This is a genomic window from Nonomuraea sp. NPDC059023, from assembly GCF_042740095.1.
Classification (GTDB): Bacteria; Actinomycetota; Actinomycetes; order Streptosporangiales; family Streptosporangiaceae; genus Nonomuraea.
The window spans coordinates 674,737-728,036 of record NZ_JBHYIO010000001.1 but is presented as its reverse complement, the minus strand read 5'-3'; the positions used below and the strand labels follow the sequence as shown (position 1 = coordinate 728,036).

Below are 53,300 nucleotides of genomic sequence, written 5' to 3'. Positions count from 1 at the left end.
ACGCGATAACCCGTGACCGTCCCACTGGACGCACCCCACGACAGGGCCAGCGAACTGTTCGTCGCCGTCACCGACGCCGCACCCGGCTGACCGGGAATGCCCACGCAGCCGGTGGTGGTGCCGGAGACGTCACGCCCCGTCGACTCGCCCACACTGTTGTAGGCCTTGATCGTGTACGTGTGCGACTCACACGTACCCAAACCCGAAATCGTGGCACTCGTACCGGTCACCGTCGACTTCAACGTCGCACCCTCATAGACGCGATAACCCGTGACCGTCCCACTGGACGCACCCCACGACAGGGCCAGCGAACTGTTCGTCGCCGTCACCGACGCCGCACCCGGCTGACCGGGGACGGTCGGCTGCGGGTCGCCCTGGACGCTCTTCCAGAGGGCGGGGACGTTGGGCGGTTCCCAGCCCGGCTGGGAGGTGTGCGACTGGCGGGACTCGAAGTCGGCCGAGTTGTAGGTGACGCGGGTGCCGGTGGGATAGGAGGTCCAAGCCTGCCACTGGGGGTAGGCGACGGCCTGGGCGGGTGGTCCGACCAGGCCGAAGATCAATCCGACGACCAGGACGAGTAAGGCGCGGTATTTCATGAATTCTCCGGTTTCGAGTCGTACGGCCCGCGCCCCTGGGGGGCGAGGGCGCGAGCCGTACGGGCCCGTGGGGTGGGGGGTGTGTTCAGCGCAGGCCGTTGTTGAGGGCCGTGGTGAGGGATCCGTCGTCGCCCGACATCTCCCAGACCATCGCGCCCAGCAGGTTCTTGGCCTTGATGTACTCGGTCTTCTTGCCTATGGACCAGGGATCGTCGAACGTCCACCACTGGCCGCCGGGGCCGGTGTAGCAGTAGGAGGAGATCGACTGTTCGTCGTGCCTGACCGTGCAGCCGGGCACCCGTGAGGCGATGTTCTTGTAGCCGCGCGTGCCCGCCTCCTCGGGGAAGTCGCCGGGCGCGGCGCCGTTGGCCGACTGCCATTCGCCGAACTTGCCGCCGTCGGCCACCTGCTGCCAGCCGCGGCCGTAGTAGGCCAGGCCGAAGGTCAGCTTGCGCGGGTTCACCCCCGCGTCCAGGTACTTCTGGATGGCCTTGTCGACGCTGAAGTCCGGGTTGTACGGCGAGTCGGTGTCGAGATGGAGATTGCCCTGGTGGCCCGTGCGGTTGGGCTCCCAGGAGTTGTCGCTGCCCGCGCCGTGGAAGTCGTAGCCCTGGACGTTGGCGAAGTCCAGGTACTGGAAGATCCTCGACAGGTCCCATCCGGCGTCGATCTTGACCGGGTCGGCGGGGGTGAAGGCGGTCAGGAGGTAGCGCTTGCCGGTGGTGACCGTCAGCGCGTCGAGCTGGGTGCGGAACTCCTGCAGCAGGAGGGTCAGGTTGTTCTTGTCGTTCGGGCTGACGTGGTTGCCCGCGTGACCGGGGGCGCCCGGCCACTCCCAGTCGACGTCGATGCCGTCGAAGACGCCCGCCGCCACGCCGGGGCCGCCGCGGCCCTGGTAAACGGGCAGGTCGCCCTTGATGTACATGTCGATGCAGGACTTCACGAACGCCTTGCGCTTGGCGTCGGTGGAGGCGGCGTCGGAGAAGTACTTGGAGTAGGTCCAGCCGCCGAGCGAGATCAGCGACTTGAGGTGGGGGTGCTTGGCCTTGAGCTTCTTGAGCTGGTTGTAGCTGCCGGCCAGCTTCTGGTCCCAGGTGTCGCCCACGCCGTCCACCGACTCGCCCGCGCCGAAGCCCTTGACGTAGTCGGCCCACGCGTCGCCCGCGCCGTCGCCCTGGTTGGGGTCCTGCGGGTTGGGGGTGGTGGCCCGGTCCACGCCGTTCATGCAGGTGTGCTGCGTCGGGTGGACGTTGGAGAAGGCGTAGTTGATGTGGGTGAGCTTGGCGGCCTGCGCGTCGAGGCTCTTCATCGTGTACGCGCGGCCGTAGATGCCCCACTGCACGAAGTAGGCGACCTTGTTGTAGCTGCCGCCCGGTGTCTCCGGCTGGGTCTTCGCGGTGAACGGGGCGCTCTTGTCGGACTCGTTGCCCGACGGGTCGACGGCGCTGACGGTGAACGTCTGGTTCGTGTCCGGCGGCAGGCCGCCGACCGTGGCGCTCGTCGTCGTGGACGTGGTCTTCAGGGTGGCGCCCTGGTAGACGCGGTACTCCTTGATCGTCCCCGAGTTGTCCGTCGAGGCGTTCCAGGCCAGGCTGATCGAGGTGCTGGTCTGGCTGGGCGAGCGCAGGCCGCCGGGCACGCTCGGCTTGACCGTGTCCGGCGTCCCGGTGGTCGAGACCGTGACGGGGGCGCTCTTGTCCGACTCGTTGCCCGACGGGTCCACGGCGCTCACCGTGTAGGTGTGCGCGGAGCCGGGTGACAGGCCGGTGAGCTGCGCGCTCGTCCCCGTGGCGGTCTTCACGACCGCGGCGCCCTCGTAGACCCGATACTCCTTGATCGTCCCCGAGTTGTCCGTCGAGGCGTTCCAGGCCAGGTCGATCGTGGTGTCGGCGCGCGCGGTCGACCGCAGGTCGCCCGGCACGCTCGGCTTGACCGTGTCGGTGGGCACGCCGTCACACGGGTTGCCGTTGAGCTTGCAGTTCTGCGGTACGGCCTGCGCGCCGCCCGGATTGCCGAGGAAACCGAAGGTGACGGCGGCGCCCGGGGCGAGGGTGCCGTTCCATCCGACGTTGCTGAAGGTGAAGTGCTGCCCGCTACGTGCCAGGGTGGCATCCCAGAACGAGCCGACCGTGATGCCCGCGGGCAGGTCGAACTCGACCTTCCAGCCGTTGATCGTGCTCGTGGTGCCGTTGGTGACGGTGTAGCGGCCTTCGAAGCCGCTGCCCCAGTCGGAGGTCTTCGTGAACGCCGCGGTGGCCGAGGCGGCCTGAGCGGGCCCTGGAACGAGGAGGGCTAACAGCAGACTTGCCAGCGCGGTCAGGGAAAGTAAAGGAAGGGTACGCCGCATGATCGCTCCCTCGGCGGGAGAACTGTGGGGGGTGTCCTGCCCTGTGAGGGGTCAGGCAGGTGGTACGGGCGGCAACGGATGGTGATCGTGGCAGGCTGTGGGGGGTGGGGGGCGCGCCATGATTGCCTCGGTTCAGATCTTCTCTTAGGAAAGTTTCCTAAGAGTTATGGCGATCGTAGGCTTGACACCCATGCCTTACAAGACCTAATTCCATCTTCAATCGCCGCAGCTGGTCACCAACTCCGCGCCACGGGTTAAAAGCGCACCGTAACGGCGGCTTCGCCGTACCCGCAAGACAAGCAGGCGCGCAGACAAGAGCGCGCCCCCACACGCGGGTGGGGGCGCGCCGTCGGGAGGGGACTACGGCTGCTGCGTGATCTTGACGTCGTCGACGCCCGCCTCCAGCAGGGAGGCGGTCGAGGCGTCGGCGGCCTCGATGAGGACGCGGACGGTCTGGCCCGCGAACGGGGTCAGGTTGGCGTTGGCCACGCCCCACGAGCCGTTGCGGTTGCTCGCCGCGCCGAGCTGCTCGAACACCTGGGAGGTGGTGTTGCCGACGACCTTCACGCGGAAGTAGTCCGCGTTGGAGGAGTTGGAGCCGTGGGCCAGGTACCACGACAGCGACAGGGACAGCGTCCCCGTGGCCGGCAGCGTGATCTGCGGCGACTGGATCGAGGTCAGCCCGCCGTCGATGTCGTGATCGCCGGCCGCGGCCCCGGCCAGGCGGCCGGTCACCAGGTCGTTGGCCCCGCTGACCGTCGTGCCGAGCTGCTTGGCGCCGCTGGAGGTGGTGGCCTCGGGGTCACCGCGCTCCCACAGACCCGTCGTGGCGCTGCCCGGGACCACCGTCCAGCCCTTGTCGGTCTCGAAGGTGTCCTCCCAGACGGTGGTGCCCGGCGTGGTACCGCAGTACTGGGCCTCCTTGCCGATGATGCGGTAGACGCAGTCGGAGTACTCCAGGAAACGCAGGGAGGCCTCGCGGTTGCGCGTGGTCTGCGGCACGATCTGCTCGTCCGGCGGGTAGAAGCCGGGACTCGCGGTGCGCGGGTACATCTCGAACGTGTAGCTGAAGATCTTGTGGACGCCCCACATCCAGTCGCCGATGCTCCCGTCGGTGATGTACAGGTCGCTGGACTGCTCCGGCGTGTAGTTGTTGGTGGAGGCCATGTTCTGGCCGAGCGTCGCGTGGGCGTCACGGTCGTCCTGGGTCAGTCCCGGCGCCGTGTCGTTGAAGGTGTAGCCGTAGGGCCACAGGACCAGCTCGCTGTAGGTGTGCCAGTCGATGTGCGACCTGATCTGCTGCTTGCCGCCGACCACCCGGGTACGCACCCAGTCGGCCACGGCCTTCACCTCGACCGCCGACTCGGGGGCCGAGCCCCGGTAGGTGTCGCTGGAGGTCGAGCCGGAGGAGCCGCCGCAGCAGCCCCAGTTGTAGTTCCAGTTGCGGTTCATGTCGGTGCCGACCGCCGTCGAGCCGGAGTTCGGCTGGCGGTTCTTGCGCCAGGAGCGGTAGCTGCCCGTCGCGATGTCGTACTCGCCGCCGTCCGGGTTGAGGTCCGGCAGGATCCAGATCTCGCGGGTGTTCACCAGGTTGGTGATGCGCGCGTCGGTGCCGTAGTTGTCGGCCAGCAGGTGCATGAGGTACAGCGCCATCTCGACCGTGAGGTGCTCGCGCGCGTGCTGGTGCGCGGTGAACAGCACCTCGGTCTCGTTCTCGTCGGCGCCGACGTTGTCGCTGATCTTCACGCCGACGAGCTGCCTGCCCTGGTACGACGTGCCGTAGACGAACTTGCTGGCGATGGTCGGTTTGGCGGCGACGAGCGCGTTGATGTTGGCGTTCATCTCCGCGTAGTTGTGGTAGCCCGAGTCCGACGGCGGGAAGTCAAACGCTGCCGCGCCGGACGGGGATAACGGGCGTGGCACCTCCGTGACCCGGTAGCCGAGCTTCTTGATCGCCGCGACCTCGGCGGACGTCGCGGTGACCAGAACCGAGTCAGCCGCCACCTCCTCGATGGCCGCGCCGGTGCCCGAGACCGCGCTGCGCTGGCGCGCGTCGGCCGGGCCCTGAACCCGATACTGCTTGTTCGCGGGCGGTTCGGCACCCGCGCCCACCTCGGTAATGCCGGTCAGGCAGAACAGGCCGAGTGCGGCAAGCAGGATCGTTAATCGGCGTCTCACCTCGTTCCTCCTCAGGCGCGCGATTAGGGGGGTGTGTTGACGCGCGCCTGCACCGAGAGTGAAGACTTCCGCTCAGCCGGAAAAGGCCCAATTCAGCGGTAGTGCACCATGGCTTGCTCTAGTGGCTTCCTGGTTAGGTCGGGTACCTCGGCGCCGGCGGCGGCGTAACCCACGGGAAACAGGATGTAGGGGCGCTCGTTGGCGGGGCGCTCGCAGATCTCGGTGAGGAAGGCCATCGGGTTGGGCGTGTGGGTGAGCGTGGACAGGCCCATCGCGTGCAACGCGGCGATGAACAGGCCGCAGGCGATGCCGACGCTCTCGTTGACGTAGTAGTGCTTGGTCTTGCCGCCGTCGGGACGCAGGCCGTACTTCTCGGCGAAGCAGACCACCAGCCACGGCGCGACCTCCAGGTAGCGCTTGTCGGAGGTGGTCTCCAGCGGGGCCAGCGCCTCGCGCCACTCGGCGGGCAGCCGGCCGCCCTCGTAGTTCTGCCGCTCCTCGACCTCGGCGGCGTCCCTGATGCGGCGTTTGGTCTCCTGGTCACCGACCACGACGAACTTCCACGGCTGCTGGTGGGCGCCGGAAGGAGCGGTGTTGGCCGCCAGCACCGCCAGCTCGACGCAGCGGAGCGGGACCGGCTCGTCGCTGAAGAAGCGGACGCTGCGGCGCCGGTCGAGGAAGTCGTAGAACTCGCGGCCGCGGGCGAGCATCTCGTCCGGCTCGTACCGCTCCGGCGTGTAAGGACGGAACGGGAACTTGTGCTCCATGAGGACGCAGTCTGCGGATACGTGCCGGATATGACAACCGGCTGCCCGCTATCCTGACGATCTGACAGTTAAAGCCGAATATAGGGAGACAAAATGGCAGCCAAGCGCGCCGGGCTGGACGCGCTCGACCTCCGGATCCTCCGGCTGGTCGCCGAGCATCCCCGCAGCGGCCTGCTGGAGTTCGCCCGGCTGCTGGGCGTGGCCCGCGGCACCGTCCAGGCCCGCCTGGACCGCATGGCCGCCGACGGCGTGATCACCGACTTCGGCCCCGGCCTCTCCCCCGCCGCGCTGGGCTACCCCGTGCAGGCGTTCACCACGCTGGAGGTGCAGCAGGCCTCCCGCGAGCACATCTCCCGCACGCTGGCGGCCATCCCCGAGCTGATCGAGGCCTACATCGTGACCGGCCCCGGTGACGTGTGGTGCCGCATCGCCGGCCGCGACCACGAGCACATCCAGGAGATCATCGATCACATGCTGACCATCGACGGCGTACGGCGCAGCACGACGGTCATCACGCTGTCCACCGTCGTACCGCACCGCGTCCTCCCCCTGGCCGCGCGGGCTGCCAGCTAGCCGCCAGGCGCCTGCCAGCCCGTTGCCAGCCCCGCCCGCCAACCTCGGGGGCATGGACTACGCGATCGAAGCCGAAGGGCTGGTCAAGAGGTACGGCGACAAGGCGGCCCTGGACGGGGTCGATCTCGGCGCGCGGGCCGGAACGGTACTGGGCGTGCTCGGCCCGAACGGCGCGGGAAAGACGACGGCGGTGCGCATCCTGGCCACGTTGCAGCGCCCCGACGGGGGGTGGGCCCGCGTCCACGGGCACGACGTGGCGGAGCGCCCCGCCGAGGTACGCGAGCTGATCGGCCTGACCGGCCAGTACGCGTCGGTGGACGAGAAGCTCACCGGTGCGCAGAACCTCATGATGATGGGCCGCCTGCTCGGCATGAGCCGTTCCTCGGCCAGGGCGCGGGCGACGGAGTTGCTGGAGCGGTTCGGGCTGACCGAGGCCGGCGGGCGGGCCGCGTCCGGGTACTCCGGGGGCATGCGCCGCCGCCTCGATCTGGCCGTCAGCCTCGTCAGCCGGCCGAGCGTGCTGTTCCTCGACGAGCCGACGACCGGGCTTGACCCGCACGCGCGCAGCGAGCTGTGGGAGGTGGTCAGGGAACTGGTCGCCGGCGAGGTGACCGTGCTGCTGACCACGCAGTACCTGGAGGAGGCCGACCAGCTGGCCGACGACATCCTGCTGATCGACTCGGGCCGGGTGGCCGCCAGCGGCACGCCCGACCAGCTCAAGGCCATGGCCGGCGGGCACCGGCTGGACATCAGGCCGCTGCGGGCCGAGGACGAGGAGAAGGCCATGGCCATCCTCGGCTCCGGCGAGCTCAGCATCCCGATCCACGACCTGGCCATGGCGCCGGCCGTACTCAGGAAGCTGGACGAGGCCGGGATCGTGCTGGCCGAGCACGCGCTGCGGCTGCCCTCACTCGACGACGTCTTCCTCACTCTCACCGGAGCACGCGCATGATCTCGCAGAGCCTCACCCTGACCTGGCGCAGCCTGGTGCCGCTGAAGAACAGTCCCGGCCAGTTGCTGGCCATGCTCATCCAGCCGGTCTTCATGATCGTCATCTTCGTCTACCTGTTCGGCGGCGCGGCGGGCGGCGACCGGGGCCAGGCGGTGCAGTACATGCTGCCCGGCGTGCTGGTGCAGGTGGCGCTGATGGCCACGATCGGCACCGGCATGAACCTGGCCACCGACATCGGCAACGGCGTCTTCGACCGGTTCAGGACGATGCCGATCGCCCGGATGGCGCCGCTGGCCGGGCGTATTCTCGCCGACCTGTGCACGATGACGGTCACGCTGGCGATGTCGGTGCTGGTCGGCTACGTCGTCGGCTTCCGCGTCACCACCTCGCCGCCTGCGGCGCTGGCGGGGCTGGGCCTGGTGCTGCTGTTCACGATGGCGCTGAGCTGGGCCTCGGCCTGGATCGGCGTGATCGCCAAGTCGGTCACCGCGATGCAGGGCGTCTCCACGGCCGTGCTGCTCCCGCTCACGTTCGGCAGCAGCGCCTTCATCCCCGCCACGGACCTGCCGGGCTGGCTGACCGCCTGGATGTCGGTGAACCCGGTCTCGCACCTGGCCGCGTCGCTGCGCGGCTTCATGGTCGGCGGGCTGGACGCCGCCGACGTCTGGATCACCCTCGGCTGGACCGCCGCGCTCCTCGCCGTCTTCGTGCCGCTCGCCCTGCGCGCCTACAACAGGAGAGTCCGATGAGGACCCGCGACGGCGTCGAACTCGCCACCACGGTACGGCTGCCGCCCACCGGCACCCGCCACCCCGTCCTGCTGGTCCGCACCCCCTACGGCCGCGACACGGTTCCGGGCCCCGGCCTCCACCTGGACGTGGATCGCCTGGTCGCGGCCGGATACGCGGTGGCCGTGCAGGACGTACGCGGCACCGGCGAGTCGGAGGGCGAGTTCCGCCTCTTCACCGGCGAGGCCGAGGACGGCCACGACGCGGTCCGCTGGGCGGCGACCCAGCCCTGGTCCGACGGGAACGTCGGCATGTTCGGCGACTCCTACCTCGGCCTCACCCAGTTGCTGGCCGCGCAGGAGCGCCCGGAGGGCCTGCGCGCGATCGCGCCCAGCCTCACCCCGGGCTCCTACCGCGACATCGTGTACGAGGGCGAGGTGGTGACGCTCGGCAAGATCCTCACCGTCTGCGCCCTGACGTTCGGCCTCGACGAGCTGCGCCGCCGCATCCGATCCGGTACGGCGGAGCCGTCCGCGGAGGCGGAGTACCTGGCCGGGCTGGGCTTCCCCGACCGGTTCCCGCAGCGGATGCGGGAGCTGGCCGAGCGGCTGCCGCTGTCGGACCAGCCGCTCATCAACGACCTGGTGCCCGGCTACGCCACCTGGATGGAGCACCCGGACCCCGGCGCGGAGGTGTGGCGGGGCGGCACGTTCGACTACGCGGCGATCGAGGTGCCCGCCCTGGTGAGCACCGGATGGCACGACTTCTGCCGCGACGCCTCCATCCGCCACTTCCAGCGGCTCGGCGGGAGTTCGCGGCTGGTCGTGGGGCCGTGGACGCACGTCTCGCACGGGCGGGAGATCTTCTGGCGCGACTACGGGCCCACCGCCGCCCAGGAGGCGATCGACTGGACGGGGCTGCATCTGGCGTGGTTCGGCCGCTGGCTGCGGGGGACGCCGCTGGAGGGGCCGGCGGTGCGGTACTTCGTCATGGGGGCCGACGAGTGGCGCGGCTCGCCGCGGTGGCCGGTGCCGGCGCGGCGGGTGCCGTACCACCTGGGGCAGGGCGGGGTGCTGTCCGAGACGCCCTCGCACGGCACGTGGGAGTTCGCGGCCGATCCGGGCGACCCGGTGCCGACCGTGGGCGGGGCGGTCCTGGACTTCACCGGGTTCGGGCCGCTGGACCAGCGGCCGCTGGACGGGCGGACGGACGTGCTGCGTTTCGCGAGCGCGCCGCTGGTGGGCGACGTGGAGGTGACCGGGCGGGCCGAGCTGGTGGTGCGCATGTCCACGACCGCGCCGACGGCCGACGTCACCGGCAAGCTGGTCGACGTGCATCCGGACGGGCGGGCCGAGCTGCTCACCGACGCCGTCACCCGGGCGGTGGGCGGCGAGGTCGTGGTGGACCTGGGGTGGATCTCCACGGTGTTCCGGGCGGGGCATCGGATCAGGGTGGACGTGGCCGGATCCAATTTCCCGAAATATGCCAGGAATCCGAACAAAGGGCTGACCACGATCCACTCGCCGTCCTACGTGATGTTGCCGATCAGGTCGTAGAGCTCGTCCTGGGTCAGGGCCGCGCCCCGGGCGTGCAGCCCGGCGAAGCGGTCGTCGCCCAGCGCGGCCCGCGCCGCCGCCATCCCGGCGTCGGTGTCGGCCGCGACATCGGCACGGCCGGCGCCGAACAGCAGGGCCGCGCGCTCCGCCTCGCCGCCGGCCAGCGCCGCCAGCGCGAAACCGCCGAAGACGGTCGCCAGCACCGGCAGGTCGGGCGCCGAGCCCAGGGGCGTGCCCCTCATGGCCTCCAGGGCCTCGCGGTGCTGGGCGAGTCCGCCGGGCAGGTCGCCGGAGGCCACCAGGGCTCTGCCGTAGCGGGTGCGTACCGTGGCGACGAGCTGCGGGATCGGCGCCGCGTCCGCCAGCATGTCCACGGCGGCCGACAGCGCGGTCAGCGCCTGGCCGTACTCGCCGCGCTGGTAGCCGATCATCCCCTCGCCCAGCCTGAGCTGCACGAGCACGTCCGGGTTGATCTCGTCGGTGACGCCCAGCCTGGCCTTGGCCAGGTCGGCCGCCGCGCCGTCCAGGTCGCCGCCCTGCGCCCGCAGCACCGCCATCCTGGTCAGCGTCGAGACCGACTCGTTGGCGCTGATCCACGCACTGGTCAGCGAGGTCACCTCGGTGTACAGGTCGGTCACCGGCCGCCCCTCACCGGCCCGCAGGGCGGCCAGCTGCAGCAGCGCCTCGCTCAGCCCCCACCGGTCGCCGATCTTCCTGAACCCGGCCACCGCCCGCTCCAACGCCTCCTCGCTCGCATGCGGGCCCCTGAGCATGAGGGCCGAGCTGGCCAGCCACAGGTCCTCGTCCTCGGCGTAGGAGAGCAGCAGTCCGTAGGCGTGCTCGTCGCGCCCGGCGATCATCGCCATGACCGCCTTGCCGATCCGCAACATCGGATGGACCCGGCCCTCGGTCTCGGCCCGCGCGATCAGCGCGTCCATCTCGTCCGACATGCGGCTCAGCAGCGGCCGGTCCACCACGATCCGGCCGAACATCGTCACCCCGACCGCGAACCTGCACGCCGCGTACGCCTCCGCCAGCCCCGGCGGCGGCTCCTCGCCCGCCAGCGCGAGCGCCTGCTCGGCCCACTGCGCGGACTCCTGCCGGTAGCCGCACATCCACCAGTACCAGTTCAGCGCGCCGCACAGCCGCAGCGCCGTCTCGACGTCGCGCTCGTCCAGCGCCCAGCGCAGCGCCGCCGCGCAGTTGTCGCGCTCGGCCGCCAGCCGCTCGATCCACTCGATCTGCTCATCCGTCCGCAGGTACGGCACCGCCGTCTCGGCCACCTCCCGCATGTGGATCGCCAGCCGCCTCCTGAACTCCCCGCTCTCCCCCGCCTCGGCCAGCCGCTCCAGCGCGTAGGCGCGGATCGTCTCCAGCATCCGGTAACGCCCGTCGTCGCCCGCCTGCACCAGCGACTTGTCGGCCAGCGCGCCCAGAACGTCCGGGTCGCCGCCGCACACCGCCTCCACCGACTCCAGCGCCGCGCTGCCCGCGAACACCCCCATCCGCCGCAGCAGCGCCCGCTCGCCGGCGGTGAGCAGGTCCCAGCTCCACTCGACGAGCGCCCTCAGCGTCTGCTGCCGGGGCAACGCGGTACGGCTGCCGCCGGTCAGCAGCCGGAACCGGTCGTCGATGCGCTCGGCGAGCTGCCGCGCGGTCATCGTGCGCAGCCGGGCGGCGGCCAGTTCGATGGCCAGCGGCATGCCGTCGAGGCGGCGGCAGATGGCCGCGACGTCACCGACGTTGCCCTCGTCCAGACGGAACGACGGCCGCGCCGCGACCGCCCGGTCCAGCAGCAGCCGCACCGCCGGGTAGGCGGCGGCCCGCTCGGCGTCCACGCCCTCGGGCGGCAGTTCCAGCGGCGGAATGGGCACCAGCCGCTCGCCCGCGACGTTCAGCGGTTCCCTGCTGGTGGCCAGCACCCGCAGGCCGGGGCAGAGGGCCAGCAGCCGCTCGGCCACGACGGCGGCGGCCTCGATCACGTGCTCGCAGTTGTCCAGCACGATCAGCGCCCGCTCGCGTCCGAGGCGCTCGGCCACGCGGGTCACCGGGTCCTCGCCCGGCTGGTTGAGGTCGTCGCGCAGGCCGAGCGCGCCCGACAGCGCGCCGGGGACGTCGGCCGGGTCGGCGATCGGGGCCAGCTCGACCATCCAGGCGTCGGCCTCGCGCAGGGCGGCCTCGGTGGCCAGGCGGGTCTTGCCCGCGCCGCCCGGCCCGACGATCGTGGCGAGCCTCGCGTGCCCGAGCAGGCTCACGAGCTGGGCCAGTTCGTCGGCCCTTCCCACGAAGCCGGTCAGCGGGGCGCGTACGTTCCCCTTGGCCGGGCGCGGCTCGGGACGCCGGGCCGGGACCTCGCCCTTGAGCACGGCGAGGTCACGCCGGGCCGGGACCTCGCCCCTGAGCACGGCGAGGTGGGCGGCGCGCAGGTCGGGGCCGGGATCCACACCCAGGTCGGTGGCCAGGGCGCCCCTGACCCGCTCGAACAGCGCGAGCGCGTCGGCCTGGCGGCCCGCGGCGGCCAGGGCGCGCATGGCGAGACCGGCCAGGCGTTCGCGGTGCGGCCGCGCGGCCAGTTCCTCGCTCAGCCCTGCCGCCAGGGCGGCGACCTCACCGTCGCCCGGCGCCCGCGCCAGCACGGCCGTCGCATGAGCCTCCAGGGCGAGCAGGCGCTCCTCCTGCAGCCCCGCCGCGACGTTGGCCAGATGCGGCACCGCCAGCAGATCGGCCAGCGCGGGACCCCGCCACAACGCCAGCGCCACCGCCAGGGCACCCTCGCGATCCATTCCCGTGCCCGCCGCCGTTGTGCCCGCCGCTTCTGCGCCCGCCGTTTTAGTGCCAGCCGCTTTTGTGCCCGCTGCCCAGGCGTCCTGACCAGCAGGTATGGCTCGGACGGTCTGGGTGAAGGCGTGGGCGTCCACGCGCTCGCGCGGGATCGGCAGGACGTAGCCGCCCGCGCGGCCGTCCACCGTCAGGTACGGGCGCAACGCGGCACGCAGCCGCTTGACCAGGGTCTGCAGGGCGTTGGCCGCGTTGGCCGGCGGCTCCTCCGGCCACAGCGCGTCGATCAGGCGCTCGGCGCCGACGACCTGACCCGCCTCCAGCGCGAGCATCGCCAGCAGCGCGCGTACCCGGGCGCCGCCCACGTCCACGGGGACGCCGTCGTTCGTGACCTCCAGCGGGCCGAGGATGGATATGCGCACGCACTCCATCCTGCCGGGTGCTCACGACTTCAGATGCACGGCCACCTCCATGCCCACCGGCTGCCCCTCCTCCAGCAGGCCGATCTGGCGCACCTGGGCGAGCGAGACCTCGGCGCCGCTCTCCTGCGCCGCGGCCAGCAGCGCGAGCACGGCCGGGTGGGTGGCGCCCTCCACCATGGGCACGTCCTGGTCCCAGCGCCAGCGCACCACCATCTCCTGCCCTGTCTCGATCGTGCCGCGCTCGACGTCCGTCCAGGACTCCGGCGGCAGGGCGGCGACCGGCCAGCAGCACAGCATCTGGACCTCGGTCTCGCTGCCGGGGGCGGCCCTGATCGTGGTCCAGAACGCGCCGGTCGGGCGGTTGCCCTCCGCGTCCAGGCGCCGCCACAGCCCGGCGAACAGCTCGTTGGCCTCCTCGTCACTGGCGATGTCCGGGGGCAGGACGACGCCGGCCCAGGGCTGGGCTTCGGCCTGCCGTATCTCTGTCTGCCAGCTGACGGGGCCGGCGAGCAGGCGTTCCAGGGCGTCGAGTGCGGCGTCCTGGCGCTCGCGGTCGGCGGCCAGCCTGGCGCGGTGCTCGGCCAGCGTGGCCGTCGCGGACTCGGCGTCCTGGAGCAGCTTGGGCGCCTCGGCGAGGGGCAGGTCGGCGGCGCGGGCGGCCTTGAGCCTGAGCGCGTGCTCGAACTGGGTGGCGCTGTAGCGGCGGTGCCGCGACCACGGGTCCACCGAGGCGGGCGGCAGAAGGCCCTGCTCGTCGTACAGGCGCAGGGCCTTCAGGCTCAGACCGGTCAGCTCGGCGAATTCCCCGATGTTCATCATGGGAACCAGTGTGGGACCTGCCCCTGGGGGAGGTTCCAGTCGTTGGTACGGGCGCCGTGCGCGGATCCCCACGCGCACGGCGCCCGAGTCGGCGGTTTAGAAGTCGTCAGGCAGGCGGACCTGGTCGCGGATCCACCGTCCCGCCTCCTTCAGCCGGCTGGTGCCGGTGAACGGGCCGCCGGGGCAGGTGCCCTCGGTGAAGACGGCGCCGGACAGGGGGTCGTCGGAGAAGTTCCAGTTGACCCAGCTGATCTTCTTCTGTGCCATCAGGTCGATGTACTGCTGCGACCTGGTGAAGTTGTTGCCGCCGCCGCCCGAGGACGTCTGCGTGCCGAACTCGGTGACGAACATCGGCAGGCGGTCGGCCGCGCGGGACAGGGTGCTGAGGTAGTTGCTGCCGTGCGAGGCGGCGTAGAAGTGGAACGTGTACATGATGTTGGTCGCGTTGACCGGGTTGCTGATGATCTCGCTCTCGTCGGAGCCCTCGGAGACGCCGAGCGAAGACCACGCGCGGGTGCCGACCAGGATCGTGCTCTCGGGGTCGTTGGCCCTGATCACGGGGATGATCTGGTGCGCGTAGTCGCGGATGCGCGACCAGGCGACGCCGCTGGGCTCGTTCATGACCTCGTAGAGCAGGTTCTTCTTGTTGTTGTGGCGCTGGGCGATCTCGGTGAAGAACGTCTTGGCCTTGTTGAGGTTGTTCTGGGCGAACGGGTCACCGGGGTTGAGCATGTGCCAGTCGACGATGGCGTACATGCCGCGGGAGGTGGCCTGCTCGATCAGGTTGTGCACCCGGTCGGTGAACGCCCGGGGGTTGGTGTCGTAGCCGCCCTCCTGGATGTACATGGAGATGCGCAGGACGTCCGACTTCCAGTCGTCGGCGAGGGCGTTGAGCGAGGCGGTGTTGAGGCAGTCGTAGTGCCACTGGATGCCGTGGCTGCTCATGCCGCGCAGCTGGATCTGCTTGCCGTTCTCGTTGCAGAGCTTGAGCCCGCAGACCCTGAGCTGGCCGTTGGCCTCGACCGGGGTGCCGCCGCCGGTGGGCGGCTGGGTGGTGGCGGTGACGGCGGCGCTGCGGTCGGACTCGTTGTTCGACGGGTCGCGCGCGGTCACGGTGTAGGTGTGCGTGGAGGATCCGGCCAGGCCGGTCACGGTGGCCGTGGTGCCGGTGACGGTGGCGACGACGGTGTCACCCTCGCGTACCCGGTAGTCCTTGATCGAGCCGCTGTTGTCCGTGGCGGCGTTCCAGGCCAGCGAGATCGAGCTGGATGTGGTCCCGGTCGAGCGCGGGTTGCCGGGGACGGTGGGCTTCTCGGTGTCGGGCGGGCCGGTGACGCCGACGCTGAGGCGGTCGAGGTTGGGGCCGCCGTTGGCGGTGGTCGAGGTGGCCCTGACGGTGTTGGCGCCGGCGTTCAGGGCGGCGTTGACCTGGACCTCCTGCCAGGTGCTCCACGCGCCGGTGCCGGGGAAGTCCTTGGTCTGGGCGCTGCCGTTGACGCTGATGGACATCGGGCGGTTGACGGTGGTGCCGTTGGCGTAGCGGAAGGTCAGGGCGGCGTTGCCGGCGGCGGCCGCGTTCACGGTGAACTCGACGGCGGAACCGGTGACGTTGTCGTAGTTGACGAAGCCGGTGCCGGTGAACCCGGCGTGGTTGGACTCCACCACGCCCTGGGTGATCGTGGCGTCCTCGGCCTGGTGATCGTTGCCGGGCGTGGCGGCGACCTCGGCGTCCAGGTAGTCCCAGTTCGGGTTGCCGCCGGTGGCGGAGGCCGTGGCCCTGATCGTGTTCGCGCCGGCCACGACCGGTGCGGTCAGCGTGGCGGTGGCCCAGGTGCTCCAGGCGCCGGTGGGGTTGAAGGCGCGGTCGTCGGCGATCAGGGCGCCGTTGACGGAGATGTCACTGGGGCGGTTGGCGGTGGTGCCGTTGGCGTAACGGAGGGCCAGGGTGGCGGTGCCCGCGGAGGGGGCGTTGAAGGTCCACTCCACGTACGGCCCCGCCACGTTGTCGCCGTTGACGAAGCCCGTCCCGGAGAAGCCGGCGTGGTTGGACTCGACGGCACCCTGCGAGATCGTGGCGTTCTCCGCCTCAAGCCGGGTGGGCGCGGCTTCGGCGGGCAGTGCGGGTAAGAGGGCCAGACAGACGGCGGCCAGAGTGATCAGCCGCGTTGAACGATGCATGGGGTCCGCTCCTACTCGTTCATTAGGAAACTTAACTAACGAGCACACGGAGAATAGATCCGACGTCTGCCCGGAACAAGACCCAATTTGACAAGCGCCTCTACAGCCGTGACAACAAGGGAGCCAGTTGCTCCTCCTCGTAGTCGAGGTGGGCCAGCAGTTCGCCGGCCAGCCGTTCGAGGTCCTCGCGGAAGTCCGCGGCCCGCTCGATGGCGGCGAGGATCTCGGCGACCTTGCCGTGCTCGCGCTCAAGACGGTCGATGACCTCGGCGGACTCGGGGAAGCGTGCCCGCAGGGTGGTGAACAGGTAGTGGCTCTCGACGGTGTGGTGCATCTCGACGTGGTGGCAGTAGTACATGCAGCGCACCCGCAGATCACCGGTGATCTCGCTCGCGCCGCGCAGTTCCTTCAACTCCCGGCGCAGACCGTCGTGGACGGCGATCAGCTCGCGGACCATGGCGTGGTCTCGGGACATCGGGGCACTCCTTCACGGTTCTTTCTAGTAACTAAGGGCATGATGGATTACCGTCGTGGTAAGCGCATAGATCGCACTTTTTCCTGCGTTAGTTACCTGGAGAGAACCGTGGAGTACCTGACGGAGACCGAGGCCAACTGCCGCGCCCGCGAGGTGCTCGACCGCGTGGGCGACAAGTGGTCCACGGTCGTGCTCTACAACCTCAGCACCGGCACCCACCGCTTCACCGAGCTGCGCCGGGCCATCCCGGGCATCAGCCAGCGCATGCTCACCGTCACCCTGCGCGGCCTGGAGCGCGACGGGCTGGTCAGGCGGACGGTCCACCCGGTCATCCCGCCCCACGTGGACTACGACCTGACGCCGCTGGGCTGCACGCTGCGGGAGATCGTGGGCGCTCTGGTCGGCTGGGCCCACCAGCACCTGGACGAGATCGATCGGGCGCGGGCGGCGTACGACAAGGTGTAGACGCGAGCCCGCTTCGGTGGTCAAGTCAGGGAATGACGGTACAAGGCACCTGCGATCCCCGGTTCTCCCTGGTCCGGGAGGAGTTCGAGCGCAACCTCGCCGAGCGCGGCGAGATCGGCGCTTCGGTCTGCGTGATGGTCGACGGCGAGGTCGTCGTCGACCTGTGGGGCGGCGAGGCCGCTCCGGGGACGCCCTGGCTCCACGACACCATCGGCCACGTCTGGTCGTGCACGAAGGGCGCCACCGCGCTGTGCGCCCACCTGCTCGCCGCCCGCGGCGAACTCGATCTCGACGCCCCGGTCATCCGCTACTGGCCGGAGTACGGCGCCGCCGGCAAGGGCGCCACCCTCGTCAGGCACGTGCTCGCCCACCAGGCCGGTCTGCCGGTGCTGCGCGAGCCGCTGCCCGCGGGCGCGTTCCACGACTGGAAACTGATGGCCGAGCGGCTGGCCGTGGCGGAGCCGTTCTGGGAGCCGGGGACCCGGCACGGCTACCACGCGCTGACCTTCGGCTTCCTGGTCGGCGAGATCGTCAGGCGGGTCAGCGGGCGCTCGCTTGGCACGTTCTTCCGCGAGGAGGTGGCCGAGCCGCTCGGGCTGGAGTTCTGGCTGGGGCTGCCGGAGGAGCAGGAGGTCCGGGTGGCGCCGACGATCCCGGCCGACGTCCCGGCCGAGTTGCCGTCGTTCTACGTCAGGGCGTTCTCCGACCCGTCGTCCATGCCGGCGCTGCTCCTGGGCAACGACGGCGGCTTCATGACCTCGTCCGACACCCGGGAGTCGCACGCCGGCGAGTACGGCTCGGTCGGCGCGATCACCAACGCGCGCGGCCTGGCCGGCATGTACCGGCCGCTGTCGCTGGGCGAGCTGGTTCCGGCCGAGCAGCGTTCGATCATGGCGAGGACCGAGTCGGCGGGCATGGACGCGGTGCTCGGGGTGCCGACGCGCTGGTCGGCGGGGTTCATGAAGTCCACCGACAACCGGCACCTGCCGGCGGCCGACAGCGAGGGCGCGCTGATGTCGGAGTCGGCGTTCGGCCACGCGGGCATGGGCGGCTCGGTCGGCTTCTGCGACCCGGGCGCCCGGCTGGCCTTCGGCTACTCCATGAACAAGCAGGGCAGCGGCCTGGGCATCAATCCCCGCGGCCAGGCGCTGACCGACGCCGCGTACCGGACGCTCGGTTACGATCGGGCCAATGGAGGGATCTGGTTCCGGCCCTGAGCGGTTCGTCGTCCTGACCGGCGGGCCGGGCTCGGGCAAGAGCACCCTGATCGACCGGCTGGAAGTGGCGGGGTACTCCAGGACCGAGGAAGCGGGCCGGGCGATCATCCAGGACCAGAGCGCGATCGGCGGGCGCGCGCTGCCCTGGGCGGACAAGGACCTGTTCGCCGAGCTGATGCTCTGCTGGGAGCTGCGCTCGTACAGGGCCGCCGCCGCCCTGGGGCCGGGCCCCGTCTTCTTCGACCGCGGCGTCGTGGACGTGATCGGCTACCTGCGGCTGGAGGGCCGGCCGGTGCCGGACCACGTGCACCGGGCGGCGTTGCGCCACCGCTACCACCGGCGCGTCTTCGCCGCCCCGCCCTGGCCGGAGATCTTCCGCAACGACGCCGAGCGCAAGCAGTCGGTGGAGGAGGCGGAGCGCACCTACACGGCGGTGACCGGGGCCTACGAGGACTACGGCTACGAGCTGGTGACGCTGCCGAAGGCTCCGGTCGAGGTCAGAACGCGCTTCCTCCTTGACAACCTCCCCCTATCCTGAATTATCCCGTCTTTCAGGAGCTCGCAGCCATGTACTTCGGCATCACTGACCTCTGGACCTTCGTGGCCGGTGCGTTCTTCATCATCCTGCTGCCAGGACCGAACTCCCTCTACGTCCTCAGCCTGGCCGCCCAGCGCGGCGTGAAGCAGGGCTACCGCGCCGCCGCCGGCGTGTTCGTCGGCGACTCGGTGCTCATGCTGCTGGCCGCCGCCGGCGCCGCCTCGCTCCTGAAGTCGAACCCGCTGCTGTTCACGATCGTCAAGTACGCCGGAGCCGGCTACCTGGCCTGGATCGGCTTCCAGATGCTGCGCGGCGCCTGGCGAGCCTGGCGCGCTCCCGAGGCCGGGACGGTCGACACCGCCGAGCCGGTCGACCGCGTCAACCCGTTCCGCAAGGCCCTGGTGGTCAGCCTGCTGAACCCGAAGGCGATCCTGTTCTTCGTCTCCTTCTTCATCCAGTTCGTGGACCCCGGGTACGCCGCACCGGCGTTCTCGTTCCTCATCCTGGGCGCGATCGTCCAGTTGTTCAGCGTCCTCTACCTGACCATGCTGATCTTCAGCGGGACCTTCCTGGCCGGGCAGTTCCGTTCGCGGCGCAAGTTGTCGGCCGGGCTGACGAGCGGTGTGGGGGCATTGTTCCTGGGGTTCGGGGCCAAGCTGGCCACTACATCGCTGGGGTAAGGTCGGCCTATCGACCTGGTGAGGCGTATGTAGCCTTCGCGTGGAACGTGGCAAAAGAGGCAGTCGCACTCAGGCGGGTCAGGTACGGTTGGCCACCGGCGCGCTGCCCGGCGTGCCGAGGTGTCCGTGCCGTTACACCGACCGATCCGTTCGGCAAGCCCGGTTCCCCGCTGCCCGGGTAGTCATAGGATCTCGGCCTACCTGCGGAGCAGCCTTGAACCACCCTCCGATCACCCTGCCTCGCCTGACCACGCTCGCCCGCGACGCGGTGCCGAAGCTGCTGGAGGCGGTCGTGGCGCCGCTGGTCATCGTGTATGCCAGCGTGTGGCTGCTGGGCACGCAGGGCGCGTTGTTCGCGGGCCTGGCGTGGTTGTTCGGCGGACTGGTCTGGCGGCTGGCGCGGCGGGCCAAGGTCCCGGCCACGATGTGGATGGCGGCGCTGGCGCTGTCGTTCAGGACGGCGGTCTCCTTCTGGACCGGCGACTGGCACTACTGGGCCATCCAGCCGGAGCTCGGCACTATCTGCATCAGCGTGGTCTTCCTGGCCTCGGTCCGGCTGAACAAGCCGCTCGTGCAGAAGCTCACCCTCGACTACGTCCCGCTGCCGTCCGTAGTGCTCAAGCACGCGCGGATGCGCAGGTTCTTCGCCAGGATCACGCTGCTGTGGGGCTTCGTGCTGCTGGCCAACTCAACGGTGAGCATCTGGCTGGCGCTCAACGAGTCCCAGCTCCAGGGGTACATGCTGGTCCGCACCGGCGTGGTCGCGCTGATCAGCGGCTCGGCGATCGCCTTCTCCGTCCTGGCCTTCAAGCGGGTCCTGCGCCGCATGCACGTCGCCCACGCCTGAGCGCTCCGCCAGCACGATCGCGCCGCAGCAGGCCATCACCAGGCCGGTGAGCGTCGCGAACAGCTCCACCAGGTCCGGCACCGGCATGGCCATCGGCCCGGCGAGCGGGCCCGCGCTCAGGGTGACGATCAGGCTGTAGAGTCCCCAGCCGAACATGGAACCGGAGCCCACCCAGGCGATGGCCAGGGCGCGCCCGCCGTACCCCTTGACCATGGCCAGCAGGGCGAGCGCGCCGGCGAGGATGAGCGCGCCCTTCAGGCCGTTCTGCAGGAAGGCGACCGTGCCGGAAGCCGCCACCATCTCCGGGGGCAGGCCGAACGTGCCGCCGAAGGCCCAGAAGAGCTTGATGCCGGCGAGCGGCAGCGACACGACGAGCGCGCCGTAGGCCATGAGCCGCTGGAGCGGCAGCGTCGCGCTCGGCGCCGGCCGGACCGCGCGGAACGCCCCCGGCCAGCGGTCGCGGGCGTAGAGGGCGAAGGCCGTGCTCAGCCCCACCGCCTGGCCGATGAACCCGCCGTAGACCGCCATGTACACCCACGGCGCGATCGGCCCGTCCACGGGGAAGATCGACAGGCCCTCGATCAGTACGCCCGCCGGCGCCGTCACCAGGATCACCGAGAGCAGGCCGATGCCGACCCAGATGGGCAGCAGCACGAGCCAGGCGGGCAGCCGCATCCCCCACCGCAGGGTGAACGACAGCGCCAGCACCAGCCCCACGAGGTCCATGCCGAACGTCATGGCGTTCATGGCGACCATGACCGGATTGGCGAGGAAGGCCGGATCGGAGACGCCGACGGGGTTGCCCGCCAGCCAGAGCAGCTTGATCGTGAGGTAGGGGAGCATGGCGGCCATCGCGACGATCGCGGCGGTGACCCGGCCTATACCGGCTCGTTCACTGGTCATGCACCGATCGTGCCGCGGCGGGCCGCCCGGCTCATCCCGCTGTGCGGGGATGCGCCTCCCCCTCGCGGGGGAGCTCCACGGTCAGCTCGTACCCGCCGCCGCGCGGGCCGGCGGTCAGGGTGCCGCCCGCCAGCCGAACGCGCTCGCGCAGGGCCGTCAGGCCGGTGCCGCCGCCGATCGCGGTGGCCCGCCCGCGCGGCGCCCCGTTGGCGACGCTGACCCGCCACTCCTCGACCGTCACCGTCACGGGCGCGCCCGGCGCGTGTTTGGCCGCGTTCGTCAGCCCCTCCTGGACCACGCGGTGCGCCAGCGGCGGCTCGGCCGTCAGCCGCAACGTGATCTCCATGCCCGAGGCGCGCGCCCGCTCGACCAGTTCCGCCACGCTCTCGCCCACCGGGTCGAGCGGCGCGCTCGCACCCTGCTCGCGCAGCAGCCCAATGATCTGGCGCAGCCGCTCGGTCGCGTCCGCCGCGGCCACGCGCAGTTCCCCCGCCGCCTTGACCTGCGCGGGCGTCAGCCCCGGTGACAGTTCGAGCCCCGCCGCGCGCACCGCGATGAGCGCCAGGTCGTGGCCGAGGGAGTCGTGCATGTCGTGGGCGATCCTGGTGCGCTCGCGCATGCGCGCCTGCGACTCGGCCGCCGCCTGCGCCCGCGCGCGCTGGGTGCGCAGCCTGCTCCGCAACCCCCCGATCAGGTACGGCACCGCGTACGTGCCCAGCAGCCCGGTCACCATGGCGATCCATTGCTCGGCCCGCCCGCCTTCGGCCAGTACCAGCACGCATCCGCCCGCCGCGATCCCGGCGAAGGCGGCCACCGCCCACCGGACCCGCTCGACCTGGCGCCCGGCCAGGTAGGCGTACCAGAACAGGCCCAGCGACAGCAGGGTCATCGGGATGACCTTCGTGCTCCCCATCCCCGGCAGCCAGCCGAGGTCGAGCGTGGCGAAGCCCATCTCCAGGTCCCAGGGCGAGGCCAGGGTGACGAGCACGACCGCGGCCACCGGCCAGGCCCGCCCCACGGCGACGGCTACCGCCAGCACCACGACGCGCGTGCCCGTCACGGCCGTGAACGGCCCCAGGCCGTCGAGCGGATCGGGCCCGGACGCGGCGGCGAGGACCGACAGGGCCGCCCAGAGGAGCACGTCGTAGCCGACCTGGCGGCCGGATCGGCGGAGGTGGTTCACGCCCTCGACGGTAGCGGGCGCCGGGCAGCGCCCGGACCTGCCGAACGTGGTGTGAGGACCCCGACGAAGGTAGGGCTAACCCCACCCCCGATTCGGATACCTGCACTCCTGACTCACCGGGAGGACGCAGGAAGGATCGATGGTGTCAGCCGGAGGTCGTACCTCGACCCTGACGAAAGTCGGGGGTGGTGCGTACCGAACGTCCGATGCGCCGTGAACTGCGGACTTCTTACCTTCGTGGTGGTGTGACCCCGAGAACGTCTCAGGGGTTTGCCCGTGACCTTAGGGGGTTGTCCCCCGATGCCTCGCGGCTCCTCCCCCGAGATGGTGGATGGGCCCACTGAAGATTCGGAGTGCACGACATGTCTCACGCGATTCTCGACCTGCTGCAACAGGTCATGTCCTCGCCGTGGCTTTATGTCGCGCTGTTCGCCCTCGCGCTGCTCGACGGGTTCTTCCCGATCGTGCCCGCGGAGACCTCGGTGATCACCGCCGGGGTGTTCGCGGTGACCGGGCAGACCAACCTGGTGCTGGTCATCGTGGTGGCCGCCCTGGGCGCCTTCGCCGGCGACCACATCTCCTACCTCATCGGCCGCAAGTTCGGCGGACGGCTCCGCGAACGCAAGGCCCTCGTGTGGGCGCGCAACGCGCTGGCCGAGCGAGGCGGGCTGGTGCTGGTGGTGGCCAGGTACATCCCGGGCGGGCGGACGGCGACGACGCTGACCATGGGCGCGGTGCGCCACCCTCTGCGGTCGTTCACCTTCTTCGACGCGATCGCGACCTCCTCCTGGGCCGTCTACTCCGCCCTGATCGGCTACTTCGGCGGCATGGCCTTCGAGAACGACCCGATCAAGGGACTCCTGCTCGGCCTCGGCATCGCATTGTCGATCACCGCGATCGTCGAAGGGGTCCGTTTCATCAGGAAGAAGCGAGCCGCTACTCAGGATTCGGCCGAGCGACTCCCTGTAGACACGTCCGTTTGACCCTTTTTGGCGACTATCCAGGTGAGAGGAGCGTTTCATGACTGTGCTGGCCGCGGCGATCGCCCTGATCGGCTCGCTGTTCTTCGCGCTCGGTGCGGCACTCCAGCAGTTCGAAGCACTCGGCTCCGGCAAGACCCGCCTCCGTACGCTGATCAAGCGGCCGCGGTGGGTCTTCGGCGGGGTCTCCATCGTCGCGGGCGGCGGCCTGCACATCGTCGCGCTGGGTCTCGGCCCGCTGACGATCGTGCAGCCGATGGGCGTGGCCAGCCTGCTGTTCGCGCTGCCGCTCGCGGCGGCGCTGCACGGGCGCAGGCCCTCCCGCGCCGAGCTGGGCTCGGCCGCCGTCGTGGCGATCGGGCTGATCGGCCTGGTACTCCTGGTTCCCCCATCGACCGGCCCCTCGTACCTGAGCCTTCAGGAGGTGGCGACCTTGCTCGCCGTCTCCGGGATCGCCGCGGTGCTGCTCTGGGCCGGTGCCAGGATCGCCTCCCCCGCCGGTCGCGCCGCCCTGCTCGCCACCAGTGCCGGAGTTCTCTACGGTGCCACGGCCACCCTCGTGAGGGTGCTCGCGGACACCTTCGGGGAACAGGGCTGGAACTGGTGGTACCTGCTCGCACTGCCCGTCCCCGCGCTGCTCGCCCTGATGCTCCTGCAGCGCGCCTACGCCGTAGGCCACTTCGGCGTCTCCTTCGCCTCGCTGCAGATCGCCGACCCGCTCACCGCGGTGGCCTTCGGCGCCCTGCTGCTCGGCGAACCTCTGCCCACCGGCGTTGCCCCCATCGCCGCCGCCGCGCTCACCGCGGCCGGAACCGTGGCACTTGCCCGTACCACCCCCTTGGAAAGGTCCGCCTGACATGGCCATGCCCCTGCCGACCCGCACTCCCGAGCTTCACCCCGTCGCCGACCGTCCCCGCCGGATCCTGATCTCCACCGACACGTATCCCCCCGACGTGAACGGCACAGCGGTCTTCACCTACCGCCTGGCCACCGGCCTGGCGGAGCGCGGCAACGAGGTCCACGTGATCTGCCAGTCGGACGAGGGCCCGGCCAAGGCGGACGTGGTCGACGGGGTCATCGTGCACCGGCTGCGCTCGGCGCCGCTGCTGGTCCACCCCACCATGCGGGTGACGGTCCCGACCCGGCTCGACCGGCTCGTCGAGGCCATCGACCCGGACGTTCTGCACTCCCAGGGCCACTTCGTGGTCGGCCGGGCGGCCATCAACGCCGCCCGCCGCCGCGGGGTGCCGGTCGTGGCGACCAACCACTTCATGCCCGACAACCTCTTCCAGTTCGGGCACGTGCCCGCGCGGCTGCGGGCCAAGGCCGGGCAACTGGCCTGGCGTGACTTCCGCCGCATCTTCAACCGCGCCCAGCGGGTCACCACGCCCACGCCGCTGGCCGCCAAGCTGCTGGCCGACCAGGGCTTCGCCGGCGAGGTCGAGCCGGTCTCGTGCGGCATCGACCTGACCCGCTTCCACCCGCACACCGAGCCCAAGCAGTGGGCGCGCAAGATGTTCGGGCTGCCCGACCGCAACACCGTGCTGTTCGTGGGCCGCCTCGACGAGGAGAAGCGGCTCGACGACCTCGTGCGGGCGCTGCCGTACGTGCTCAATGAGACCGACGCGCAACTCGCCTTCGTCGGCCGCGGCAACCAGCGCGAGGTGCTGGAGCAGCTGGCCAGGCGGATCGGGGTGGCCGACCGGGTGTTCATGCTCGGGTTCGTGCCCGACGAGCAGATGCCGCAGGCCTTCGCCGCCGCCGACGCCTTCGCCATGCCGAGCATCGCCGAACTGCAGAGCATCGCGACGCTGGAGGCCATGGCCAGCGGGCTGCCCGTGGTCGTCGCCGACGCGATGGCGCTGCCGCACCTCGTCGACGAGAACGGCTTCCTGTTCCCGCCCCGCGACGTCATCGCGCTCGCCAAGCACCTGACGACGCTGCTCACCGACGACGCGCTGCGCGAGCGCATGGGCAAGGCCAGCCGCGAGCTCGCCCTCACCCACGACCACCAGAACTCCCTTGCCCGGTTCGAGCAGATTTATGATGAGGTGGCGCGATGATCTGGGGTGCCGTCGCCGGTGCGCTGGTCGCTGTGTTCTCGCTGGGCTACGCCCAGCTCGCGCTGCCCGAGCAGCCTCTCCTCAGTGACTACGCGCTGGTCTCCGGCGGGCTGGTGCCGGTCGTGGCCGGCATGCTCGGGCTCGCCGCCACCTGCGTCTTCCTCGCGTACGGCCTGGCGGTCCGCGAGCCCGCGCGCACCGCGGCCACCCGGGTCCTGCTGCTGGCCGGAGCCGCCGGCCTCATGCTCAGCGCCGTCTTCCCCACCGACCCCGCGGGCGTCGCGGTCAAGTCGCTGACCGGGGAGATCCACCGCTGGTCGGCGGCGGTCGTCTTCACCACGCTGCCGGTGGCCGGATGGATGCTGGCCCGCGCCCGCGGCGCGCTGCCCCGCTGGAACGCGGTGCGGGCCCTGGCGGTGACCTCGGCGATCACGCTGGTGGTCTACCTGGCGACGCACCCCGCCTCGTTCCTGTCCCCGCTGATCAACGGCGGCGCCTACTACGGGCTGCTGGAGCGGGCGCTCGTGCTGGCCGAGATCGTGCTCCTGGTCATGATGGCCATCGCCGCCCTCAGGGAACACCGCCACCCGGACACCACCGCCGTCCCCGCACCGGACACCGTCCCGGACGCCGTGCCCGGCAACGTCTCCGATCCCGTGCCGGGCACCGGGCGTACGGAGCACCTGGCCGCCTAGCGCAAATACCCCCTTGACCACGGGGAGGCGCCTGCCTCTCCCCCTGGTCATGGGGGTGTTTGTCCTCCGCGACCCTTCGACGGGCGTCGAAGCGAATCGGACCTAGTCTCGGACCATGCTCATCACCCGATACGCGCAGGCCACGGCCGTACTGGAAGACAGCGGCGTCGCGCCGCCCCCGGTCCCGCAGGACGCCGCGCCCGGCACGCTCGCGTGGCTGCGGGCGCAGGTGTCGCGCTTCGCCTCCGGCCCCGTGCACGCCGAGCGCCGCCGGGCCGTCGTCGAGCTGCTGGCCGCGTACGATCCGGCCGAGCTGCGGGTACGGGCCAGGGCGCTGGCGGGCGTACCGGCCGACGAGGTGGCGGCCAGGAGTTTCGGGGTCGGTCAGGTGGCGGCGGTGGCCGCGGCGGCGAGCGGCTACCTCAGCGGGGAGACGAGCCCCGAGGCCGATGCCGCGGTCCGGGAGCTGCTGCCGCTCGGCATCCCGATGATCACCGTGCTGCTGCAGGCGCACGCCTCCACCGCCGCCCTCATCGCGAACGCGCTGGCCCACGAGGACGGCGTCACGCCCGTCGAGGACCTGCTGCACGAGACGCTCCGCCACGACCCGCCGCTGAAGCGCACCCGCCGGGTCGGGGTGGAGATCGACCTGGTGGCCGCCAACCGCGACCCCGACGTCTTCCCCGACCCGGACCGCTTCGACCCGTCCCGCGGGCGTACCCCGCACCTCACGTTCGGCCACGGCGTGCGCCCCTGCCCGGCCGCCGGGCACGCCCTGGCCATCGCCGCCGGCTACCTCGAAGGGAAGCGCTCATGACCGCGAACGAATCGGCGGGCGAGGTGTTCGGCCGCCTGCACGTGCCGGGGCGGCCGTTGCTGCTGCCGAACGCCTGGGACTATGGGTCGGCGTCCGCGCTGGCCGCGGAGGGCTACCCGGCGATCGGGACGACGAGCCTGGGTGTCGCGGCGGTGCACGGCAGGCCGGACGCCGCCGGCGCCACGAAGCAGGAGACGATCGCGCTGGCCAAGGCCATGGTCGGGCTCGGCGTGCTGGTGACCGTGGACATCGAGGGCGGGTTCAGCGACGACCCCGCCGAGGTGGCCGCGCTGGTCGCGGAGCTGGGGCGGGCCGGGGTGGCGGGCGTCAACCTGGAGGACGGACGGCCCGACGGCACGCTCAGGGACACCGCGCACCACCAGGAGATCATCGAGGCGGCGCTCGGCCACGGCGTGTTCGTCAACGCCCGTACCGACGCGCACTGGCTCAGGACCGGCGACGACGCCATTGAGCGGGTCAAGGCGTACGAGCGGGCCGACGGCGTCTTCGTCCCCGGCCTGACGGACCCGGCGCGGATCGCGGAGATCGTCAGGAGCACGAGCCGGCCGGGCAACGTGCTCTACGGCCCGCCGATGGAGGCGCTGGCCGAGGCGGGGGTGGCGCGGGTCAGCACGGGTTCGCTGCTGTACCGGGCGTCGTTGCGCGGGATGCTGGCCGTACTGGGAGACGAACGGCGGGCGATGCCGACCTACGAGCAGATCGCCGCGATGCTCCCGCAACCCCGATAATCGAGGCATGCGCTTCCAGATCCTTGGCCCGGCCAAGGTCCAGGCCGAGGACGGGCGGGAGGTCGTGCTCGGCGGCCCGCGGGTGCGGGCGCTGCTCGTCCTCCTCGCGTTGCGGGCCGGGCGCATCGTCCCCGCTGAGCAGCTCGTCGACGACCTGTACGGCACCCGCCCCCCGGAAGGCATCGCCAACGCCCTGCAGTCGCAGGTGTCGCGGCTGCGCCGGGCGCTGGGCAAGGACCTGGTGGAGTTCCATCCGGCCGGCTACCGCCTGGCGGCCGACCCGTCGCAGGTCGACGCGCACCGGTTCGAGAAGCTGGCCGCCGACGGCAGGCAGGCGCTCGGCTCGGGTGACGCCCGCACCGCCGCCGCCGTGCTCCGCGAGGCCCTTGACCTGTGGCACGGCGCTCCGCTGAGCGACGCGCCGCTGGCCGGGGCGGCCGCCGCCCGGCTGGAGGAGTTGCGCCTGGCGGCCGTGGAGGACCGCGTCCAGGCCGACCTGGCGCTCGGCCGCCACCGCGACCTGGTCGCCGAGCTGCGCCAGCTCATCACCGCCCACCCGCTGCGCGAACGGCTGCGCGCCCAGCTCATGCGCGCCCTGTACGGCAGCGGCCGCCAGGCCGAGGCGCTGACCGCCTACGAGGAAGGCCGCCGCATCCTCGACGAGGAGCTCGGTGTGGAGCCCGGCGCCGAGATGACCGCGGCGCACCTGGCGGTCCTGCGCGCCGACCCGGCCCTGGGCGGCGCGCAGGAGGGCGTGACCAGGCTCGGCCTGCGCTCGCAGCTGACCAGCTTCGTCGGCCGGGCCGACGACCTGGAGCGGCTGGGCACCCTGCTCGACTCGGCCAGGCTGGTGACGCTGATCGGCCCCGGCGGCGCGGGCAAGACGCGGCTGGCCACCGAGGCGGCCGAGCGTACGCCCGGCGACGTCTGCTTCGTGGAGCTGGCCCCGGTGGCCGACGCCACCGGCCTGGTGCGCGCGGTGCTGGCGGCGCTGGGCATCAGGGACGCGCCGGTCGCCGGGCCCGGCCGCCCCGCCCCCGCGCCCCGCGAGCGGCTGGTGGCGGCGCTGGCCGACAGGAAGCTGCTGCTCGTCCTGGACAACTGCGAGCACCTGGTGGCCGCCGCGGCGGAGCTGGCCGACGAGCTGCTGGCCGTCTGCCCCGCCCTGCGGGTGCTGGCCACGAGCCGGGAGGCGCTGGCCATCACCGGCGAGTCGCTCGTGCCCGTGCCGCCGCTGCGCCTGCCGCCGCCCGGAGTGCCCGACCCGCTGGACTATCCGGCGGTGCGGTTGTTCGCCGACCGGGCGGCGGCCGTACGGCAGGACTTCGCCGTGGAGGGCGCGGACCTGGAGCTGATCGTGGGGATCTGCCGGGCGCTCGACGGCCTGCCGCTGGCCATCGAGCTGGCCGCGGCCCGGCTGCGTACGCTGACGCTGGCCGACGTGGCGGAACGGCTCGGCGACCGCTTCCGGCTGCTGACCCGCGGCAGCCGTACCGCGTTGCCCAGGCACCAGACGCTGCGCGCGGTCGTCGACTGGAGCTGGGACCTGCTCGACGCCGGCGAGCAGCGGCTGGCGCGCAGGCTGACGGTGTTCGTGGGCGGCGGCCGGGTGGAGGCGGCGGAGCGGGTGTCAGGCGGCGGGCCCGGCACCGAGGACGTGCTGACCTCGCTGGCGGAGAAGTCGCTGGTCGAGCTGGTCGACGGCCGCTTCCGCATGCTGGAGACGATCCGCGCGTACGGCGCCGAGCGGCTGGCCGAGGCGGGCGAGCTGGACGCCACGCTGGCCGCGCACGCCGCCTACTGCCTGGAGCTGGCGACCGAGGCCGACGCCCGGCTGCGTACCCGCGACCAGTTGCCGTGGCTGGCGCGCCTGGACGAGGAGAGCGACGACCTGCACGCGGCGATCCGCTGGGTGGGCGAGACGGGACAGATCGAGCTGGCGCTGCGGCTGATCTCCCGGATGTCCTGCTACTGGTGGATGCGCGGGCACCGGGTGGTCAGCGCGCAGCTCGCCAACCTGGTGCTCGACACGATGGGCGAGCGGCCGCCCGAGGGTCTTGAGGAGGAGTACGCGGCGTGTGTGCTGACCGCCTCGGCCGACGGCCGCGCCTCCGCGGACCTGGCGCGCCGCCGTGAGCTGCTCGCGGACGGGTTGTACGAGTACCGGCTGCCGTTCCGGGTCGAGTTCCTGACCATGCTGATGCCGCTGTTCACCGGACCGCCGGCGGGCTACCGGCCGGCGGACGTGGCGCCGCCGCCCGGGATGCTGCTCTCGCCGTGGACGCGGGCGCTGACGTCGCTGGGCACCGCCTTCGTCCACCACGCCTACGACCAGCTGGACGAGGCCGCGGAGCGGTTCGAGCAGGCGCTGGCCGACTTCACCGCCATCGGCGAACGCTGGGGCTGCATGCTGGCGCTGGGCGGGCTCCAGGACCTGCGCTTCGAACGCCGCGACTACGCGGGCGCGATCGCGCTGGCCGACCGGGCGATGGCGCTGTCGCAGGAGCTGGGCGCGAGCGCCGACGCCGCCGAGAACCTGTGCCGCCGCACCGACAGCGTCCTGTGCCTCGGCGATCTGGACGAGGCCGAGGCGGGCTACCTGCGCGCCGCCGAGCAGGCCCGCAGGATCGGCGCGCCGGACACGCTGGCGTGGGCGCACTTCGGGCTGGGCGAGGTGGCCGCGAAGCGCGGGCGGGCCGAGGCGGCCCGCGCCTACCTGGAGCAGGCGCTGACCGAGTGCCCGGAAGGCTGGTACGCCGTCGTGGACACGCGGGCCCGCATCCACCTCGCGCTCGGCCGGCTCGACTTGGCCGCCGGCGACACGGACGCGGCGTGGGACCGCTTCGCCACGGCTCTGGGCGAAGCGCAGCGCACGTTCAAGCAACTGTCACGGCCCGCGATCGACGGCCTGGCCGCGACCGCCGAGGCGCGCGGCGACGGCGAGATCGCGAAGCTGCTGCGCACGCTCACGCCGCGCGAGGCGCTGGAGCTCGCGGAGAAACCGTCAGCCACCGGTCAGTGACCGGTCAGCGCCGCCGCCCAGGGTGGGCGGCATGCGCAGTAAATGGGCCTGCCTGGCGATCGCCTGCCTCGCCACGCTCCTCCTCTCCCTCGATCTGACCGTCCTGCACCTCGCCCTGCCGAGGCTGGTCGCCGACCTCGGCGCCTCCCCGACGCAGTTGCTGTGGATCGGCGACATGTACGGCTTCGCGCTCGCCGGCCTGCTCATCACCATGGGCAACCTCGGCGACCGGATCGGACGCAAGCGGCTGCTCCTCATCGGCGCCGTGGCGTTCAGCGCCGCCTCCGTCGTCACCGCCTACGCCCCCAGCGCCGAGCTGCTCATCGCGGCCAGGGCGCTGCTCGGCGTCGCGGCGGCCACGATCATGCCGTCCACCCTGTCGATCATCCGCAACGTCTTCACCGAGCCCGGCGAGCGCACCACCGCGATCGGCATCTGGAGCTCGATGAGCGCGGCCGGGTTCGCGATCGGGCCGGTCGTGGGCGGCGTCCTGCTCGACCACTTCTGGTGGGGATCGGTCTTCCTGATCAACCTGCCGATCATGGCTGTCGTGCTCGTCGGCGGCTACCTCGTGCTGCCGGAGTCGCGCAACCCGGACGCGGGCCGGATCGACGTGCTGAGCGTCGTGCTGTCCTTCGCCGGCGTGGTCGCCGTCATCTACGCGGTGAAGGAGGCGGCGCACAACGGTCTCGGCGCCCCTGACGTCCTCGCGGCCGGCGTGCTCGGAGCCGCGGCGCTGGTGGTGTTCGCACGGCGCCAGACGCGGCTGGCCCATCCGCTCATCGACGTGCGGCTGTTCGCCAAGCGCGCCTTCAGCGCCTCCATCGGCACGAACCTGCTGGCCATCTTCACGATGATGGCGATGTCGCTCATGTTCGCCTGGTACCTGCAGCTCGTCATCGGCTGGTCGCCGCTCCAGGCGGGCCTGGCCAGCCTGCCCGGTGGCCTGTCCGGCGCCGTCGGCGGCATGGTCGCCGCGCCGCTCATCCGGGTCATGGGCCGCAACGGCGTGGTCGCGCTCGGACTGGCCATGAACGCCGTGTCCTTCGCCTGGTACGCCACGCTCGGCACCGACCTGAACTACTTCTACCTGCTGGTTCCCATGGTCATCGGCGGCATCGGGATCGGGCTCACGTTCACCGTGAACAACGACAACGTGCTGGCCACCGCGCCCAAACAGCGCGCCGGGGCCGCTGCGGCCATCTCCGAGACCGCCTTCGAACTCGGCGGCGCGCTCGGCATCGCCGTCCTCGGCACGGTCCTGACCAGCACCTACCGCGCCAACATGACCTATCCGGACCCGGCCGCCCGCGAGTCGATCACCGACGCGATCAACCTGGCGAGCACGTTGCCCGCCGAGCGGGCCGGTGAGCTGATCGGCGCGGCGGAGCGGGCGTTCGTGGCCGGGATGCAGACGACCTCGGTGGTCACCGCCGCCATCCTGGTGGTCGTCGCGGGGCTCGCGCTGGCCGGGCTGCGCGGGGTGCCCAAGGTCATCACCGACGCTGAAGAACCTGCCCACCGGTGACCGCGGGCTCCGGCTGGGGGCGGAGGCTGCGCAGCCGTACCAGGACCAGGAGGGCGGCCAGGCCGGTCATGAGCGGCGGCACCACGAAGGCGAGGGCGGGGCCGGCCTGGTCGACCAGCTGACCGGCCACCGAGGCGCCGGTCGCGATGCCGAGGCCGATGGCGCCGTTGAGCCAGGTGAACGACTCGGTACGCACGTCCGCCGGGACCAGGTCGTCGATGATCGTGTAGCCGGTGATCACCACGGGGGCGATCACCAGGCCGGCGAGGGCGGCGGCGCCGTACGTCATGGGGATGGAGCCCGCGAACGTGAGCGCGGTGGTCGCGACGGCCAGCAGCGCCAGGCCGGCCACCAGCCGGACGCGCGCGGTGACCTTCCAGCGGACGGCGCCGTAGAGCAGCCCGCCCATCACGCTCGCGGCGGAGAACGTCCCGTAGATCGGGCCGGCCAGCGCGGGCTCGCCCAGCGCGGCCGTCAGCGACGTGATGCCGACCTGCAGCGAGCCGAAGACGGAACCCATGGCGAGAAAGGCGAGCGCCAGCGGCGCGACGCCGCGCAGCCGCAGCACCCCGCCGGTGGCCCGCACCCGGACCGGCATCGGCTCGGGCAGCGCGGTCCGCACGCTCGCGAACACGACGGTCCCGGCCACGATCAGCACCAGCGCGCCCAGCAGGGCCACGACCGGCGAGAACCCCGTGGACAGCCCCACCAGCAGGACGGGGGCGAGCGTGAAGGTCAGCTCATCGGTGATCGATTCGACCGCGAAGGCCGTGTTCAGCTTCCCAGAACCACCCAGCCGGTGCGCCCAGCGCGCCCTGACCATGGCCCCGACCTGCGGTACCGACGCTCCCGCCAGCGCGGCGGTGAGCACGAGGAACGGCACCGCCGCCCGCCCGGAAGCCAGCGCGAGCAGCGCCCCGAGCGCCAGCCCGTGAACGGCGATCTGCGGCAGCAGCACCCTGCGCTGGCCGTAGCGGTCGGCGAGCCGGCCGGTCTGCGGCCCCACCAGCGCCTGTGACACCGCGGCGGCCGCGGCGGCGATCCCGGCCGCGCCATAGGAGCCGGTGGACCACTGCACGAGCAGCAGCACACCCATCTGCAGCATCGCGTACGGCAGGCGGGCCACCAACGCGGGCGCCAGGAACCGCCAGGCGCCGGGGGTGGCCAGCACGTTCAGGTAGGACCTCATCTGGTCTCCGTCCAGGTCATGACGGAGCCTCCCGGGAGCGCACCGTCGTGGTGGGCTTCGACCGGGGTGATACCGACGTGGTTCAGTCGGCCGCCGAGCGGTCTAACAGTGAGCTACAACGCCGGATGATCCCCCTTTATTGCCCCTCGACGGGTGCCCTTGAACACACCCATCCCCCGCCACCAACCCCACCTCGCCAACCCGGCTCCACCGAACCTGGAAAGAGACCTCGGTGGGAAGGGGCGCGGGCGAAGGGGGCGCTGGGGGCCGTGCGTGGGCCCGTGGCGGCGGTGTCAGGTGATGGCGGGGACGGAGGGGCAGGTGCGGGTGATGCGGGGCGACAGGGCGTCGAGGCGCCCGCCGATCAGCCGCGCGAGGCCCTCGATGGCCTGGATGCCCCGTCCCTCCCCCGGCTGCAGGTCCGTCTGCACGGCCAGCAGCAGGTCACGCCCCGGCCCGTGGATCCGGCCGTAGCTGGTGACCGCCCAGGTGTTGTGCACGAAGGGCCGGGGAGTCCACCCGTTCTTCAACGCCACCCGGTCCCCGGGCCGCGCGGCGGCGCTGACCCCCCAAGCCTGATCGGCCTGCACGCGGCTCATCAATCCGAGGATGTGCGCCCGATGGGCGGCCGACAGTCCCGCGCCACCCTTGACCAGCAGCCGCAGCAGCCGGATGCGGTCGGCCGGGCTGGTGTTGGTCCCGCCCCAGTACCGGCTGGGCCCCGGGGTGGTCTCCCGCAACCCCATCCGCCGGTAGAAGTTCCCCATCCCGTATCCCGCGCCGACCCGCCACCACAGCGCGTCGGCGGCGTGGTTGTCACTCTCCCGGATCATCCGGGCCGCCAGGTCGCTCTCCGCGGCGCTGAGCCGCCCCCGCCGCAGCATCAGCGCCGTCAGGATGTCCACCTTGCTGCCGCTGGCGGTGATCATGCCGCTCTCATGCTCCCGGTACGACAGCCGCAGCCCGCTGACCAGCTCGTGCGCGCTGTAGACGATCCGTCCGGGCTGCCGGGTCAGATACCGGTCGAGATCCCGCTGAAGCCGCCCTCGCGCCGCCGCCCCACCCACCGGGTCCGGATATTTCAGCACACAGGCGGGGTTGGCCACGTGCACATGCGGCGCGAACGGCACCACCGCACCCCCGCCACCACACCCCGCCACGCCCGCCACGCCCGCGACGACCCCACCGATGACAGCCGATCGCCACCCAGCACGCATGCCCGTCCCCCCGGAACACGACCTCGCCCCGGGGGTGGCGATCTTCCCATTACAGGATGATCTCTGCCCACCACCTCAACAGGTCACACGCCCCGATATCCGGGAAAGGGCACTAACCAGCACTAATATCGGGCGGGGGTTCGTCAGGCGGCGAGGTGTTCGCGGAGGAAGGCCGCCACCTCGGCCACCGCCTGTCCCACGTACGGCTCGCGGTCGTACAGGTCCACGTGCTCCTTGGCATCCAGCCAGACCAGCTTCTTGGGCTCGTCCAGCCGCCGGTACACCTCCTCGGCCCCTTCGGGCGAGCAGAACCGGTCGATCACCCCGTGCACGATCAGCGCCGGTTTCGGGGACAGGAAGTCGGCGCCCATCATGTTGTCCATGGTGATCAGCTCGCGGATGCTCGCCCTGGTCACCTCGTTCTTCCAGGACGCCGCCGCGCCGCGGGAGGTCCCGTAGTAGGCGAACGGCTCGTCTCCCGGCATCGCCGCCTCCCCGTCCGCGGACACTGCGGGCACGTACTCGACCGCGCCACCGAGGTCCTGACGCTCCAGCACGCCGGTGAACCCGTCCAGCGCGCCCTGGTAATCCATGCCCGTCCGCATCGCGTACGGATTGTTGTACGCCCCCGCGACCCCGGCGAAAGCCTTAACCCTGGGATCAAATGCAGCAAATTTCAGGGCATATCCGCCGCCCAGGCAGATGCCCACCGCCGCGATCCGCTCCGGATCCACCTCCGGCCGCGACCGCAGCAGCGACACCGCCGCCCGCAGGTCGTGCAGCTTGCCCTGCACGTCCTCATGCCGCCGGGGCTCGCCTCCCGACTCCCCCCAGCACCGGTGGTCGAAGGCCAGCGTGACGAACCCCTCGGCGGCCAGCCGCTCGGCGTAAAGCCCGGTCACCTGCTCACGCACGCCGGTGAAGGGGCCGGTCAGCACGACGGCCGGCCGTACCCCGGAGCCTGGGGGGACTCGCAGGTCGCCGGCCAGCACGATCCCGTCGGCGGAGAACTCCACTCTCATGCCCCAAGTCTGGGCGGCCGTGGGCCCGGGTGTCCACGGCCGCGCGCGGGACTCAGGAGTCGAAGCCCAGGCCCATCCTGTCGAGCGTGCGCAACCACAGGTTGCGCTTGCCCTGGTGGAGGTCGGCACGGGCGATCGACCACCGGGTGAACTGGATCACCCCCGACCGGACCGGCTCCGGCGGGAACGGCACCGGCTTCTCCTTGACCATCCGCAACTCGGTCCGCTCGGTACGCTCGCCCGACAGCAGGTCAAGCATGACGTTCGCGCCGAAGCGGGTGGCGCCCACGCCCATGCCGGTGTAGCCGACGGCGTAGGCCAGCCGGCCGCCGTGGGCCTGGCCGAAGAAGGCGGAGAAGCGGCTGCAGGTGTCGATGACGCCGCCCCACCGGTGGGTGAAGCGCAGGCCGGACAGCTGCGGGAAGGTGTCGTAGAAGTGCCCGGCCAGCTTGACGAACGTCTCGTCGCGCTGGTCGTACTCGGGCTTGAGGCGGCCGCCGTTGTAGTACACGGCGTCGTAGCCGCCCCACAGGATGCGGTTGTCGTCGCTCAGCCGGTAGTAGTGGAACTGGTTGGCCGAGTCGCCGACGCCCTGCCGGTTCTCCCAGCCCACCGAGGCGAGCTGGGCGGGTGACATGGGCTCGGTCATGAGCGCGTAGTCGTAGACCGGCACGACGAAGTGCTTGAGCCGGCGCAGCAGCGGCGGGAAGACGCCGGTGCCGAGCGCGACCTTGGGCGCGGCGGCGCTGCCGTGCGGGGTGCGCAACGTCATGGTGACGCCGTCGTCGTCGAGTGCGCGGACCGGCGAGCGCTCGTAGATCCTGACGCCGAGCTTGAGACAGGCCGCGCGCAGCCCGAAGGCCAGCTTGGCCGGGTCGAGCATGGCGCAGCCGCTGCGCTCCCACAGCCCGCCCAGGTAGGTGGGCGAGTCGACCTCGGCCCGCACCTGCTCCCGGTCCAGGGGCACGTAGTCGAGCCCGAGGTCGGAGATCAGGTCCAGGTGCTCGTTGAGGTCGTCGAGCTGCCACGGCTCGGTGGCCACGTGCAGTTCACCGGTGCGTTCGAAGGAGCAGTCGATGTCGTAGCGGCGCAGGGTCGCCTCGATCTCGTCGAGGTTCTCCACGCCCATGTTCTCGAGCCGCTCGATGTCCTCGGGCCAGCGCTCCAGCCCGTTGGCCAGCCCGTGCGTGAGGGTCGCCATGCAGAACCCGCCGTTGCGGCCGGTGGCCGCCCAGCCGATCCTGCGGCCTTCCAGCAGGACGACGTCCTGGGAGGGGTCGCGTTCCTTGGCCATCAGGGCGGTCCACAACCCCGAGAACCCCCCGCCGACGACGACGAGGTCGGCGGTCGTCTGTCCGAAGAGCCGCGGTTGCGGCTCAGGTCTGGCCGGACTGTCCAGCCAGTACGGCTTGCGCTCCGCATCAGCAAGCGCCTTCAGCGGATCCACAAATCCCACTTCCCTACGAAGTTAGTGTGAAATACGAAAATTGCGGGATCTTATGAGTGATCACGCACGGGTTCCCCCCGCCGAAATCCGATCTCGCCTCCCTGTTCTTTGTCGTTCTTGTATGCCAAACCCCCCGCCGACCGGCGGGGGGAAGGTCGGATTTCTCAGGTACGGCGCCGCCGAGCCGAGACGAAGTTGGCCACGGCGATCAGCACTCCGACACCAAAGATCAGCGTACCCATGACGTTAACCTGCGGCGGGATGCCGGTCTTCACCGACCCGACGATCCACAGCGGGAACGTGATGGTCGAGCCGTTGACGAAGCTCGTCACCACGTAGTCGTCGACCGACAGCGCGAAGGCCAGCATCGCCCCCGCCGCGACACCCGGCATGATCGCCGGAAGCGTCACCTGCCGGAAGGTACCCCACGGCGTGGCGCCGAGGTCCCTGGCCGCTTCCTCAAGCGAGGGGTCGAGCGTGACCACCCTGGCCCGTACGGTCACCGTCACGAACGACAGCGAGAACAGCACGTGCGCGATGATGATCGTGACGGAGTCGCGCGGCATGTTCGCCGAGACGAACAGCGACAGCAGCGAGGAGCCCATGACCAGCTCCGGCGTCGAGATCGCGACGAAGACCAGGAAGTTGGTGACGCCCTTGCCCCGGAACCGGAAGCGGCCGAGCGCGAGGCCCAGCATCGTGCCGATGACCGCGGTCACCACGGTGCTGGCGACCGCGATCACCAGCGAGTTGATCAGCGCGGTGGACAGGTCCGAGATCGAGAAGAGCTCCTGATACCAGCGCAGCGTGAAGCCCTGCCAACTGGTGTTGGACTTGCTCTTCTTGTCGTTGAACCCGAAGAGGATCATCACGGCGATCGGCGCGGACAGCCAGACGATGATCAGCCAGGTGTAGGCGTGGAGGAGGCGGTCGCCCAGACGGTTCGTTCTCATCGGTTGGCCGCCGCTTCCAGAACGTTCTCCGTGCCCAGCGCCTTGGCATAGATGAAGATGCCCACCAGCAGCACCGCCATCAGCGTGAACGACAGCGCCGACGCCGACGGGTAGGCCAGGTTCGTCAGGTACTCGGTCTGGATGACGTTGCCGATCATCGTGTTCGAGGTTCCGCCGAGGATCTGGGCGTTGACCGGGTCGGCCGTGGCGGGCACGAACGTCATCAGCACCCCGGCGAACACACCGGGCAGCGACAGCGGCAGCACCACCCTGCGGAAGGCGGCCAGGCGGGTCGCGTACAGGTCCTGGGCCGCCTCGATCACGCGCGGATCCACGCGCTCCAGAGCGACGTAGATCGGCAGGATCATGAATGGCAGCCAGTTGTACGTCAGCCCCGCCACCACCGAGAAGGTCGTGGCCAGCACGTGGAAACCGGCGGGCAGCAGCCCCCAGCCCTTCAGCGTGCCGAGCAGGATGCCGTCGTCGGCCAGCAGGAAGCCCCACGAGATCGTGCGCAGCACGAACGAGACGAAGAACGGCAGCAGGAGCAGGAACAGGTAGGTGGACTTGCGCGTACCGCCCTTGAAGGCGATGAAGTACGCCACCGGGTAGCCGATCACCAGCATCGCGACGGTGGCCATGGCCCCGTAGGCGAACGAGCGGGCCAGCTGGGTGCTGTAGCGGCTCAGGGCGTCGGTGTAGTTGGAGAAGGCGAAGGTCTGGACGAAGCCGTCGATGTTGTTGCCGGTGGTCGTCGAGACCGAGGCCATCGCCGCCAGCGGCACCACCAGGAAGATCCCTAGCCATAGCCAGCTCGGCAGTGCGAGCAGGTAGGGGGTAAGCCGGCCTTTCATGCCTAGGCCTGGGTGACGGTCTGGAAGATGCGGTTGAACACCTGCTCGGTCTTGGTGGTGAGCTGGGTGTAACCGCGCAGCTTGGAGTAGTCGCCCTCGGTCGGGAAGATCAGCGGGCTGTTGACCAGCGTCTCCAGATCCGTCTTCTCCTTGCCCTGCAGCGTCGCCACCTTCGCCTTGAGGATGTCGTGCGCCGCGGGGACCGGGGTGACGAACTGGATGAACTCCTCCAGCTCGGCGGCGATCTCCGGCTTGTAGAACCAGTCCATCAGCGTGATCGCGTCGATCGGGTTGGCCGCGCCCTTGGGAATGAGCATGTTGTCGGTCCAGATCGTGCCGCCCTCCCCCGGCACCACGAACTTGACCGGCTCACCCGCGAGCTGGCGCTGGAACACATCGCCCGACCAGGCCATCGTCAGCCACACGTCACCCTTGGAGACGGCGTCGATGTAGTCCTGGTCGTAGTACTTGCGCACCAGCCCGGCGTCGCGCTGCTCCTTGAGCTTGGCGCCGGCCTTCTCCCAGTCGGCCTGCGTCGACTTCTCCGGGTCGATTCCCAGCGCGAACATGCCGAAGTTGCCGATCTCCTGGGCGTCGCGCATCATCCCGACGCGGCCCTTGTACTTGGGATCGAACAACGCGTTGATGCTGGTGATGTCGTCCTTGACGTACTTGGTGTTGTAGGCGATCCCCGTGATGCCCGAGGTGTAGGGCACGGTGTAGACGTTGCCCGGATCGTAGGCGCGGTCCTTGTACTTGGCGCCCGCGTTGGCGTTGAAGTTCGGCAGCTTCGACTGGTCCAGCTGGACCACGTAGCCCAGCTCGATCATGTGCTGGAGCTGGATGCCGTTCGTCATGACCACGATGTCGTAGCCGAGCGACTGGCCCGCCCTGAGCACCGGGTCGACCTTGCCGAAGAAGGAGGCGTTCTCGTCGATGACCTCTTTGTACTCGTAAGAGATACCGGTCGCCTTCTTGAACTCCTCCAGCGGCTTCTTGTCCTCGGGCATGTACTCGGGCCAGTTGGCGAAGACGACCTTGCCGGTCTTCTTCTGCTTGGCCCAATAGTCCTGGACCGCGTCCGGCTTGGCCGGGGCCTGCTTCTGACCCTGCACACCGCAGGCGGCCAGCATCAGCCCGGTGGCCGACAGCCCGGCGAGCCGCAACGCCTCACGCCGGGTGCGGGTCTGCGTCATCCCACGCAGAAGGGCGATCTTGTTCACGGGGTCCATGGCCTTCAACTTCCAATCACATATGAGTGCTGCGGCTGCCACGACAGCCAGACCGAGTCACCCCGCTCGGCCGTGGTAGTGGAGTCGTGCGCGTTCTGCTGGAATACCGTGACCTCGGCCCCGTCGGCGAGGGCCACGGCGTAACTGTTGTAGGTACCGAGGTAGACCACTTCGGCGACCGTGCCCGGCACCGCGCTGACCTGGCCGTTCGGCTCAGCGGTGTCGATGGTGATCTTCTCCGGGCGTACGGTGACCGAAACGTCGCCGTCCTGGCCCGGAACCAGGACCCGGCCACCGCCGATGGGCAGCACGCCGGCGGCAGCCGTACCGGCGAGAAGGTTGGATGTGCCGATGAAGCCGGCGACGAACTGCGTCGCCGGGCGCTCATAGATCTCACGCGGGCCGGCGAGCTGCTCCACGAGGCCGTCGTTCATGACGGCGATGCGGTCGCTCATCGTCAGCGCCTCGTTCTGGTCGTGCGTGACGTAGACGAAGGTGATGCCGACCTCGCGCTGAATGCGCTTGAGTTCGATCTGCATGGCCTGGCGCAGTTTCAGGTCGAGGGCGCCGAGCGGTTCGTCGAGCAGGAGCGCGCGCGGGCGGTTGACCAGAGCCCTGGCCAGCGCCACACGCTGCTGCTGGCCGCCGGACATCTCCCGCGGGCGGCGCTTCTCGCGGCCGGTCAGGTCGACGATCTCCAGCATCTCGGTCACCCGCTGCCGGATCTCGGCCTGGGCGACGCCCCTCTGCTTGAGCCCGAAGGCCACGTTGTCCCACACGTTCATGTGCGGAAACAGCGCGTAGGACTGGAAGACCATGTTCACATCGCGCTTGTTGGGCGGGACGTTGGTGACGTCCTTCCCGAGCAGCTTGACCACGCCCTTCGAGGGCTCCTCGAAGCCCGCGATCATGCGCATGGTCGTGGTCTTGCCGCAACCGGAGGGGCCGAGGAGGGAGAAGAACTCCCCCTCGGCGATCTCCAGCGTGACGCCCTTCACAGCCTGGACGACCTCGCCGTGCGACTGGTACTCCTTGACGACGTCATCGAGCTGGATCGCGTGCATCTAGTCTCCGATGTAGTGCATGACGTGCTTGACGCGCGTGTAGTCGTGAAGACCGAAGACCGACAGGTCCTTGCCGTAGCCGGAGTGCTTGAAGCCGCCGTGCGGCATCTCGCTCACGAACGGGATGTGCGTGTTGACCCACACCACGCCGAACTCGAGCCTGTTCGACATCCGCATCGCGCGGCCGTGGTCGGAGGTCCAGACGGAGCCCGACAGGCCGTAGCGCACGTCGTTGGCCTTGGCCAGCGCGTCCGCCTCGTCGGTGAACGTCTGGACCGTGATGACCGGGCCGAAGACCTCGTTCTGCACCATCTCGTCGTCCTGCTTGAGGCCGTCGACGATGGTCGGAGCGAAGAAGTAGCCCTTGTCGCCCACGCGGTGCCCGCCGGTCAGGACCTTGGCGTGCGACGGGGCCCGCTCGATGAAGCCCTGGACCCTGGTGAGCTGGTTCTCGTTGTTCAGCGGGCCGTACAGGGCGTCCTCGTTGGACAGGTCGCCGGTGACCGTACCGGCGGCGGCCGCGGTGAGGGCGGCCACGAACTCGTCGTGCACGCTCTCGTGGACCAGCACGCGGCAGGCGGCGGTGCAGTCCTGGCCGGCGTTGTAGAGCCCGGCGGTGGCGATGGACTCGGCGGCGGTCTTGAGGTCCTTGACGTCCTCGAAGACCACGACCGGGGCCTTGCCGCCCAGCTCCAGGTGGACCCGCTTGAGGTCGTCGGCGGCGGTCTTGGCGACGGCCATGCCCGCGCCGACCGAGCCGGTGATCGCCACCATGGCGGCGGTCGGGTGGCCCACGACCAGCGCGCCGGTCTCGCGGTCGCCGGTGACGACGTTGAAGACTCCGGGCGGCAGGACGCTGCCGATGATCTCGGCGAGTTTGACGGTGGATACGGGCGTCGTGTCCGACGGCTTGAGCACGATGGTGTTTCCGGCGGCCAGCGCCGGGGCGATCTTCCAGACCGCCATCATCATCGGGTAGTTCCAGGGCGTGACCTGGCCGATGACGCCGATCGGCTCGTGCCTGATGACGCTTGTGTGCTCGGCGAGGAACTCACCGGCCGTCGGGCCCTCAAGGGTCCTGGCCGCACCGGCGAAGAACCGGAAGTGGTCGGCCGCGACCGGAGTCTCGTCCTCGGCCATGCGGGCGCGGGGCTTGCCGGTGTTGAGGCACTCAGCCTCGTTGATCTCATCGGCCCTCGCCTCGATCGCCTCGGCGACCTTGAGCAGGAGATTGGCCCGCTCTCCCGGCGTGGTCTGACCCCACGACTCGAACGCGGCAGCCGCGGCGGCGTAGGCGGCATCGACATCCGCTGGACCGGAGATCGGAGCCTGAAGATAGGCTTCGCCGGTGCAGGGATCGATGACATCGGAGAATCGGCCGCTCTTGGCGTCCACGAACTCATTGTTGATGAAGTTCTGCAGACGGCTGGTCAACGTGTGACCTCCTGGTGAACGTGGCTGAGATGCCGCGACTCTGACAGAGTAACCGCATCTAGACAAGGGATTCCGAAGCAAAGGATACCGAATTGCTACGAATTCGCTTGACAGGACGGGGAGAACTGACAGCATGTCGCACCAGGACGGCAAGCTAGCGGGAATGCACCCGTAACGCCGGACTGGTAGGAGGATTCCCCGCGATGACGACCCCGCCCCGCGTACGCCGAAGCAACGACGCCGCTTCCGGGTCGGTCGTGCTCGACGATCTGTCGAAGCAGATCATCGAGCAGCTGCAGAATGACGGGCGGATGCCGTACGCCGCGATCGGCAAGGCGGTGGGGCTTTCTGAGGCCGCGGTCCGCCAGCGCGTGCAGCGACTGCAGGACGCGGGGGTGATGCAGATCGTCGCGGTCACGGACCCGCTGACGCTCGGCTTCCCCCGCCAGGCCATGATCGGCGTCAACTGCGAAGGCGACCTGGAGCTCGTCGCCGACGAGCTTTCGGCGATCGACGAGATCGACTACGTGGTGCTGACGGCGGGCAGTTTCGACGTGATCGTCGAGGTGGTCTGCGAGGGCGACTCCCACCTGCTGGAGATCCTCAGCAAGATCCGCGCCATCCCCGCGGTCCGCGCCACCGAGTCCTTCGTTTACCTGAAGCTCCGAAAGCAGACGTACTCCTGGGGTACCAGGTAAGGGGACATATCGTACACACAGAGTAGCTGACTGAATCCTTACAGTAGCTTTACTCTATGGTTACCCCCCTTCACGAGGGCTTGGTGGGTATCGCCACCCTCGATCCCGGGCATACCGCCCACATGCTGGAGGCATTGTTCGCCGACCGCCTCCAGATCCCTTCCGACAGCGGTCAAGTGGTGACCTGCTCGCTGTCGGAGTGCGTTCCCGCTGAGTACCGTGCGGACGGCGCCGTCCTCTACGGGAGCGACGAAGACCGGCTCGCGGTCATCACCGAGGTCCAGCTCGCCTGCGACCCCGTCAAACGCGAAACGTGGCTGGCGTACATAGCCAACATGCGCGCCCGCTACCACTGCCCCGCCTGTCTCATCGTCATCTGCCCCAGCGACACCACCGCCCGCTGGGCAAGCAAGGCCATCCACACCGGACACCCCGGACTGACCCTCACTCCTTTGGTGATCGGCCCCCGCAACACCCCCGTCATCACCGATGTCGCCACGGCGGTGGGCAACATCGGCCTGGCCGCGATCTCGGCCATCACCCACGGCCAGGACCCGGAGATCCAGACCATCCTGGCCACCCTCACCACAGCCCTGAACAGCATCGACCGGTCTGCGGCGGCTCGCTATGCTGAATACGTTGCCGTTGCCCTGACCGGCGACGCACAGAAGGAAATGGAGCGGCTCATGGCGACCACGTCATTCCTGTACCAGGGCGAGTACGCCCAGAGCCTCATCGCCAAGGGCGAAGCCAAGGCTGTGGTCAAGGTGCTGAAGGCACGCGGGATCCCGATCACCGACGAACAGCAGGCTCGCATTCAAGCCTGTTCCGACATCGAGACACTCGACCGCTGGGTGGAGCGCGCCCTCTCCGTCACCACGACCGAGGAGCTCTTCACCTGATGGAGCTCAGTCCTGAGATCTACCGAGGCGAGTACGCAGAGAGCATCCTTGAGCTGGGCAAAGCCGTAGGGCGAGCCCGAGCACAGACCATGGCCCTTGCGGCCGAGCTGATCCGGTATACCCGGGCACGCGACATCCGTGTCACCGCTGAGCAGCGCGCCATCATCGAAAGGTGCACCGACGTCAAGATCCTGGACGGCCTGACGAAGCGCGCCGTGTCCCTGCCGCCAGGCGGAGAGCTCTTCATTTCCTGACCACCCAGCAGCACCGCCCCAAGCACCGAAGGGGCGGTGCTGCTCTGTTCGGTCAGCGGAACTGCACTGTGGCGATCTCCCAGGGGCCGAGGGGCAGGTCGAGGTGGCCCGGGGTGATCGGTAGGTCGGGGCCTGGGCGGCCGCGGAGGTCGGCTTGGCGGGCTTCGGTGAAGGTGCCGTCGATGGTCGCCGTGGTGGGCGCCGGCGCGTAGTTGACGACGCGGAGTTCCTTCCAGTCGTCGCGGCGGCGCAGCGAGGTCATCGCCACGCCGGGGCCGGTTATCGACAGGCCGCTCTGGGGTTCGGGCAGGTCGCCGGTGCCGGTGCCCGCGACGGCCAGGAGGTCGTGGCGGAAGGTTTCGGCCGCGGCGGGGACCTCGCTCCAGTCCCCGCTGTACGGCATCAGCGCCAAGCTCACCGAGCGAAGCCCGCGGGACTGGGCCGCCGGGGTGGGGATCTGGGGGCCGGCGGGTTCCGGGCGCAGGGCGTTGCGGTTGCGGGAGAGGAAGCCGACCGAGCGCAGGAGGGTGAGGGCCAGTTCCTGGCCGGTGATCTCGTATTCGGTGACGTGCTCCAGCAGGGCGGCCACTCCGCCGGCCGCTACCCAGGCGGAGGCCGGGTAGGTGGGCAGCGGGGTTTCGCCGCAGCCGCCTTCCGGGCTCGGGCCGCGTTCGACGACGGCGAACTGACCCTCCGCGTACGACGAGGTCGCCGCGACCGGCAACGGGATGTGCAGGCGGACCCGGTGGTCGTTGACCCGGTTGTCGAACTCCACGCGGAGCCGGACGAACGGCTCACCGGCCCGCAGTTCGACTCGCGTCTCCACGACCGTTTCGACCGTGGTGGTGCCGCGGCCGGGGTCGGGGGCGGCGAGCTGGGGGACGCGGGCGTGGTCGGCGCCGGTCATGGGTTCTGACTCGGTGGCGGGCCACAGGTACGTGCGGCGGATGTCGAAGGCGGCCACCAGCGGTCCCGACCACACCGGGGAGACCTCGACCACGACCGGCTCCGCCACCAGGCGGTCACCGGCCGGCGGCGCGTAGTTGTAGGTGTCACCGGCGTCGCCGCCGTCCACGACGCGTCCGGCGCCGGTGACGGTCACGCCGTCGGGGCCGGTCAGGGTGAGGGTGCCGTCGGCGGCGACCTCGACCTTGAGCAGGCCGTTGTCCAGGACCTGCCCCTCCGCGCGGGCGGGGGCGATGCCGCCTGCCGGGGCCAGGCCGGGCTCCCACGAAACGGGACGCAGGCTGGTGTGGCCCAGCGCGGGCACCTCGACCAGCGCGGCGACGGTACGGCGGGGCTCGGCCAGGATGCGTACCCGGGTGACCCCGGCAGCCGCGGCGGCGATGTCGGCGGTGTCGAAGGCCTCGTCGCCGTGCCGGGCGACGGTGAAGGTCAGGACGCCGTCCTCGACGTTCCAGCCGGTGATGTGCTGGCCGTAGAGCTCGGGGCCGTGGATGAAGGAGAAGGCCAGCTCGGGGTCCATCTCCTCGTCGAGCAGCAGGGTGGGCTCGTACTCGAGGGTCTGGGTGTGGAGGGGCCCGCCGGGTCCGGCGAGCGGGTCCTGGCCGGCGACCTGGGTCAGGACGACGCCGCGCCGTACCGCGGGAGTGGGGTTGACGACGAGTACGCCGTCGGACGGGACGGCGGCGGACAGGCGGCTGGTGACCATGTCGCGCACGGCCTGGCCGAGGTGTTCGGCCTCGGCGATGCGGGCGGCGACCTGCTGGGCGGTCTCGTCGACGCCGCAGCCGGTGACGGAGTCGTGGCCGCTGGCGTCGACCAGGCGCCACCAGGCCATGTCGAGGAAGCGGCCCGGCCAGTCCTCGCCCCAGAGGGCGGCCAGCGGTTCGGCGTAGCGCTCGACCATGCGTTCGGCGCGGCCCATGGCCTGCTTGACGTGGGCGCGCACGGAGATGACGCCGGGCAGGATGTTGGCGCGCGCGTGCGAGCGCAGCTCGCCTTCGACGCGGGGCAGGCCGTGGACGGACGGGTCGAAGGCCTCGATGTATCCGGACAGGGTGTCCATGCGGGAGCCCATCGACGCGACCAGTTCCGGCAGCCCGGCGACCGGGGCGGAATGGTCGGTGCCGTACATGGCCAGCAGCGGACCCTCGGGTCCGTGCCACGGGCGCATCCGCCGGGCGAAGGCGGCCGCGCGCTCCTCCAGCTTCCCGGCGCCGTGGATCAGGTCGACGCCGTTGCCGTAGCCGCCCTCGGGCAGGTACTGCGTGCGGACGGCGCTGCCGTCGGGCGCGACCCAGGCGAAGGCGTCGGTGACCACCTTCGACGGCACACCGCGGTAGACGCAGGCGTGTTCCAGCCCCGCCCGCCGAAGGATCTGCGGCATCTGGGCGGCGTGCCCGAACATGTCCGGCAGGTAGCCGACCTCCATCGCCCCGCCGAGCTTGTCGGCGCGGGAGAGCCCGAGCTCCAGGTTGCGCACGATGTTCTCGCCCGAGCACAGGAACTCGTCCAGCAAGATCTGCCACGGCCCCACGGCCAGCCGTCCGGAGCGCACCAGCGCGGCCAGGCGCTCGCGGTTCTCCGGCCGTACCTCCAGGTAGTCGTCCACGCAGGCCAGCTGCCCGTCGAGGGTGAAGTGGTAGCCGGGCTCGCGTTCCATGGTCTCGATCACTTCGTCGAGCAGCGCCACCAGCCGCAGCCGGAAACGCTGGAACGGCTCGTACCACTCCCGGTCCCAGTGCGTGTGCGGAACCAGCACGATCTCAACGCTCACGGGCTTCTCCCCCCAGGACAAGGTCATGCTGTACGGCGTAGCGTGCCGCGATCCGCTGGGCGGTGACGATGTCCTCCAGCGCCCCGGCGGCGTCGGTGAGCGGCGGCTTGCCGGAGGTCACGAACGCGTGGAAGGCGAGCAACTGTGTCTCGAACGCCTCGGTCACGTCCCGGTACTCGTTGCGGCTCTCGGCCCCGGAGACGACGGTCAGCACGGTGGGCGCGTTCATCAGGTACGGGGCGGGGAAGGCCAGCTCCAGCGTGCCCTTGGTGTGGTGGATGGCGACGGTCTCCCGGTAGGCCGGATAATCCTCCAGGTAATGCCATCGAATGGAATATCGCCCGGCGACCGGCAAAGGCCCAGAAATCTCGATTGAGCCGGGCGAACCACCCCAGTGCTCGACGTGATCCACGGCGACCGGCGAGCCGGTGAAGCGCCGCAACAGCGACAGATCATGGCAGATCGAGCCCAGCGCCACGCTGTAGACCGACCGCAGCTCCGCCGTGGCCCGCTCGCCCAGCGCCCGGTCCAGGATCGTGTTCTCGGCCGCCCGCAGCGGCTCGACGTCCACGTCCCGCGCGTGCGCCAGGTTGGCGAAGGCGAGCTGCGACTCCCCGCTCGGGTGCAGCACGGTCACCTCGACCGAGCGGATCACGCCCGGCCCGCCCAGCTCCGCCAGGATCTCCTCGGCCCTGCGCACCGCCGGGTCGTACTGCTTCATGTATCCGACCATCAGCCTGCCCTCGGGCAGCGCCGCGACCTCGGCCTCGGTCAGCGCCAGCGGCTTCTCGCACAACACGGCGTAACCGGCGGCGAGCGCCTGCCGTACCGGCTCGCCGTGGGAGCCGGAGGCGAGCATGACGACGGCGTCGAACCCGCCTTCGGCCAGCATGCCGGCCAGCGAGGTGTGACGGCGCGTCACCCCGAGCCGGTCGCCGACCGCGTCGGCGAGCGTCCGCGACAGGTCGCAGACCGCCGTGACCTCGAACAACTCCCGCCGCCTCGACAGCAGCGGCACATAGACGGCCTGGGTGACCGCCCCGCACCCCACCAGTGCGAGCCTCGTGCTCATCGTCGGCTCCCCCTCCCCCTCTGGCTCACAGCCCGAGGTCCTTCAGCTTCGCCAGGTTCGCGGCCTGGTCGGCGATGACGTCGGCGATCGGGCGGCGGCCGGGCAGGGTGTCCTGCTCGACGACGATCCAGCCCTGGTAGCCGATCTCGTCCAGCGCCCGCACGACGCCGGGCAGGTCGAGGACGCCCCGGCCCAGTGCGCTGAACCCGCCGCGGCCCATGATCTCCCGCAGGTCGGCGCCGTCGTCCAGCGCCGCGGCCAGGATGGCCGGATCGCCGTCCTTGACGTGCACCTGCCCGATCCGGCCGCGCCAGTCGCGCAGCGCCTTCACCGGATCGCCGCCGGCCAGCAGCAGGTGCCCGGTGTCGAGGCAGAGCTGGGCGTCGGTGAGCTCAAGCAGGCGTTCGATCTCGCCGGTCGTCTCCACGTTGGTGCCGAGGTGGTGGTGGAAGACCGGCTCGTAGCCGCGGGCCCGGCAGCGGTCGACCGCCTCCTGCACACGCTTGGCGTACCCGGCCCACTCGCCCGCCTCCAGCCCGGGCGCGTTCCCGCCGGGCCGGGCGAAGCGCGCGGGCGATCCGGACTCGCCGAGCGTCGGTCGCGGCGCGAAGCCTTCCTCGTACGGCGGCGCCGCGTCGAAGACGTCAAGCGTGGCATCCAGCGCGGGCAGCCCGGCGGCGAACCCATCGGCGTCACCGTAGCGCAGGTCCGCCCACCCGCCGGCCAGCAGGAACCCGGCCGCCGACAGCCGCCGGGCGAACTCCCCGCCGGTCCCGAGGAACCCGATCGGCCCCAGGTCGATGCCCTGGTATCCGGCCTCGGCCAGCGCCGCGACCATCGCGTCGGCGCTCAGGGGCGCGGGCCCGTCGCTCAGCTCGAACACCCCGAAGCTCACCGGGGCGTTGGCGATCCGTGTCACGCGCATGAGTGCCTCTCTCCCGTCACGCACATAGAGCCATCACTTCGTTCTCGTAGGTCTCCAGGCGGTGCTGCCCCGCCGTACCGGGGACCAGCACGCGCTCGCCCCTGATCACCTGGCGGCGCCCGTCGGGGCGGACCAGGACCAGGCCGTCGGCGCCGAGCGCGAGCAGTTCGTCGCCGAGCCGCAGCAGCAGGGGCGCGTCCGGGCCCGCCGAGACGGCGGTGCGCCCGGCGGCCACGGCGTCGAGGATCAGGCTCGGGTCCTCGGCCAGCACCCACGTGGTGGGCGCGCCGGGCAGGCCGTCGCTGCCGTGGCGGTGGAAGTCGCTGCCGCCGATCGCGATCACGTCGTCCCGCCAGGCGTCGGCCCAGGCCAGCGGGGCGCCCCACCGGCGATCCCACCAGCCGGAGCTCCACACCTCTGCCACCCGTGGGCGCCGCTCGATGGGCAGCAGCCAGGCGCAGTCGCCGCCGAGCGGATGGTTGACCGACATCAGGCCGCCGCGTTCGATCGCGTGCTCGGCCCAGGAGTCGGCGGGCTCGCGGAAGTCGACCCAGCCGACGTCGCCGAAGACGTTGGCGTGGCCGCGGTCGGTGGTGACCTCCTGGCCCGGGATGAGCGTGATGCCCCGGTCCGTCTTGGCCAGCCAGGGATGGTGGCTGACGGTGTTGTGGTCGGTGACGGCCAGGAAGTCCAGGCCGCGGGAGGCGGCCAGCTCGGCCAGTTCGGGGATGGTCAGGGTGCCGTCGCTGTGGACGGTGTGGGCGTGGAAGTCGCCCGCGTACCACCGCATTCCCGAAATATCCGGGATGTCGCGCCGAGGGGGGCGAGCGCCGATCTCCGGCTCCGGGGTGTCTGGAAATTTCGGGATCTGGGGGGAGGTTTCAATCTCCAGCGTGTAGTCCAGGCCCTCGGGCGGGATGCGGTGCAGACGGAGCCACACCTGCCAGATCCCCGCCTCCAGGCCGGCTCCCGAGGCCTCGGGCAGGTAGCCGGGCGTCGCCCACTCGGTCGTGATCGTGTACTCGTCACGGGCGCCGCCCGACCAGCCGCGAAAGCCCGACGGCCCGCCGCAGCCCAGGTCGATCACGCCCTGGGCGCGGTCGTAGGACAGCCGCACGGTCACCGACCGCGCCCCCGCCGGCACCTCGAACGGCACCTCGCGCAGGATGCGCTCCAGCCGGTCGTCCAGCGACCAGTGCCCTCGGATCACGCTCACGCTCCGGCACCCCCGCGTCCGGCCGCCACCAGGTCGCCGTCGCGGTAGGCCAGCGCGCGGTCGGCCCGGGGCAGCGCGTAGCCGTCGTCGCCCGGCACGGGCTCGCGGCCCTCCGGCACCACCGCCTGCACCGAGGCCGCTCCGACCTCGAGCGTCACCAGGTGGGACGCGCCCAGGTTCTCCACGATCGACACCTTCCCGCCCAGCGCGCCGTCCGCGGGCTCGGCGGAGTAGGACATGTACTCGGGACGCACGCCGTACACGATCTTCTCCCCGTCGGTGAGCAGGCCGGCGGCCGACTCGGGGACGGCCACCTTGCATCCGGACACCTCCAGACTGTCGCCCCGTACGACGGCGTCAAGCAGGTTCATCGGCGTGGAGCCGATGAACGAGGCGACGAAGGTGTTGGCCGGCCGCTGGAACACCTCGGCCGGCGTGCCGACCTGGCGGATGTGCCCGGCCTCCATGACCGCCATCCGGTCGGCCATCGCCAGGGCCTCGGCCTGGTCGTGGGTGACGAAGACGGTGGTGACGCCGAGTTCGCGCTGCAGCCGCTTGAGGAACGTGCGCGCCTCCAGCCGCAGCCGCGCGTCGAGGTTGGACAGCGGCTCGTCGAACAGGAACGCCCGCGCCTGCGTGGCCATCACGCGGGCCAGCGCCACGCGCTGCTGCTGGCCGCCGGACAGCTGGCCGGGGCGCCGGTCCATGAGCTGGGCCAGGCCCAGCCGTTCGCCGACCTCGCGGGCCTTGTCGCCGCGCGCGGCCTTGGCGACCTTCTTGATGCGCAGCGGGTAGGCGATGTTGTCGGTGACGTCCATGTGCGGGAAGAGCGCGTAGTCCTGGAAGACCATCGCCAGGTCGCGGGCGCCCGGCTGGATGTTGGTCACGTCGCGCTCGCCGAGGACGACCGCGCCGGAGGTGGCGGTCTCCAGCCCGGCGATGGTGCGCAGCAGCGTGGTCTTGCCGCAACCGGACGGGCCCAGCAGGGCGAAGAACTCGCCGTCGGGGATGACCAGGTCGAGGGCGTCGAGCGCCCGGACGCCGCCGGGGTAGACCTTGGTGAGGCCGCGCAGTTCGATGGCCGACATCAGCGCTTGATCCCTCCGTGGAAGCGGAAGCCGTACTTCTTGCTGACGAACAGGTACATGAGCACCACCGGCACCGAGTAGAGGAGGCCGAAGGTCGACAGCAACTGCAGGTTGGCCTGGCCGCCCTCGGTGTAGAGCGTATAGATGATCACCGCGGCCGGCTGGTTCTCCGGGTCACTGCTGAACAGCAGGTACGGCATGAGGAAGTTGCCCCACACGTTGGCGATCGCCCACACGGCGATGGTCGCGAGGCCCGGCCGTACCAGCGGGACCACCACGTGCCGCACGATCTGCAGCGGCGAGGCGCCGAAGACGCGCGCCGACTCCTCGTAGGACTTGGGCGTGGTGTCCATGAAGTCCTTGAGCATGAAGATCGCCGCGGGCAGCAGGCCGCCGGTGAGGATGAGGATGACGCCGAGGTGGGTGTCGATGAGGTTCAGCTCGACCGCGAGCTGGTAGATCGGCACCATCGCCGCGGTGCCGGTGATGATCGACGACAGCAGCAGGAGCGCGTAGAGGAGCCCGTCGCGGCCGGGGATGCGCACCCGGCTCAGCGCGTACGCGGCCAGCGCCGCGAACACCACGACCAGCAGCGCGGTGCCGACGGCCAGGATCAGCGAGTTGTAGAGCGACCCGAGCGCGTACGGATGCTCCAGGATCGCCCGGAAGTTGGCGAGCGTGAAGTCGGGCAGCGACACCTCGTAGGTCGGGTCGCTGGTGAACGGGGCCGTGGCCAGCCACAGCAGCGGCACGCTGAAGAAGGCCAGCACCACGGCGATCAGCGTGTAGAAGCCGATCCGGCCGAGTACGCGCCGCGGGCTCATGACTTCCTCCTGAGCAGCCGCAGGTAGAACACGGCGACCACGAGGTTGATCAGCAGGATGATCGCGGAGATGGCCGCGCCGACGCCGAGGTTCCCGCCGATCAGGGCCTCCTTGTAGACGTAGACGGCGAGGATCTCGGTCTTCCCGTCCGGCCCTCCTGCGGTGAGCATGAACGGGGTGAAGTCGTTGAACGTCCACAGGCTGATCAGCAGCAGGTTGGTCAGGATGTGGCCGCGGATGTGCGGGAAGACGACGTCGCGCAACTGCTGCCAGCCGGAGGCTCCGGCCAGGCGGGCGCTCTCCAGATGCGAGGGCGGCACGTTGCCGAGGGCGGCGCCGTACAACATCATCGAGAACGCGGTGCCGCGCCAGGTGTTGAAGATGATGATCGACAGCATCGGGTAGTCGAGCAGCCAGGCGAAGCCGGGGATGCCGAGGAGGAGGTTCAGGGTGCCGCCGTCGCGGTCGAGCAGCGCCACCCACAGGAACGACACCACGGCGCTGGGCAGGATCCAGGCGAGGATGACCAGGCCCTCGACCAGGCGCTTGAGCGGGCCGGTCCGGTCGCGCATCAGCCACGCGATGGTGAAGCCGAGCACGACCTGCCCGATGACCGCGGAGCCGAGCACGAACTCCACGGTCAGCCAGGTGGAGTTCCAGAACTTGCCGCTGGCCAGCGCGTTGAAGAAGTTGTCGAGGCCGACGACCTGCGGGTCGCGGGCCTGCACGCCGCTGAGGCGGTAGTTGGTGATGCTGAGGTAGAGCACCCAGAGCGCGGGAAAGACCAGGAAGACCGCGATGAGCAGCAGCGCGGGCGCGGCGAAGACCGACGCCCTGACGCGGCCGAGACCGGCCGCGTCAGAGCTGTAGGTCTTCCTGTCCGGGGGCGCCGGGGCCTCAGGAGGCGATGTTGCCAGCGCCACCGGCTATTCCTTCGAGCTTCTTCTGGTACTCCGCGGCGGCCTCGTCCGGTGTCTTCCCGCTCACCACGGCGGCCGTGGCCTCCTGCAGGGCCGTGGAGACCTGCGGGTAGAGCGCGACCGGCGGGCGGTAGGCGGTCAGCGGGAGCACTTCCTCGGAGATGTAGGCCAGCAGCGGGTCGCCGGTCAGGAT

The 53,300-nt window shown here is 70.7% G+C and carries 46 protein-coding genes (1 of these 46 running past the window's edge); 20 read left to right on the top strand and 26 right to left on the bottom strand.

Annotated elements, in window-relative coordinates:
- From ACFWYW_RS03370 to ACFWYW_RS03355, 4 genes are all read right to left on the bottom strand, one after another.
- Positions 1–596 (bottom strand): carbohydrate-binding protein (locus tag ACFWYW_RS03370; protein ID WP_379633781.1); only part of this gene is annotated, 596 nt, incomplete at its 3' end.
- Positions 597–681: 85 nt separating this feature from the next.
- A complete protein-coding gene (locus ACFWYW_RS03365) occupies positions 682–2,943 on the bottom strand; it encodes a glycosyl hydrolase family 18 protein (protein WP_379625908.1) in 2,262 nt (753 codons plus the stop codon).
- Positions 2,944–3,303: 360 nt separating this feature from the next.
- Complete coding sequence (locus tag ACFWYW_RS03360; protein WP_379625910.1) at positions 3,304–5,121, bottom strand: M14 family zinc carboxypeptidase; 1,818 nt, start codon at positions 5,119–5,121, stop codon at positions 3,304–3,306.
- 92 nt (positions 5,122–5,213) lie between these two features.
- Positions 5,214–5,888, bottom strand: coding sequence for a nitroreductase family protein (locus ACFWYW_RS03355; RefSeq protein ID WP_379625912.1), 675 nt, complete (start codon positions 5,886–5,888; stop codon positions 5,214–5,216).
- 93 nt (positions 5,889–5,981) lie between these two features.
- On the opposite strand from ACFWYW_RS03355, the gene ACFWYW_RS03350 reads away from it, so the two are divergent.
- From ACFWYW_RS03350 to ACFWYW_RS03335, 4 genes are read left to right on the top strand one after another with little or no spacing between them, the layout of a single operon-like run.
- Positions 5,982–6,461 (top strand): Lrp/AsnC family transcriptional regulator, encoded by a 480-nt coding sequence (locus ACFWYW_RS03350; RefSeq protein WP_379625914.1) that lies wholly within the window; start codon positions 5,982–5,984, stop codon positions 6,459–6,461.
- Between the two features lie 52 nt (positions 6,462–6,513).
- Positions 6,514–7,413 carry an ATP-binding cassette domain-containing protein gene (locus tag ACFWYW_RS03345; protein WP_379625917.1) on the top strand — a complete coding sequence of 300 codons (900 nt, stop codon included), beginning with the start codon at positions 6,514–6,516 and terminating at the stop codon, positions 7,411–7,413.
- A complete protein-coding gene (locus ACFWYW_RS03340) occupies positions 7,410–8,162 on the top strand; it encodes an ABC transporter permease (protein WP_379625919.1) in 753 nt (250 codons plus the stop codon). The genes ACFWYW_RS03345 and ACFWYW_RS03340 overlap by 4 nt, the downstream gene beginning before the upstream one ends.
- On the top strand, positions 8,159–9,697 hold the full coding sequence (locus ACFWYW_RS03335) for a CocE/NonD family hydrolase (RefSeq protein WP_379625921.1): 1,539 nt from the start codon (positions 8,159–8,161) through the stop codon (positions 9,695–9,697). The genes ACFWYW_RS03340 and ACFWYW_RS03335 overlap by 4 nt, the downstream gene beginning before the upstream one ends.
- Here ACFWYW_RS03335 and ACFWYW_RS03330 read toward each other — a convergent pair.
- The 4 genes from ACFWYW_RS03330 to ACFWYW_RS03315 form a co-directional block, all read right to left on the bottom strand.
- Positions 9,670–12,897, bottom strand: a complete 3,228-nt coding sequence (locus ACFWYW_RS03330; RefSeq protein WP_379625923.1) for a BTAD domain-containing putative transcriptional regulator — start codon at positions 12,895–12,897, stop codon at positions 9,670–9,672. The genes ACFWYW_RS03335 and ACFWYW_RS03330 overlap by 28 nt on opposite strands.
- Before the next feature lie 21 nt (positions 12,898–12,918).
- Positions 12,919–13,716 (bottom strand): MerR family DNA-binding transcriptional regulator, encoded by a 798-nt coding sequence (locus ACFWYW_RS03325; protein ID WP_379625925.1) that lies wholly within the window; start codon positions 13,714–13,716, stop codon positions 12,919–12,921.
- Positions 13,717–13,812: 96 nt separating this feature from the next.
- Positions 13,813–15,894, bottom strand: a complete 2,082-nt coding sequence (locus tag ACFWYW_RS03320) for a cellulase family glycosylhydrolase (protein WP_379627721.1) — start codon at positions 15,892–15,894, stop codon at positions 13,813–13,815.
- 100 nt (positions 15,895–15,994) lie between these two features.
- A complete protein-coding gene (locus ACFWYW_RS03315; protein WP_379627719.1) occupies positions 15,995–16,369 on the bottom strand; it encodes a hemerythrin domain-containing protein in 375 nt (124 codons plus the stop codon).
- 108 nt (positions 16,370–16,477) lie between these two features.
- Here ACFWYW_RS03315 and ACFWYW_RS03310 point away from each other — a divergent pair, with 108 nt between their 5' ends.
- The 5 genes from ACFWYW_RS03310 to ACFWYW_RS03290 all read left to right on the top strand — a co-directional run bounded on the left by ACFWYW_RS03310 (position 16,478) and on the right by ACFWYW_RS03290 (position 20,116).
- Positions 16,478–16,834, top strand: coding sequence for a winged helix-turn-helix transcriptional regulator (locus tag ACFWYW_RS03310; RefSeq protein WP_379627717.1), 357 nt, complete (start codon positions 16,478–16,480; stop codon positions 16,832–16,834).
- Positions 16,835–16,866: 32 nt separating this feature from the next.
- Complete coding sequence (locus ACFWYW_RS03305; RefSeq protein WP_379627715.1) at positions 16,867–18,051, top strand: serine hydrolase domain-containing protein; 1,185 nt, start codon at positions 16,867–16,869, stop codon at positions 18,049–18,051.
- A complete protein-coding gene (locus ACFWYW_RS03300) occupies positions 18,026–18,589 on the top strand; it encodes an AAA family ATPase (protein WP_379627713.1) in 564 nt (187 codons plus the stop codon). The genes ACFWYW_RS03305 and ACFWYW_RS03300 overlap by 26 nt, the downstream gene beginning before the upstream one ends.
- Before the next feature lie 29 nt (positions 18,590–18,618).
- Positions 18,619–19,269: a leucine efflux protein LeuE gene (gene leuE / locus ACFWYW_RS03295; protein WP_379627711.1), complete on the top strand. Its 651-nt coding sequence runs from the start codon at positions 18,619–18,621 to the stop codon at positions 19,267–19,269.
- A 214-nt stretch (positions 19,270–19,483) separates the two neighbouring features.
- The gene (locus ACFWYW_RS03290; RefSeq protein WP_379627709.1) at positions 19,484–20,116 is read left to right on the top strand and encodes a VC0807 family protein; all 633 of its coding nucleotides are present in this window, start codon (positions 19,484–19,486) and stop codon (positions 20,114–20,116) included.
- A 934-nt stretch (positions 20,117–21,050) separates the two neighbouring features.
- Here ACFWYW_RS03290 and ACFWYW_RS03285 read toward each other — a convergent pair.
- Entirely contained in the window at positions 21,051–22,202 is a 1,152-nt protein-coding gene (locus ACFWYW_RS03285) for a sensor histidine kinase (protein WP_379627707.1), read from the bottom strand.
- Between the two features lie 362 nt (positions 22,203–22,564).
- On the opposite strand from ACFWYW_RS03285, the gene ACFWYW_RS03280 reads away from it, so the two are divergent.
- The 8 genes from ACFWYW_RS03280 to ACFWYW_RS03245 all read left to right on the top strand — a co-directional run bounded on the left by ACFWYW_RS03280 (position 22,565) and on the right by ACFWYW_RS03245 (position 32,056).
- On the top strand, positions 22,565–23,185 hold the full coding sequence (locus ACFWYW_RS03280; RefSeq protein ID WP_379627705.1) for a DedA family protein: 621 nt from the start codon (positions 22,565–22,567) through the stop codon (positions 23,183–23,185).
- A gap of 37 nt (positions 23,186–23,222) precedes the next feature.
- On the top strand, positions 23,223–24,038 hold the full coding sequence (locus ACFWYW_RS03275) for a DMT family transporter (protein WP_379627703.1): 816 nt from the start codon (positions 23,223–23,225) through the stop codon (positions 24,036–24,038).
- Between the two features lies 1 nt (position 24,039).
- Positions 24,040–25,245: a glycosyltransferase gene (locus ACFWYW_RS03270; protein ID WP_379627701.1), complete on the top strand. Its 1,206-nt coding sequence runs from the start codon at positions 24,040–24,042 to the stop codon at positions 25,243–25,245.
- Entirely contained in the window at positions 25,242–25,940 is a 699-nt protein-coding gene (locus ACFWYW_RS03265) for a DUF998 domain-containing protein (RefSeq protein ID WP_379627699.1), read from the top strand. Before ACFWYW_RS03270 ends, ACFWYW_RS03265 begins: the two co-directional genes overlap by 4 nt.
- Positions 25,941–26,055: 115 nt before the next feature.
- Positions 26,056–26,757 (top strand): hypothetical protein, encoded by a 702-nt coding sequence (locus ACFWYW_RS03260; RefSeq protein WP_379627697.1) that lies wholly within the window; start codon positions 26,056–26,058, stop codon positions 26,755–26,757.
- A complete protein-coding gene (locus tag ACFWYW_RS03255; protein WP_379627695.1) occupies positions 26,754–27,506 on the top strand; it encodes an isocitrate lyase/phosphoenolpyruvate mutase family protein in 753 nt (250 codons plus the stop codon). The genes ACFWYW_RS03260 and ACFWYW_RS03255 overlap by 4 nt, the downstream gene beginning before the upstream one ends.
- Before the next feature lie 7 nt (positions 27,507–27,513).
- Positions 27,514–30,528: a BTAD domain-containing putative transcriptional regulator gene (locus ACFWYW_RS03250; RefSeq protein WP_379640895.1), complete on the top strand. Its 3,015-nt coding sequence runs from the start codon at positions 27,514–27,516 to the stop codon at positions 30,526–30,528.
- A 31-nt stretch (positions 30,529–30,559) separates the two neighbouring features.
- Positions 30,560–32,056, top strand: a complete 1,497-nt coding sequence (locus ACFWYW_RS03245; RefSeq protein WP_379620455.1) for a DHA2 family efflux MFS transporter permease subunit — start codon at positions 30,560–30,562, stop codon at positions 32,054–32,056.
- On the opposite strand, the gene ACFWYW_RS03240 is transcribed toward ACFWYW_RS03245, so the two are convergent.
- The 9 genes from ACFWYW_RS03240 to ACFWYW_RS03200 form a co-directional block, all read right to left on the bottom strand.
- Positions 32,025–33,245 carry an MFS transporter gene (locus ACFWYW_RS03240; protein ID WP_379620453.1) on the bottom strand — a complete coding sequence of 407 codons (1,221 nt, stop codon included), beginning with the start codon at positions 33,243–33,245 and terminating at the stop codon, positions 32,025–32,027. The genes ACFWYW_RS03245 and ACFWYW_RS03240 overlap by 32 nt on opposite strands.
- 293 nt (positions 33,246–33,538) lie before the next feature.
- A complete protein-coding gene (locus ACFWYW_RS03235) occupies positions 33,539–34,462 on the bottom strand; it encodes a serine hydrolase (RefSeq protein ID WP_379640893.1) in 924 nt (307 codons plus the stop codon).
- A gap of 143 nt (positions 34,463–34,605) precedes the next feature.
- Positions 34,606–35,484 (bottom strand): alpha/beta hydrolase, encoded by an 879-nt coding sequence (locus ACFWYW_RS03230; protein WP_379620449.1) that lies wholly within the window; start codon positions 35,482–35,484, stop codon positions 34,606–34,608.
- Between the two features lie 52 nt (positions 35,485–35,536).
- On the bottom strand, positions 35,537–36,931 hold the full coding sequence (locus ACFWYW_RS03225; RefSeq protein ID WP_379620447.1) for an NAD(P)/FAD-dependent oxidoreductase: 1,395 nt from the start codon (positions 36,929–36,931) through the stop codon (positions 35,537–35,539).
- A 164-nt stretch (positions 36,932–37,095) separates the two neighbouring features.
- Positions 37,096–37,884: an ABC transporter permease gene (locus tag ACFWYW_RS03220; protein ID WP_379633816.1), complete on the bottom strand. Its 789-nt coding sequence runs from the start codon at positions 37,882–37,884 to the stop codon at positions 37,096–37,098.
- Positions 37,881–38,738, bottom strand: coding sequence for an ABC transporter permease (locus ACFWYW_RS03215; protein WP_379620443.1), 858 nt, complete (start codon positions 38,736–38,738; stop codon positions 37,881–37,883). Before ACFWYW_RS03215 ends, ACFWYW_RS03220 begins: the two co-directional genes overlap by 4 nt.
- Positions 38,739–38,740: 2 nt before the next feature.
- The gene (locus ACFWYW_RS03210; protein WP_379620441.1) at positions 38,741–39,970 is read right to left on the bottom strand and encodes a PotD/PotF family extracellular solute-binding protein; all 1,230 of its coding nucleotides are present in this window, start codon (positions 39,968–39,970) and stop codon (positions 38,741–38,743) included.
- Between the two features lie 5 nt (positions 39,971–39,975).
- Positions 39,976–41,034, bottom strand: a complete 1,059-nt coding sequence (locus tag ACFWYW_RS03205; protein WP_379620439.1) for an ABC transporter ATP-binding protein — start codon at positions 41,032–41,034, stop codon at positions 39,976–39,978.
- Positions 41,035–42,468, bottom strand: coding sequence for a gamma-aminobutyraldehyde dehydrogenase (locus ACFWYW_RS03200; RefSeq protein ID WP_379620437.1), 1,434 nt, complete (start codon positions 42,466–42,468; stop codon positions 41,035–41,037).
- Between the two features lie 203 nt (positions 42,469–42,671).
- Between ACFWYW_RS03200 and ACFWYW_RS03195 the strand changes: the two genes are divergently transcribed.
- The 3 genes from ACFWYW_RS03195 to ACFWYW_RS03185 all read left to right on the top strand — a co-directional run bounded on the left by ACFWYW_RS03195 (position 42,672) and on the right by ACFWYW_RS03185 (position 44,322).
- A complete protein-coding gene (locus ACFWYW_RS03195) occupies positions 42,672–43,166 on the top strand; it encodes an Lrp/AsnC family transcriptional regulator (protein WP_379620435.1) in 495 nt (164 codons plus the stop codon).
- An 83-nt stretch (positions 43,167–43,249) separates the two neighbouring features.
- Positions 43,250–44,068 (top strand): hypothetical protein, encoded by an 819-nt coding sequence (locus tag ACFWYW_RS03190; RefSeq protein WP_379620433.1) that lies wholly within the window; start codon positions 43,250–43,252, stop codon positions 44,066–44,068.
- Entirely contained in the window at positions 44,068–44,322 is a 255-nt protein-coding gene (locus ACFWYW_RS03185) for a hypothetical protein (RefSeq protein ID WP_379620431.1), read from the top strand. The genes ACFWYW_RS03190 and ACFWYW_RS03185 overlap by 1 nt, the downstream gene beginning before the upstream one ends.
- Positions 44,323–44,374: 52 nt before the next feature.
- Here the strand turns inward: ACFWYW_RS03185 and ACFWYW_RS03180 are convergent, their stop codons facing one another.
- The 8 genes in view from ACFWYW_RS03180 to ACFWYW_RS03145 are tightly spaced (at most 25 nt apart) and all read right to left on the bottom strand, a layout consistent with a single transcriptional unit that may run on beyond the window.
- A complete protein-coding gene (locus tag ACFWYW_RS03180; protein ID WP_379620429.1) occupies positions 44,375–47,062 on the bottom strand; it encodes an alpha-mannosidase in 2,688 nt (895 codons plus the stop codon).
- A complete protein-coding gene (locus ACFWYW_RS03175; protein WP_379620427.1) occupies positions 47,052–48,134 on the bottom strand; it encodes a Gfo/Idh/MocA family protein in 1,083 nt (360 codons plus the stop codon). The genes ACFWYW_RS03180 and ACFWYW_RS03175 overlap by 11 nt, the downstream gene beginning before the upstream one ends.
- Before the next feature lie 25 nt (positions 48,135–48,159).
- Complete coding sequence (locus ACFWYW_RS03170) at positions 48,160–49,059, bottom strand: sugar phosphate isomerase/epimerase family protein (protein ID WP_379620425.1); 900 nt, start codon at positions 49,057–49,059, stop codon at positions 48,160–48,162.
- A gap of 16 nt (positions 49,060–49,075) precedes the next feature.
- Entirely contained in the window at positions 49,076–50,275 is a 1,200-nt protein-coding gene (locus tag ACFWYW_RS03165; RefSeq protein ID WP_379620423.1) for a CehA/McbA family metallohydrolase, read from the bottom strand.
- Positions 50,272–51,363 carry an ABC transporter ATP-binding protein gene (locus ACFWYW_RS03160; RefSeq protein ID WP_379620421.1) on the bottom strand — a complete coding sequence of 364 codons (1,092 nt, stop codon included), beginning with the start codon at positions 51,361–51,363 and terminating at the stop codon, positions 50,272–50,274. Before ACFWYW_RS03160 ends, ACFWYW_RS03165 begins: the two co-directional genes overlap by 4 nt.
- Positions 51,363–52,187 (bottom strand): carbohydrate ABC transporter permease, encoded by an 825-nt coding sequence (locus ACFWYW_RS03155; RefSeq protein ID WP_379620419.1) that lies wholly within the window; start codon positions 52,185–52,187, stop codon positions 51,363–51,365. Before ACFWYW_RS03155 ends, ACFWYW_RS03160 begins: the two co-directional genes overlap by 1 nt.
- Positions 52,184–53,110, bottom strand: a complete 927-nt coding sequence (locus ACFWYW_RS03150; protein WP_379620417.1) for a carbohydrate ABC transporter permease — start codon at positions 53,108–53,110, stop codon at positions 52,184–52,186. Before ACFWYW_RS03150 ends, ACFWYW_RS03155 begins: the two co-directional genes overlap by 4 nt.
- A protein-coding gene (locus ACFWYW_RS03145; RefSeq protein WP_379620415.1) for an extracellular solute-binding protein crosses the window boundary here: on the bottom strand, positions 53,085–53,300 show its end. It continues 1,158 nt past the right edge of the window; only the last 216 of its 1,374 coding nucleotides appear in the window; the start codon falls outside the window, past its right edge; the stop codon is at positions 53,085–53,087. Before ACFWYW_RS03145 ends, ACFWYW_RS03150 begins: the two co-directional genes overlap by 26 nt.

Bases quoted from the DNA above. Each gene is read 5' to 3' on its own strand.
- ACFWYW_RS03155 (WP_379620419.1), bottom strand. From the start codon at position 52,187: ATGAGCCCGCGGCGCGTACTCGGCCGGATCGGCTTCTACACGCTGATC.
- ACFWYW_RS03250 (WP_379640895.1), top strand. From the start codon at position 27,514: ATGCGCTTCCAGATCCTTGGCCCGGCCAAGGTCCAGGCCGAGGACGGG.
- ACFWYW_RS03220 (WP_379633816.1), bottom strand. From the start codon at position 37,884: ATGAGAACGAACCGTCTGGGCGACCGCCTCCTCCACGCCTACACCTGG.
- ACFWYW_RS03160 (WP_379620421.1), bottom strand. From the start codon at position 51,363: ATGTCGGCCATCGAACTGCGCGGCCTCACCAAGGTCTACCCCGGCGGC.
- ACFWYW_RS03270 (WP_379627701.1), top strand. From the start codon at position 24,040: ATGGCCATGCCCCTGCCGACCCGCACTCCCGAGCTTCACCCCGTCGCC.
- ACFWYW_RS03260 (WP_379627697.1), top strand. From the start codon at position 26,056: ATGCTCATCACCCGATACGCGCAGGCCACGGCCGTACTGGAAGACAGC.
- ACFWYW_RS03170 (WP_379620425.1), bottom strand. From the start codon at position 49,059: ATGCGCGTGACACGGATCGCCAACGCCCCGGTGAGCTTCGGGGTGTTC.
- ACFWYW_RS03240 (WP_379620453.1), bottom strand. From the start codon at position 33,245: ATGAGGTCCTACCTGAACGTGCTGGCCACCCCCGGCGCCTGGCGGTTC.
- leuE (WP_379627711.1), top strand. From the start codon at position 18,619: ATGTACTTCGGCATCACTGACCTCTGGACCTTCGTGGCCGGTGCGTTC.
- ACFWYW_RS03320 (WP_379627721.1), bottom strand. From the start codon at position 15,894: ATGCATCGTTCAACGCGGCTGATCACTCTGGCCGCCGTCTGTCTGGCC.
- ACFWYW_RS03205 (WP_379620439.1), bottom strand. From the start codon at position 41,034: ATGCACGCGATCCAGCTCGATGACGTCGTCAAGGAGTACCAGTCGCAC.
- ACFWYW_RS03280 (WP_379627705.1), top strand. From the start codon at position 22,565: ATGTCTCACGCGATTCTCGACCTGCTGCAACAGGTCATGTCCTCGCCG.
- ACFWYW_RS03230 (WP_379620449.1), bottom strand. From the start codon at position 35,484: ATGAGAGTGGAGTTCTCCGCCGACGGGATCGTGCTGGCCGGCGACCTG.
- ACFWYW_RS03340 (WP_379625919.1), top strand. From the start codon at position 7,410: ATGATCTCGCAGAGCCTCACCCTGACCTGGCGCAGCCTGGTGCCGCTG.
- ACFWYW_RS03300 (WP_379627713.1), top strand. From the start codon at position 18,026: ATGGAGGGATCTGGTTCCGGCCCTGAGCGGTTCGTCGTCCTGACCGGC.
- ACFWYW_RS03345 (WP_379625917.1), top strand. From the start codon at position 6,514: ATGGACTACGCGATCGAAGCCGAAGGGCTGGTCAAGAGGTACGGCGAC.
- ACFWYW_RS03335 (WP_379625921.1), top strand. From the start codon at position 8,159: ATGAGGACCCGCGACGGCGTCGAACTCGCCACCACGGTACGGCTGCCG.
- ACFWYW_RS03185 (WP_379620431.1), top strand. From the start codon at position 44,068: ATGGAGCTCAGTCCTGAGATCTACCGAGGCGAGTACGCAGAGAGCATC.
- ACFWYW_RS03350 (WP_379625914.1), top strand. From the start codon at position 5,982: ATGGCAGCCAAGCGCGCCGGGCTGGACGCGCTCGACCTCCGGATCCTC.
- ACFWYW_RS03245 (WP_379620455.1), top strand. From the start codon at position 30,560: ATGCGCAGTAAATGGGCCTGCCTGGCGATCGCCTGCCTCGCCACGCTC.
- ACFWYW_RS03305 (WP_379627715.1), top strand. From the start codon at position 16,867: ATGACGGTACAAGGCACCTGCGATCCCCGGTTCTCCCTGGTCCGGGAG.
- ACFWYW_RS03215 (WP_379620443.1), bottom strand. From the start codon at position 38,738: ATGAAAGGCCGGCTTACCCCCTACCTGCTCGCACTGCCGAGCTGGCTA.
- ACFWYW_RS03325 (WP_379625925.1), bottom strand. From the start codon at position 13,716: ATGATGAACATCGGGGAATTCGCCGAGCTGACCGGTCTGAGCCTGAAG.
- ACFWYW_RS03255 (WP_379627695.1), top strand. From the start codon at position 26,754: ATGACCGCGAACGAATCGGCGGGCGAGGTGTTCGGCCGCCTGCACGTG.
- ACFWYW_RS03175 (WP_379620427.1), bottom strand. From the start codon at position 48,134: ATGAGCACGAGGCTCGCACTGGTGGGGTGCGGGGCGGTCACCCAGGCC.
- ACFWYW_RS03235 (WP_379640893.1), bottom strand. From the start codon at position 34,462: ATGCGTGCTGGGTGGCGATCGGCTGTCATCGGTGGGGTCGTCGCGGGC.
- ACFWYW_RS03275 (WP_379627703.1), top strand. From the start codon at position 23,223: ATGACTGTGCTGGCCGCGGCGATCGCCCTGATCGGCTCGCTGTTCTTC.
- ACFWYW_RS03210 (WP_379620441.1), bottom strand. From the start codon at position 39,970: ATGGACCCCGTGAACAAGATCGCCCTTCTGCGTGGGATGACGCAGACC.
- ACFWYW_RS03265 (WP_379627699.1), top strand. From the start codon at position 25,242: ATGATCTGGGGTGCCGTCGCCGGTGCGCTGGTCGCTGTGTTCTCGCTG.
- ACFWYW_RS03355 (WP_379625912.1), bottom strand. From the start codon at position 5,888: ATGGAGCACAAGTTCCCGTTCCGTCCTTACACGCCGGAGCGGTACGAG.
- ACFWYW_RS03315 (WP_379627719.1), bottom strand. From the start codon at position 16,369: ATGTCCCGAGACCACGCCATGGTCCGCGAGCTGATCGCCGTCCACGAC.
- ACFWYW_RS03195 (WP_379620435.1), top strand. From the start codon at position 42,672: ATGACGACCCCGCCCCGCGTACGCCGAAGCAACGACGCCGCTTCCGGG.
- ACFWYW_RS03365 (WP_379625908.1), bottom strand. From the start codon at position 2,943: ATGCGGCGTACCCTTCCTTTACTTTCCCTGACCGCGCTGGCAAGTCTG.